The organism is Kluyvera sp. Awk 3 (genome assembly GCF_028069715.1).
Lineage (GTDB): Bacteria > Pseudomonadota > Gammaproteobacteria > Enterobacterales > Enterobacteriaceae > Kluyvera > Kluyvera georgiana_A.
This window is the reverse complement of the sequence record NZ_JANEWH010000021.1, coordinates 1-47,784: the sequence shown is the minus strand read 5'-3', so window position 1 is coordinate 47,784 and position 47,784 is coordinate 1. Positions and strand designations below refer to the sequence as shown.

Genomic DNA, 47,784 nt, shown 5'->3' with positions numbered 1-47,784 from the left:
ACGTAATATCAGACCATCTGGTATAAAAAAATAGATAAGAAAGATTGGTTTATATACTTAGGTTTTTTGAATGTATTCGTCAGTGGAAAAGAAAAGGGCTAGCCTGCGCTAGCCCTTTTGTATTAAACATCCGTATCTGGTTGCGCGATAAGACTATCAAGTTCGGCAGCCTCATGAACCCCCCAGTGTTCCCCACCGTCGCTATCCGAGCTTTCAGCTGGCACGTCCTGAACGTGTCCTGCCGCCGGGTCGTTATCAGCAGGGTCAGCAACCTGAATCAGTGAACTGAGATCTTTGGCGTCATCATCATGGATAATGTCGCTGAGATCGATAACCTTCACCTGATTCGACTCGCTGTTTTCGACCGTTGCTGAGTTGTCCGTCGGTGTTACCTCACTCTGCGCGGTATCCGCGCTGTTCAACTGGCTATCGATATCATCGAGCAAGAGAGTGAGCGATGTTTCCGGGCTTTCTTCAGCCGTTTGCGTCAGCGTCGCATCCTGATCGACATTGCTCAGGTCGAGATCATCGTGGTCAACCAACAGGGTCGAGGTATCCTGTTCCGTTGCTGCGTTATCGCCTGTTGTTTCCGCGTTATCCGTTCCGTCCACGTCTGCGTCAACGCTGTGGTCAGCGGCGCTATCGCCTTCGATTTGATCCGCTGTTGACGCGTCTTCCGACGGCTCTGCTGAACCTGTCTCTTGCGTTTGATCTGTGCTGGCACTGTCATCGGTTGTATCCGTTGACGCAGTCGTCTCCGTATGATCGTCCGATGTATGCTCCGGCGAACTATCGGTGCTATCCGCAGTATCGACGTGATCGGCAGTCGCGTGGTGCACATCGTCATCTGCGCTCATCAGAGTAGCCGAGTCGCTATCCGCGTGATGATCTTCGTCGCCAGTGATGGCGATCGCGTGATCGCCACTGTTGGCATCGATATCGCCTGACGAGTGCGACGAACCATCAACCTCAGTGGTGATTTCCACTTTGATCGACCCAAGATCGTCTATCTGGGTCGATGAGGTAAAGGTGAGATCCATATCCAGGTTGCTATCACCGGTGATATCGATAACCACATTTCCATGCGCATCAACCGTATAGTCTTCGCCGTTGTAGCTGATCGTTGTTCCCGGCGGCAACCCGGTGAGTTTGATCGACGAGATATGGTCATTGCCCGCCGCACCATCGAGGTTCGCATCAATGTTCAGCTCATACTGCCAGGTGGTATGGGTATCCGGATGTGAAGGATCCAGACCTTCTTTCCCGTCACCGGAAATAACTTCACTCACCCGGTTGTTGCCGCCATACGTTTTACCGTTAATGGTGACGTTTACGCTTTCGTAATAGTTGATGCTGTTATTGACGTTGGCTGAGCCCGCAGACGAGCTCCAGCTTGATGAACCCGGAACAAAGATGTAGTCGTTGGCGTTACTCGACGTCGGCTCTCGATTCCCGTTCACCGCGTTCATTGAGTGCTGTGTGCCATCACCTTGGGTATAGGTACTGTCTTCATGGAGTACGAAGATATCTGTTTTACCCTCGTTCCCCTGCGCATTACCCTGGTCGTAAACGTGAATATTTTCAGCAGGAATATCGCTGGAAACGTATTTTCCAATATCCCCTGCCGAAACCCAGACCACCACGTTGGCGCCAACCGCGACGATCATTCCGTTGCTATCGACGTCAAAACCATTTCCGCTTGGATCTTTACTGCCGCCGTTTACCTGCGTGACTTTCGATGACTCCGTTGCGGTCACATTGACGTTGAGGGTGACGTTGGAGTCAGCGTCAGAGTCGGCATCGGCATCACTATCCGAGTCTGCATCGCTGTCTGCGTCACTGTCGGCGTCTGAGTCACCGTCGGAATCGGAGTCGCTGTCGGAATCCGAGTCGCTGTCAGAGTCCGAGTCGCTGTCGGAATCGGAGTCACTGTCGGAGTCCGAGTCGCTATCTGAGTCCGAGTCACTGTCAGAATCGGAGTCGCTGTCAGAATCGGAGTCGCTATCTGAGTCCGAGTCACTGTCGGAATCGGAGTCGCTGTCGGAATCCGAATCGCTGTCGGAATCCGAATCGCTGTCCGAGTCGGAGTCGCTGTCAGAATCGGAGTCNCTGTCAGAGTCNGAGTCGCTGTCGGAATCNGAGTCACTGTCNGANTCCGAGTCGCTNTCTGAGTCCGAGTCGCTGTCGGAATCGGAGTCACTGTCGGAGTCCGAGTCGCTATCTGAGTCCGAGTCACTGTCAGAATCGGAGTCGCTGTCAGAATCCGAGTCGCTGTCAGAATCCGAGTCGCTGTCAGAATCGGAGTCGCTGTCGGAATCGGAGTCACTGTCAGAATCGGAGTCACTGTCGGAGTCCGAGTCACTGTCGGAATCGGAGTCACTGTCGGAATCCGAGTCGCTGTCAGAGTCCGAGTCGCTGTCGGAATCGGAGTCNCTGTCNGAATCCGAGTCGCTATCTGAATCGGAGTCGCTGTCGGCATCCGAGTCACTGTCAGAATCGGAGTCACTGTCGGCATCCGAGTCGCTGTCGGAATCGGAGTCGCTATCGGAATCCGAATCGCTGTCCGAGTCGGAGTCACTGTCAGAATCCGAATCGCTGTCGGCGTCCGAATCACCCTCATCCTCAGCATCCGATCGATCCAGAACCGTCAGTTCCTCTTCTATCGGCGTATTGGGGAAATCGAGGCCTTCAGTCGGATATCCAGCTGTAGGGTCGACTCTTTCGCCGGTGAGATCCAGGATAACGTGAGTATGGGCACCGCCTGCGCCGGGCTCGCCACTGCCGGTCGTGGTTTGTGGGCCTGCGGCGGTGGCCTCAAGAATTTGTGTCGGGTCCTGACCATCCGCAATCGCCTGCTGAATGGCGGCAATATCCGTGGTGTCGGTTGCGTCAGGTGTGTTGGCGATGCCGTGGCCGCCATCCCAGTGGCTGTCGCGGCCGAGATCTAACGTTTTCCCGTCAGGGAGAGCGAGGGTGACGGCACCGTTGGCGCCGGTTTCAATTTGCTCGCCAGCGAGGAGTTTATCGCCCTCAACGAGCAGGCGCCGGGTTCCGTCAGGTGAAATTGCGAAGACCTGACCGATAATCGCTTTAATTGTGCCGGCTATACCGTTCATCTTGCTCTCCCATTGGTCTTGCGCGGTGTTTTCCGTTTCCGCTGGAATATTTTTATCGTTATGTTATCGCGGATCTAAGAGGTGATTGCCGTTAGATTGATTAATGGTGCTGATATTTCGAACGCTGCAATGCACCCGGGATCGGCGATAAGTCGTATCTTAAGCCAAGAATATGACGAAGTGAGAATTTATTCTTTGATTTTAAGGTTGTTTTAATCCGCCAGAATGGCTAGCGGCTGTTAAAAATAGGGGGGAATAACGATCGTTAGAGCACTAATGATATTTAAGGCACATTATTCATGCACCTTAAATAATCAGCTTTATTATTGGGTTATATCAACCTTTCTTCGTCATCGCCGATCAGACCTTCCAATCCGCTCAGCGCCTGTCGTGCCTGGGCACGATTTAACAGCTTATTTTGTGCCGCTGGCGGCAGGTCGGTAATGCTGATAACCCCTTTGCTCATCAGTACTTCAATGAGATCTTCCAGTACGCGAACCATTTCCAGGTCGCTCTGTTGCAGTCTTTGTAGCGTGGCCGCGCGAAGGTTTTCCACCTTCAACCACTCGCTAATCTCTGCGGTTGTCTCCGCACTTTGCTCAGTCATCCCGCTGAATTCCGCGGCTTCAACCCGAACGATCCGTCCTTCACCATCGCGTTCAATAAAATGCATGGCTGCTCTCCTGAAAATTATTGTAGTGTGCTGGCATCGCTAAAATAGCGGCCCATTGCGCCATACAGGCCAATTTTTTCCAGCACGGCCAGCTCGCCTTCGGTTTCCACTCGTTCAGCGATAAGGGGGACGTTGATCTGGCGTGTCGCCCAGTAAATCGCTTCTATAAAGAGTTTTTTATCTTCTTCTTCATTGATGTGGTGAATATAGCCGCCGTCGACCTTAATCCACGCCAGCCCCCACTGCGGCAGGTTACCAATCAGATGGAAGCGACCGCCAAAGTGTTGAATGCCCAGGCCGCAGCCCAATTCCTGTAGTTTTTTCACCAGCACGGTGACACGTTCTGGCTCCGGTAGTTCGTTCTCATCCAGCTCGAGCGTCAGTCGCGATGCCAGGTGGCGCGCCGCTTTCAGCGGCTGGAGCAGGGCGTTCAGTCCCTCGTCGTCCGCGACGCTTTCACCGCTAATACTGAGTGCAAAAGCGTGGGTGGTGCTTTCCATCGCGCGCAGCGTCTGTTTGAGCATGACGACGTCCATACGGCGGCCCAGAGCCAGGCGGCGAACCCACGGGATGAAACGGCCTGCTGGGATAATTTCGCCATCGGTGGTTTTAATACGCGCCAGAATTTTACGATGGAGAACAACGTGTTTGCTATTGCACTCGTACACGGGCTGCGAATAAAGCTCAAACGCTTCCTTATCCAGAATCTCCGTCAGGCGCTGATGCCAGTGGTGGTGGTCCTCATCCGGCGTTTGCTGCGCGGCCAATGCCGGGTCGACGAAGGTGCGCATATCGGCTTCGGCGGCCACCAGGATCTGGTCCGCCTGACGCAGCAGGTTCTGTGGCGTGTCACCATAGTGGAAAGCAACTTCGGCAAAATGCGCCACCGGGTTGACGTCGCTCAGGCCTGTTTCATACAACGCTTTGAGCTGTGTGTTCAGTGAGTTAGCGAAGCTCTCCATCTCCGTCGGAAGAACGGGGGCGGTGATAATGGCGAACTCGCCACCGCGTACGCGGGCGACAAAACCTTCACTATGGAAGTAGCGCTGCTGGAGGCTGCTGAGGATATCGGCAACCGCTTTAAGCAGTTTATCGGTGTTGGCGCCGCCAAGGCGCTGGTTGAGGCCCATCAGATCCTGCACGCGCAGGAGGATCAGGTTGCCGTCGGCGTGGTCTTCATCGCTCAGGCGGGTCTGGAATTTGATGTCGAAAGCGCGACGGTTGTTCAGGCCGGTGAGGCTGTCGTTATAGGCTTCCTGCCGCAGCGCCTCGGTGCGCTGAGCCTGCTCGCTAAACAGCGCCTTCAGTTGGGTAACCATCATGTTGGTGGCTTCGACAACCCGACGCAGCTCCGGCGTTTTCGGCAGTGCTGGCAGGCTCAGGAACTCGCGGCGGCTGATGGCGGTAGCTTGTTCGACGATGTAGTTCAGCGGGCGCAGACGGTGGCGCAACAGGAACATCGCGCCCAGGATACACAACACGCTACAGCCGGTTAGCCACAGGAAGCTGGCGACCAGACTGCTCCACAGGCGCGACAGCGCAAACATCGGGTGGCTAACCACCTCCACGCGCGCGGCCTGCGTCCAGCCGCGCATGACGATAGCTTCGCCCTGGCCGGGGTTCAGGTGCACGATGCGGGCAAACCAGCCAGGCACGTTGGCGCTGGGCGGGATGTTCTGACGCTCAATAATGGGCTTGCCGGTTTTGATATCCACGACCTGAATGCGGTAGAAGTAGCCGCTGTCGAAAATGGAGTTCACCATCAGCTCGGTCATGACCGGGTCATCGATATGCGCGGTCAACGAGAGGCCGAGCGCCGTGGCGGCATCCTGGGCATGCGCACTCAGCTGGTTGTGATACTGCTCGCGCGAGCTTTCCAGCGTGGCGAAAAAGTTGCCGCAGAATATCGTCAGCGTAAACAGGCAGATGCCAATCAGTAGCTGTTTATAAAGGGACATGACCGCTTCCTATTCATTAATTACAAACCCTTCTGCACGCATCCTGGTGAGAAGATCCTGCCAACGTGAAAGTCGTTTACTGTCGCCAACGCGCTTGCTGCCGCTGGCCTGCGGGATCCATAAACCTTCCCCATTAAAGGAATAAACAGGGAGCAGATCGCTGCGGGCGGTGGCGGGTAATATGGCGGGCTTCAGGTTATCGAGGACCAGCGGAATAGCGTCCGGCGTCGAATACCATGTCACAACCATATGTGCCTGATTTAATTGTAATGCTTTAACGTAGGTGATTCGCAGCTGGCTTGCCGGAACACCTAATTCACGTAGGGTAAAATATTTGGCCAGCGCGTAGTCTTCGCAATCTCCCGCGCCTTTACGTAAGGCTTCCACCGGGGTCGCCCAATAATCCTCTTGCCCCCACACCGTTATATCGTCCACAAAGCGGATGCGCGAATTAAAAAATTGGTTCACGCGGTTCAGGGTGGCCTGAATGTTGCCCTGCGTCGGCTGTTTAAGCAACGCCTCCCAGGCATCAATATTGCGCTGGGCGGTGGGCGTCGCGGGGCCATATAGCCGTTGCGTCCGCTCGTTGATGGTATTGAAATTCCATCCCGCGCCCAGTTCGGGCGGCACCAATAGCAGCAGCGCCAGAAACAACGATAGCCAGCGTTTCCAGATAAATGGACGTACGATATCCCGCAGGCGCTTCATTCAGCAAACGCTCATCATTAAGGGATTATGTCGTCTTGTCATGCTGATGACGCCAGTGTTTTCGGTAAGCAACATAGCCGGAAAGGTAGTGTTCGACATCATCAATGCGCACCCGGAAACTGTGGTGACGAATGAAAAAACTGCCCACGATCCGGGGCGGATTTTTGAAGAACATTGCCAGTTCCGGCCAGAAAAAACCGTTCGCGAGGTACCGCGCCCGCGTCTCCAGCGCCAGGTTGAACTTCTCCAGATCGAACCCGTCCAGCAGGTGACGATGCTCGGAAGTGGCCAGACGGCTTAGCATGCGCGACGCCGCCATCATCAGTTCGAGCAGCGTCGGGTAGGTGGTGACCCGGTTGATCACGAAGTCCAGGTGATCGCGCACGTTGTCCAGGCCAAACTGATAATAACGCTCAAGCGGACGGTACAGCGTTAACTCGTTTACACAGTAGCTTAGCCAGTGGTCGTGAGCCTGCCAGTGCTTCTGCGCGATAAAGTGATCCATCGCGCGTTCAACGATTTCCAGCCAGCGCGGCGTTTTGGTCAGCCCGTACAAACGCATCAGCGCGAATGCCGCCTCGCCGTCGTAATAGATAATTCGGTGTTCGGCCTTCAGCGACAGATCGGCGGCGTTCAGTACGTGGTTAAAGCCGCCGGTATCGGTTTTTTGCATAAAGCCGATGCCGTTTGCCAGACGCTGCATCTGTGGCAGATAGCGTTGGTCGCCGGTGAGTTCGGTGTATTTGGCCATCGCCAGTATACAAACTGCATTCCCGCCGAGCTTAATTTCGCCGCCGGTATCGATAAGAAAATCGGCGTCGCTGCCGTCGGGCAGCGCGCGGGTGGCAATCAGTTCGCTTGAGAGGTCGTGCAGCGCCCGCTCAATGGCGGCGAACTGTGTAGGTTCTTGCGTCACTTCCCAACCTTCGAGCAACGCATAGGTTGAGCTGGCGTGGCGCAGCGCGTTGTAGGTAGGGATGGCCCGATCGAAACAGGGGAACCAGCCGTAATCGTAGCGCCCCGACGCCTGAACCTGACGCGCCAGGTAGTCGGTGGCGGAGAAAATCATCGGGTCGAGCGCCTCTTCCTGCCAGTTTGACAGCTGGCGATAGCCCGCATTGCGGCCGCTGGATTCAATGGGATACACCTGCTCGCCGTCGCAGAAGACGCTGCGGGTGTTAAAACGCCAGATGAGTTGCTCGGGGCTCTCCGGCCAGCACAATTCGCTGCTGAAGCGCCAGCGGGCAAAATTGGCCAGATTGGCATTATTAGGCGTAGCGACGCCCTCCGCACCCTGATACATCAGGGCATTAGCATTAATTTCTTGCTCGAGGATGGGATGCCGAAAATCGGGGGTAAAGCTTAGGCCAAAACGGAAATAGTTACGTTTGGTCCTGCTGAGTTTTTCCTGTAGCGCGTCCCAGCGTAGAGTCTGTATTTTATTAACAATATCAACGCGCAGCCAAATAGGCGACGCGTGTTTGTTGTGCTGCCAGCGCGCTAATTCCGCTTCCCCTGCCGCCCAGGCCTCATTAAAGGTCGAACCTTTGCCGCAGACGGTAAAGGCGCGTTCCTGACCATTGCTTATGCTCATGAGAAGAATATACGCCGGAAAATGAGCGGGTTGTGCTGCAATCGCTGTCGGCGTTAACGTCGCCTTCGTTTGATCCAGCAATGACTTCAGTGCTGCCATTGTGCGAGTAGGTGGGGAATATTTGCCTGCATACAGGTCGGCAATTAAACTTTTGGCATTCTCGGTAATATGTGGATTCTGCGAAAGCGCTTTTAATGTTTGCTGAGTATGTTTGAAGAAGCGTAACGGTGCATTTTTACCCCGCCTTATCATATTCGCATAACGATTAAGGTAGATCGCCAGGTAGTCCAGTCGTTCTTTTTCGCCTAACCCGCTGCGGCTACAGATAAAGTCATAGGCAGAGAGATAAATTTCGACGGCAGCGGCCGGCGAGGTGCCTTTTGCCGCGAGTGAAACATTATCGACTTCGTTGATGAAATAGTACTGTTTCTTATTTCCAAGGATCGTAATGTGCCGTACTACGCTGTACAGCTTCATCATAAACCAGTTGTCTTCTCTGACCTTGATATGGGCAGGAAAGATGATTTGATATTCTGCTATCAGCGAAGCCCGGAACAATTTACCTACAACATTCAAGCTGTTATAAAGCTTTGTTTGCGTAAATGTTAAACCTGTTTTGGTCTCATTATAAGGGAAAGCTGATGCCATTATCGCTCGTCCGCTACCTTCAGCTTTAAAATATGGCATACAAACCATATCCGTTTCGGCGTCGCACTGTGCGGCGGCCAGTGCATCAGAAATGGCAAAGGACGTGATGTGATCGTCGGAATCAATAAATAGTACCCACTTCCCTGATGCAATCTCCAGACCATTATTTCTGGGCTGTGATGCACCGCCTGAGTTCTCTTCTCTTTTGAGCGTAATTATATTAGGAAAGTCGCTTAAATAACTTTGTAGAATGTCGTACGTATTATCTGATGAGCAGTCGTCGATAAGAATGATCTCTACGTCATTCTTATTATATTCCGTATTTTTTAGCTGGTTCAGACAATTAGCAATCGCGACAGGCCGATTATATACAGGAATAATAATGGAAAGCGTCGGACGCTGGGTGGCCATTCTTTTAATTGTATAATGAGTAAAACCATCCAGTTTAAACGATAACATTCTGCCGTCCTCTGTTCCGTGGCGAATAGCGTTCCTTTGAGTAAAGCCTAATCTCTCATGGATTACAGCATAAATCTATTCCTCTCATCAAGGCGCTAACCCTGCCGATGCAATAAATCAGCATAAATCCCGCTAAGCACGCCCTGCGGGCCAAACTCGCGCTTAATTCATTGGGTGACCTGACCGTTAGCCGAGTGCTGTGTGGTCAGTAGAATGCGGGAGTCCTGGCGCGGGTTGTTGATTTGCCGGGTGATCAGCAGCGACTGTTCCCCGGCCTGTTCTGGCTCCTATCGCTGAGTTTGTCGTTCATCCACCGCGCTTTCTGGCTGATGTTCTTCATGCAGATACTGCTTGTCCAACATCTTCACGAACGGCGTATAAATCGCGGTGGCGACAACCAGATTCACCGCCTGCAAAACGACGCCCGAAACCCCGGTGGTGAGGAAGCCTGAAATAAAAATCGGTGTCGTCCACGGAATTGCAACCCCGGACGTTGGCGGTACCCAGCCGAGCGCTATCACCACGTAGGTTATCGTGCAGAGCACCATTGGCGTTAGCAGAAATGGGATAAGCATCAGTGGATTGAGTACGATCGGCAGACCAAAAATCACCGGTTCGTTAATATTAAAAATGGCAGCCGGGGCCGCCAGCTTTGAAAGCTGCTTCAGGCGCGTGCTTTTCGCGACCATAAAGATGCTGATGAGCAGCGCGCCGGTAAAACCGGTACCGCCGGCAATCAAATACACATCCCTGAACTGCTGAGTGATGATGTTGGTCGCCGCCAGACCTTCCTGGGTTTGCGCCAGGTTCTGCGCGCTAAGCGTCTGCCAGATTGGCCCCATCACCGATGAGACAATAGAATCGCCGTGAATACCGAAGAACCAGAACAGGCTGATCATCATTTCAGCAATAAGCTGCGAGAAGATGGAGTTGCCTAAATAGAGCAGAGGCTGTTGTAGCGCGACGCTGATAAATTTCCCCGGGGTGCCGAAATGGGTGTGCTCAAACAGCACCTTCACGATTATCCAGAACAGTAGCACCACAAGAATGGGGACCAGCGATTTAAACGACCTGGCAATTTCGGGTGGCACACTGTCTGGCATCTTGATGGTAAAGGCCCTGTGCTCCAGGAACTCAATCATCTTGATGGTGACCAGGGTGACAATGATCCCTAAAAACATCGACTCCGAACTAAAGTCCAGCAGCGCATAAGCCCCATCAACAAGAGTGCCAGACTCGGTAGTGATACTTCCAGGCAGCATTAAGAAGAAGATCGCTACCGGCAAAATAGCGGCACTCTGGCTGAGGTTGAGCTTTTCGACTAACTCCTTTGAAAAGGTGATAATCACAAGCAGGGTCATTAATCCGTAGCTGGCGTTAATCCCGTAGTTGAGCTTATCCAGCGTGCCTTTTCCGAGCAGCGAGGTCATAAACTCGTTGTAGCCGCTAATCGGAAAGTTGGTGAGTAGCAGGAAAAATGAGCCGACGATTAAAAAAGGAATCAGGGCAATAAAGGCATTTTTGAGGGCGGTTAAATAGATGTTTGACGAGATTTTCTCGGCCAACGGCAACATCTTTTGTTCGAGTAGAGAGGTTATGCTCATTTCCGCTTACCCTTGAAGGTTTTTGGTAATGTAGTAATTAACGTGCGGGAATTGCTTAATATAAATGGCCGGGATTTCGGTGTGATGGGCATCACCGTTCACGATCTCCTGATAAATCCCTTTTTTATCCTCGTGGTTAATAATGACGATCACTTTGCTGGCTTTAATGATTTTACCCAGCCCCACGGTAATGCCTTCGCTGAGCGTGACGTCGCCGGAAAAGTATTTGTGGCTGGCGACGTTAATGGTGACGTCATCCAGTTGGGTTTGCAGATAATCCTCAGCAAAAGAAACGCCCGGTTCGTTTAAGCCGATATGTCCATTCATCCCGACACCCAGAATCACATAATCAAACTCTGCGCCGTTGAGCGCGGCGTTGTAATGGGCAATGTTCTGCGCCGTCGAGGCGTAAGGATCAAAATGGATTAACTGCACCGGATGCGCGCATTTATGCACAAAGTCCTGATTAATCATACTCAGGCAGCTGCCATCGGACTCGCTGGGCACGTTAACCCATTCATCCAGCGCAAAGAAGGTGAGATGTTCGGCAACCTTCGTTGTCGCCAGCAGGTCGTAAACCCAGCGCGGTGTGCTCCCCGAAGGGATTAACACGCGGGAATGCGGCTTAAGCGCTGAGAGTTCGCTGACCACCTGCTTGGCCAGCGCGGCGTTGGTATCAAAAGCTGTACATTTCATCGGTGTCTTCCCGCGATTAGAGTGATTCAATTTTGTTGGCGAACAGCGGCAGATACTTTTTATTGGCCCGCAGCATCTCTTTCACCAGCTCAACGCCCTTATTGTCGCTTGAACATAATGGATTGAAGAGGAAGCCTGCGATCAGTGCCTGATAGTCGCCGGTGGCGGCGGCTTTGACGATCTGCGCTTCATAGTCCTTCATCATCGACACCATACCTTTGGCGGGAGACGGAATTTCGCCGGTGCAAATTGGCATTGGGCCATTACGGGTAAGGACGCAGTTCACTTCCACTACCGCATCTTCCGGTAAATTGGTAATCGCGCCGCCGTTGCGAACGTTGACGGTTTGAATGCTCTTATCATCGAGGTATATGGCACGAATGACGTTCAGCGCCGCAGTGGAATAGAGCGCGCCGCCGCGGGCCTCCAATTCTTTAGGCTTATCCTGAAGCGTGACGTCGCTGTATTTTTTAAACAGCTCGGCTTCGATATTTTTGACGATCTCACCGCGCGACAGCTCGGCAGCATCCTGTTCAGCCAGCATTTCGGTCGTTTTGAGGTAGTACTTTAAATACGAGGATGGGATCAGGTTGGTGGCCGCCAGCAGCTCTTTATTAAACTGCTCGTTGCTGACGTTTTTAAAGCTCAGTTGGTCGACATCCGCTGCGTTGATTATCTCGATGGTTTCCCGGGTGCGGTCTACGCCGTTGTGCAGAATTTTGGTAATAAAGTTCATGTGGTTGGAGCCTTTGAACTCAACGTACAAATCGGCAACGTCAACATTTAGCAGGCCGGCAACCTGATGGGTCATATTGATCGGGCCATTGCACAGGCCAATCACCCGGTTGTTACTGCTGTATTTGAGAACCGCTTCGGTCACCATGGAAGCCGGGTTGGTGAAATTGATCAGCCACGCGTTAGGGCAAATCTCTTTCATTTCATTGGCAATGTCGATAATCACCGGAATGGTGCGCAATGCTTTAAACATCCCGCCCGCGCCGTTGGTTTCCTGGCCAATAAAACCGTATGATTTCGGTAGTTTTTCATCGACGATACGAGCGTCAATACCGCCGACACGCAGCTGCGTCACCACGAAATCCGCCTCCTGTAGCGCTGTTTTGCGGTCGAAGGTTTGGCTGACATCAATCGGTAAGCCTGCTTTGGCCAGCATTCTTTTGGTGAGCTCGAAAATGATGTTCATTTTCTCTTTGCCCATTTCGATGTCGACAAAAGCAATATGGGATATCGGCAGCTGATGATGATTAATAATTACCCCTTCAATCAGTTCAGGGGTATAGCTGCTGCCAGCGCCAATCACAACGAGTTTAAGTTGGGTCATGAGTCTTCTACCTTTGAATTAAATTTCAGTGATACTTTTCTGACATTGGATAAATGGAAAAGCATGATGTCGATGATGGCTATCTGAATCGGATAGCTAATATTTTCAAATGCCGTGTTTTTAATAATGGCGTTTTTATAGATCAGGGCGGCATCGGCCTTAAGCGCCAGCGTCGAATTTTCCCGGCTGGTGATGGCGGCAACTTTGATGCCGTTTTTCCGCGCATTGGTGATGATTTCTTCCAGCATTTCCGACTCGCCGCTGTTGGATACAATCAACACGCAGTCATCGGCGGTCAGAAAGCGGCTACGCACATTACAGTTGGTATAGTCCGTTTCATTGAGGATATTAAAGCCCAGCACCATCAGGTTATAGCTGACATAATTTGCCACGCTATCCGAAGTGCCATATCCCCAGGTAATAATCGTGTTACATGTGGATAAAAAATCACAAAAGGCTTTTATTTTACTCTCGGAAACCTTAGTTAAGGCATCCTGCATTTCCTGGAGATACTCGCTCACGAAGGCATTATGATGCTGTGAGTTTTGCGACATGGAGAATACGTCGCGTACATCGACCTTAAACTCCTGAAAATTATTAAAGCCTAATTTCTTAACCAGTTTCGAAATAGACGGTGCGGTGGTGTAAACGCGCTCGGCCAGTTCATGAATTTTCATTTTATAAACGTCGGCCGGGTGCTCCTGGCAGAATTTATAAATTCTCAGCTCGTTACTGGTTAAATCTTTACGCATGGAGTGCACCTCTTATTATGCGGCGCTGAGGCCGCAGTGGCTCTCGGGAGGGATCTTAGCAAGGGGAGGACGGAAATAGGTTTTATGATTTAGAAATTAATTTCCGTGATCTTGATTATAAATTTCCATGAAGGGACTTTCTCTGAAGTAGAGAGGCATAACGTATCGGGTCGCCCAGGCAAGGTGCATTGCGCCGATGCCGGGCGGGCGGGATCTACGCTCCCTCAACCTCATCAAGCCGCTGCTGTAGCGCATCCAACTGAGACTCGCTGAACACCTCAACCCCATGCTCGCGCAGCAGCGCCGCCGCTACCCCTTCGCCCGGCACCTTCATGCCGCGAAACGAGCCGTCGTAAACGTGCAGGCTGCCGCAGGTGGGGCTGCCGTCGGTCATAATCGCAAACCGACAGCCGTGTTGCTGCGCGGTGTGCAGCGCCAGCCAGGCAGCCAGCACGTAGGGTTGTGTAACATTGCGTCCGTCGCTCTCCACCACCCGCGCCCGTCCGTTTAACACGTCGATACCTTGACCATTAACCATCTCCGCCGACAGTCGCGGCGTCTCTAGTCCCGCCGCCAGCTCCGGGCAGTGAATAACCAGACGGTCTTCATCGTGCCATTGTTGCAGCAGGTTTGCGGTGCAGGATTTATCGGTACCGTTGTAACGCACGCGGTGCCCGGCCAGGCAGGCGCTGAGGAGGATTTTGTTTTTGGCGGTCATGGAGAACCTTGAGGATGCGTGGCAAGGCGGTTGTCGCGATGCCTACGGCTATAGGGTAACGGAAACCAGTTGAGGTGAAAATGGGGGGGAGGGGCGGATTCTGCGGCGGACGTTTGATAAGGCTTGAAAGGTAGCATGGTTCCAAAAAGCAAAAACCCAGCCATAGGCTGGGTTTTCTGAATAAGTGGTGCCCGGACTCGGAATCGAACCAAGGACACGGGGATTTTCAATCCCCTGCTCTACCGACTGAGCTATCCGGGCAACGGAGCGCATTAAACCGTAGTCGCTCACTCGCGTCAACCAAAATCAGCGAAAAGCTGTTCAACTGCTTACTATTGCGGCAATCTACGCGTTTACGCCGCGCGTTTGCACAAATCGCGCTGCCACAGGTCAGTCATCCGCGTGGGTGGGATGCTGGCCTAGGTCAGCGCGCCGTTCTGCCGGCATTGGGCGAAGCGCAGAATGTCTTCGGCCAGGCGGTACGCGGTGTCCACGTCGACCTGGCTGCGATTGACCAGCATGCGGCTGAGGCAGCCTTCCAGCACCAGCTCCATCTGTTTCGCGACCATCGTGGGGTCATCCACTTCCAGTTGGGTCAGCAGTTCATGAGTGAAGTGGAAAGCGTCCTGCTTCTGCTGGTTGGCGAGCTGATGAATCGGGTGCTCGGCGTCCGGGTAGAAGGTGCAGGCGGCGATAAACAGGCAGCCGGGGTAGCGGTTTTTGGTCACGCAGTTGGTCAACGCCGGATAGCGAGCTAGCAGCTTCTCTTCGGCGGTCATCTCTTCGTTGAGCATCAACTGGCGACGCCAGGTCTCTACCTGCTGGCTTAAATAGCGCAGCGCGTCATACAGCAGCGCTTCGCTGTCCGGCCAGAAGCGGCGCAGTTCATCGAGCGGACGGTCCACGCGCTCGGCCACCATTTCCAGCGTGGTGCTTGCAATCCCTTCTTGCTCCAGGAGCTGTAGGGCTTCTCCCAATACGTCTTCGCGTTGCACGGTATTCTCCTCCGTTCCCGACGGCTATCCGTCTCAAAGTGTTGTCTACGGTTGGCGATCGCGCAAATGCGCGCGAAATGCGGCGGCGTCCATAAAGCCGGTTACCCGTAGGGCGGGCTGCTCGTTGCCGTCTTCATCAAAGAAGAGGATGGTCGGCAGGCCCAGTACCTGTAAATGTTTTAGCAGCGCTACGTCCTGCGCGCTGTTAGCCGTTACGTCCGCCTGTAGCAGTACCGTATTTTGCAGTGCCTGCTGCACCTGCGGGTCGCTGAAGGTGTACTTCTCAAACTCTTTGCAGGCCACGCACCAGTCGGCGTACAGGTCGAGCATCACCGGTTTACCGCGAGCGTTAGCCAGCGCGGCGTTCAGCGACTCGACGTTGCTGATGCGGGTAAAGTTGAGATGCGCCTGACTCTGCGTGGCCGTCTGGCCAAAGACCCAATCCTGAAGCGGCCGCACGCTGATAAGCGCCGCGGCCAGCAGGATGATTTGCCCAATGCGCTGCCACGGTTTGTTCAGCCCGAGGCTGGTGATAAATGCCCAGCCGAAGAACGCCACGCCGAGCATCGACCACAGCCGCAGCCCCCATACGTCGCCGATAATCCGTTCCAGCAGGAACACCGGCAGCGCGAGGATCACAAAGCCAAAGGCGGTTTTAACATGCGCCATCCACGGCCCGCTTTTTGGCAGCAGGCGGTTGCCGAATACGGTGACCAGAATCAGCGGCAGCCCCATGCCCAGCGCGTACAGGTACAGCGTACCGCCGCCAAGCCACAGGTTACCGCTCTGGGCGATATACAGCAGAATGGCGCTCAGCGGCGCGGTGGTGCACGGCGAGCAAATCAGCCCGGCAATCGCCCCCATGGTGAACACGCCACCGAGGGAGCCGCCCTGCTGGCGGTTGCTCATCAGGGTGAGGCGGGTCTGCAAGGAAGATGGCAGTTGGAGCGAGAAGGCGCCAAACATCGACAGCGCCAGCAGGATAAACACCGCCGACAGGCCGATCAGCACATACGGATGTTGCAACGCGGCCTGGAACTGCATCCCGGCGGCGGCCACCACCAGGCCGAGGGCGGTGTAGGTCAGCGCCATCCCCTGCACGTAGATAAAGGCCAGCAGCAGCGCGCGAGCGGTAGAGAGGCGCTGTTTACCGCCGAGGACGATGCCGGAGATCAGCGGATACATCGGCAGCACGCAGGGGGTGAAGGCGATGCCGATGCCGATTAATAGGGCCCAGAGGGCGGAGAACGGTAAGTCTGCGCTGGTTTCGCCCCTCACCCCGGCCCTCTCCCCGGAGGGGGGAAGGGCAGAGACCGCGTTCAGCGGCACGGTTCGGGTTTCCGGCGGGTAGCAGAACCCCGCGTCGGCGCAGCCCTGATAGGTCACCGTCAGCGTCGCGCCGTGGCTGGCCTGTGTCAACGTCACCGGCACCACCAGGCGTTGGCGGTAGATTTCGCTTTTGCCGTAGAACTCGTCGTTATGCGGTTCGCCTTTGGGGAGCTGTAGCGGAGCAATGCTGGCGTTGGCCGGGTTAATTTTGATCTGCTGGCGATAGAGGTAGTAGCCCTCTTTCACCTGCCAGCTCAGGTTTACGTCATGCTGGTTCTGCTGAAAATCAAAGGCAAAGGCTTGATCAGCAGGAATAAAATTGCTGCGGCCGGGTCCGTCAAATAACCCGGCGGCGAAGGCTGAGGTGCTGCACAGCAGCAGGATCAGCGTAAGGATGCGTTGAGCCATGAGAGATAATCAACATCTGCGTGAGTAACGGGTAACACTAACAATTCTGGCGTTTGGTACGGGTGATGAGCCTTCAGGCAGTCCAGCAACGCCTGCTGGTGGGCAAGATCGGTTTTTAGCAGCATTTGCACTTCATACTCCTGCTCGAGCTTCCCCTCCCAATAGTATAGCGAGGTCGCGCCGGGTAGCAGGGTGGCGCAGGCCGCTAATTTCTCTGCCAGCACTTTGGCTGCCAGGTCCTGGGCGGTGGCTTCATCCGGAGCAGTACAGAGGACCACTACAGCGTCGGGAGTGCTCATTGTAAACCTCGTTATCGATGAAAAGAGGCACTATAGCACGGCACCTGGAGAGGGTTGAGTGAATCGGGCCGCAGAGCGGCCCGACCTTAACGATTTTTACACAGCGTCACCGGGTTAGAGCATTAACCCGCCGAAGATGAAGCCGAGGATGACGCAGAGGGCAATGGCAATCACCCCCGGGATCAGAAACGCGTGGTTAAATACGTATTTGCCGATACGGGTGGAGCCGGTGTCGTCCATCTCCACCGCCGCCAGCAGCGTTGGATAAGTTGGCAACACGAACAGGGCGGAGACGGCGGCGAAAGACGCAATTGCCGTCAGCGGGGTGACGCCAAGCATCAGCGCCGCAGGCATCAGCGCTTTCGTGGTCGCCGCCTGGGAGTAGAGCAGCGTTGCGGCAAAGAACAGCACCACCGCCAGCAGCCACGGGTAGTTGTGCAGCAGATCGCCCGCTACCGCCTGAATATCGGCGATGTGCGCTTTCACGAAGGTATCACCCAGCCACGCGACGCCCAGCACGCACACGCAGGCGCTCATCCCGGATTTAAAGGTGCTGGCGTTGAGGATTTCACCGGTGTCGACTTTACAGGTAATACAAATCAGCGTGGCGATGGTCAGCATAAACACCACGATCGCTTCGTTACGCGGCAGTACCGGATTCTGAATCAGCCCGACGGTATCGCTGATGGCGGTGGCGTAGAACATCACCGCGACAATGCCAACCAGGAACAGCAGCACCGAGCGCTTAGCGTGCGGCTTCAGCTCAAAGACCTTGCTGCCGCGCAGGCGTACTTCCCCTTTGGCCAGACGCTCCTGGTACACCGGGTCGTCCTTCAGTTCGCAGCCGAGGAAGTTACAAACGATGGAGGTCAGCAGGACGGCTATCAGCGTTACCGGAATACAGATAGCCAGCAGCGTCAGGTAGCTCACGCCCATCGGCTCAAGGATACCGGCGAAGAACACCACCGCCGCCGAAATCGGCGAGGCGGTAATCGCAATCTGCGAGGCTACCACGGCGATGGAGAGCGGGCGGGAAGGGCGGATGCCCTGTTCTTTCGCCACTTCGGTAATCACCGGTAGCGTGGAGAACGCGGTGTGCCCGGTCCCCGCGAGGATGGTCATAAACCAGGTGACCAGCGGAGCGAGGAAAGTGATGTATTTGGGGTGCCGACGCAGCAGTCGTTCGGCGAGGCTGACAAGATAATCCATCCCGCCGGCGATTTGCATGGCGGCAATCGCGGCGATAACCGCCATAATGATTTCAATGACGTCAAACGGTATGGCACCGGGTTTAATTTGAAAAATCAGCGTCAGCACCAGCACGCCGAAGCCGCCGGCAAAGCCGATGCCTATCCCCCCGAGTCTTGCCCCCAGGTAGATGGCAAGAAGCACAATGACCAGTTCTGCTCCAAACATATTAGCCTTCCTTGTTTACCAAGTTGATATGTAATTGTTGTGTTTTCGTGAATTATAGAAACAAAAAAGGCATGTCATCATGACATGCCTCAGTTTATTAGTCAGAAAGACTATTGTTCGCTTTCATCGGTATAACGCTTCGCTTTGTAGGCCGGGTGCATCAGGTTCTGCGGCGAGAAGATGTCGTCCAGCTCCGCTTCCGTCAGCAGGCCGCGCTCCAGTACCACTTCACGCACGCTCTTACCGGTTTCGGCACAGATTTTCCCGACGATATCGCCGTTGTGGTGGCCGATGAACGGGTTCAGGTAGGTGACGATACCAATAGAGTTGTAGACGTAGCTTTCGCACACTTCTTTGTTCGCGGTGATGCCGTCGACGCATTTTTCCAGCAGGTTGTAGCAGGCGTTAGTCAGGATGTGGATAGACTCAAACAGCGCCTGGCCAATCACCGGCTCCATCACGTTCAGCTGCAGCTGGCCCGCTTCAGACGCCATGGTGACGGTGGTGTCGTTGCCGATAACCTTGAAGCACACCTGGTTCACGACTTCTGGAACGACCGGGTTCACTTTGGCTGGCATGATAGAAGAACCGGCCTGCAGCTCCGGCAGGTTGATTTCATTCAGGCCTGCGCGCGGGCCGGAGGAGAGCAGGCGAAGGTCGTTGCAAATCTTCGACATTTTCACCGCCAGGCGTTTCAGCGAGCTGTGGACCATGACGTATGCGCCGCAGTCGGAGGTCGCTTCAATCAGGTCTTCTGCCGGAACGACCGGCAGATTACTGACTTCCGCCAGTTTCTGTACCGCTAACTGCTGGTAGCCATCCGGGGTGTTCAGACGGGTACCGATGGCGGTGGCGCCAAGGTTTACTTCCAGCAGCAGCTCCGCGGTGCGCAGCAGGTTTTTGGTCTCTTCGTTCAGCAGCACGCTGAAGGCGTGGAATTCCTGGCCCAGGGTCATTGGTACCGCGTCCTGCAGCTGGGTACGGCCCATTTTCAGCACGTCCTGGAACTCAACGGCTTTACGCTGGAAGCCTTCGCCTAACTGATGAATGGCGTCAACCAGCTTCACAATAGAGGCGTACACCGCGATGCGGAAACCGGTCGGGTAGGCATCGTTAGTGGACTGGCATTTGTTGACGTGGTCATTCGGGTTCAGGTACTGGTATTCACCTTTCTGGTGGCCCATCAGCTCCAGGCCGATGTTCGCCAGTACTTCGTTGGTGTTCATGTTGACAGAGGTGCCCGCGCCGCCCTGATAGACGTCTACCGGGAACTGATCCATGCATTTGCCGTTATTCAGAACTTCATCACAGGCCGCAATGATGGCATTCGCCACACCCTTAGGAATGGTTTGTAGCTCTTTGTTCGCCAGGGCCGCCGCTTTCTTCACCATGACCATCCCGCGAACGAACTCCGGGATGTCGCTGATTTTACTATTACTGATGTAAAAGTTTTCAATCGCTCTCAGAGTATGAACGCCGTAGTAAGCGTCAGCAGGAACTTCCCTGGTACCTAACAGATCTTCTTCGATACGAATGTTGTTTAGCATGTGAACCTTCTTTTGCGAGCTGCCAATGATTTCACCAAATACGCAGGATTTTTGTGGTCATGCGTTTTTCTGACCGCAGATTATTTCCTTAAACGGCCCGGTGTCCATGATCATATGCTGATGATAGCGGATTGCAGTAATCTGGATCACTTATTATCAGACGTAACTGATAAGAATTATTGATTTGTGAAATGAATCACCGCTTGACGATTGTTGACAAAAATATGGGCCGCCGCTGATTGAAATGCGGCGATTCACCACCATTTCAATTTAGTGCAGAGAATGATGACTCGCTGCAAGCGCGTGATACGCGTTGTTGACTTCACAGGAGATGCCAGTGCGCTGGATACCGTTAATTGCCATATTTCTCTATGTTTACATTGAGATCTCTATTTTTATCCAGGTCGCCCATGTGTTTGGCGTCCTGATGACGTTGATTCTGGTTATTTTTACCTCGGTGATCGGCATGTCGCTGGTCCGTAACCAGGGCTTCAAAAACCTGATGCTGATGCAGGAAAAAATGCAGGCGGGCGAAAGCCCGGCGGCGGAGATGATCAAAAGCGTATCGCTGATCCTCGCGGGCCTTCTGCTGCTTCTGCCGGGCTTCTTTACCGACTTCCTGGGGCTGGTATTGTTGTTGCCGCCGGTGCAGAAGCACCTGACCGTGAAGCTGATGCCGCACCTGCATTTTGGGCGCATGCCGGGTGGCGGTTTTGCCGGTGGCACCAACGGCGGGCAGACCTTTGACGGGGAGTATCAGCGTAAAGACGAGCGCCCTGACCAACTGGACCATAAAGACGATAACCGTCCTTAAGCCATCGTAATGATAAAAGCCGGAGCGCGTTATGCACTCCGGCTTTTTAAGTCTATGCCTCCCTTTTCGGCAGCAGCACCCACAGCGCAGCCAGCATTATCACCGCGTACAGGCTCTTCCACCCCACCATCGCCAGCAGCAGCAGGCACAGCGCCACGCCCATCACCGACAATACTCGGTAACGCCCGCTCAGCAGCTTGCAGCCTGCCAGCATGCACAGCAGATAAATCATGATGAAAATGCCGTTGGCGTAAATGATAAGCGCATCCAGATTGATGTTAAGCCAGTAGCTGGCCAGCGTGCTCACCATGCAGCTGCCAATCACCACGCTTAACGCGTTGCGCGGCACCAGGCCGGGGGAGAGGCGAGCCAGATAGCTGTCTGGCTTATGCTGCGCCTGCGACCATACCAGCCGGGCAAAGCTTTGGATATAGATGTTAAGGCTGGCGAAGCAGGCGAGGAACCCGACCACGCTTGCCACCCACAGCGCCTGCACGCCGAACAGCTGTACCACGATGGTCGGCAGCGACGCAGCGGCGGTGTTGGCGGCCCCGTAGGCATGGAAGTGCAGTACCAGCACCGTACAGGCCCAGTAGACAATACCCGCTAGCAGCAGGCCGACGATCAGCGCGCGCGGGAAGTCACGCTCCGGATGACGGAACTCCGAGGCCATATGAGCAAACGCCTCAAGGCCGACAAAGCACCAGAACATGACCGACAGCGCGGCGAATAGCGGCGATATTTCAACATCCGGTAGCGCCGGGAAAGGGATGGCTTTCAATGAGATATCGCCATAGACCCAGATTGCGGCCAGCAGGGCGACAATTAATATCGCAACCAGCGTTTGCAGGTTCGCGCTCGAACTGGCGCCGCGCAGACCCAGCCACCAGACGAGGCCGAGCGTAGCCATTTCAGCCATCAGCAGCTGCCAGCCGTGCCAGCCAAATAGCGCCTGGGTAAAGCCCGAGGCGATGTGCAGCGCGGCGGGCAGACCGACGGGGATCACCGACAGGAACAACCAGCCGGTGACGCGTGCCAGGCGCGGGCCAAAGGCCATTTCCACAAAGTGCGCGACGCCGCCCGCGCTGGGGAAGTGCCGGCCAAGCAGCGCGAAGACGATCGCCACCGGGAAAACCAACACGATCAGCGCCGGCCAGGCCCACAGGCTGGTCTCCCCGGCGACGATGGCACCCAGCGCCGGAACGGCGAACACGCCGGTGCCCAGCAGCGACGTCGACAATAGCCCCACTCCCTGAGCGAAACCCAACTCCTGTTTCAGACCTGACATGACTTGTTTCCATACCCTGGCAAAGGGCAAAATTTTAACACATCACCTCTTCTTATGACCCCGCGGCATTGTGCTGTTCTAAGCCGGTATTTCAGCGATTTATCGCGATTCGTATCGGGTACGAAATTTTTTTTAGGGTGACCCCTTGAAGGCCAAAATAACCACCCCCATCTCTCTGGCACTAGCCGGAAAACCGTGTACGGCCCGGCGTCACCCATAACTGATAATGACTTTCTCAAAGGAGAGCTATCAATGAGTATTCGTCCGTTACATGATCGTGTGATCGTCAAACGCAAAGAAGTTGAAACCAAATCTGCTGGCGGCATCGTCCTGACCGGTTCTGCGGCAGCAAAATCAACTCGTGGCGAAATCATCGCTGTCGGTAAGGGCCGCATCCTGGAAAACGGAACCGTGCAGCCGCTGGACGTTAAAGTTGGTGACATCGTGATTTTCAACGATGGCTACGGCGTGAAATCTGAGAAGATCGACAATGAAGAAGTGTTGATCATGTCTGAAAGCGACATCCTGGCAATTGTTGAAGCGTAAGAGCTACGCGCGAACGAATTTGAGGAATAGAAGAAATGGCAGCTAAAGACGTAAAATTTGGTAACGACGCTCGTGTGAAAATGCTGCGCGGCGTTAACGTACTGGCAGACGCAGTTAAAGTGACCCTGGGCCCGAAAGGCCGTAACGTAGTGCTGGACAAATCCTTCGGCGCACCGACCATCACTAAAGATGGCGTATCCGTAGCACGTGAAATCGAGCTGGAAGACAAGTTCGAAAACATGGGCGCGCAGATGGTGAAAGAAGTGGCCTCTAAAGCGAACGACGCTGCAGGCGACGGTACCACCACCGCAACCGTACTGGCGCAGGCTATCATCACCGAAGGCCTGAAAGCTGTTGCTGCGGGCATGAACCCAATGGATCTGAAACGTGGTATCGACAAAGCTGTCGCTTCCGCTGTTGAAGAACTGAAAGCGCTGTCCGTACCGTGCTCTGACTCTAAAGCTATCGCTCAGGTAGGTACTATCTCCGCTAACTCCGACGAAACCGTAGGTAAACTGATCGCTGAAGCGATGGACAAAGTCGGTAAAGAAGGCGTGATCACCGTTGAAGACGGTACCGGCCTGGAAGACGAACTGGACGTAGTAGAAGGTATGCAGTTCGACCGTGGCTACCTGTCCCCGTACTTCATCAACAAACCGGAAACCGGTGCTGTTGAGCTGGAAAGCCCGTTCATCCTGCTGGCTGACAAAAAAGTCTCCAACATCCGCGAAATGCTGCCGGTTCTGGAAGCCGTTGCGAAAGCAGGCAAACCGCTGGTTATCATCGCTGAAGACGTTGAAGGCGAAGCGCTGGCTACTCTGGTGGTCAACACCATGCGCGGTATCGTGAAAGTCGCTGCTGTTAAAGCACCGGGCTTCGGCGACCGTCGTAAAGCTATGCTGCAGGACATCGCAACCCTGACCGGCGGTACCGTTATCTCTGAAGAGATCGGTATGGAGCTGGAAAAAGCGACCCTGGAAGACCTGGGTCAGGCGAAACGCGTTGTGATCAACAAAGACACCACCACCATCATCGATGGTGTGGGTGAAGAAGCTGCAATCCAGGGCCGCGTTGCTCAGATCCGCAAACAGATTGAAGAAGCAACTTCTGACTACGACCGTGAAAAACTGCAGGAACGCGTAGCGAAACTGGCTGGCGGCGTTGCGGTAATCAAAGTCGGTGCGGCTACCGAAGTTGAAATGAAAGAGAAGAAAGCACGCGTTGATGACGCCCTGCACGCGACCCGTGCTGCGGTAGAAGAAGGCGTGGTTGCTGGTGGTGGTGTCGCGCTGGTTCGCGTTGCCGCTAAACTGGCTGGCCTGACTGCTCAGAACGAAGATCAGAACGTCGGTATTAAAGTTGCGCTGCGCGCAATGGAAGCACCGCTGCGTCAGATCGTTTCCAACGCCGGTGAAGAACCGTCTGTTGTGGCGAACAACGTGAAAGCGGGCGAAGGTAACTACGGTTACAACGCAGCTACTGAAGAATACGGCAACATGATCGACTTCGGTATCCTCGACCCAACTAAAGTGACCCGTTCTGCTCTGCAGTACGCAGCTTCCGTTGCTGGCCTGATGATCACCACCGAGTGCATGGTGACCGACCTGCCGAAAGGCGACGCGCCTGATTTAGGTGCTGCTGGCGGTATGGGCGGCATGGGCGGTATGGGCGGCATGATGTAATCGTGCGCTAACCGCTTTAGCGACAAGAAACCCGAGCAGTGATGCTCGGGTTTTTTTATCTCTCGGTTTTGTTACTCAAAGGTGCCTTTCACACAGGCGTGACCGTCTCGGACCATCTGGCGGCCCCTGGCCCATACTTCCCGAATCCGTAAATCTGCTTCCAACACCAGAAAATCCGCGTCACAACCGGGTATAAGCCGGCCTTTATGCGTCAGCCCGAGAAACTCCGCGACGTTGCGGGTCAGTGGCAGCAGCGCCTCTTCCAGCGGCAGATGATGCTGCTGAACCAGCTGTTGCAGCGTCTCCAGTAGCGACTCGAACCCGGCGACGCCAAGGCCGATCAGGTTGCCGTGGCGGTCAAATTCTGGCTGACTGCCGTTGCCGTCGGAGCTTAACGTTAGCCGTGCGAGCGGGACCTGCGCTTCACGGGCCATCACGATGGCGCTTGCCGGATCAATAGGCTCGTTGATGCTGGTGGTGATATCAATATAGCCGCCTTCGCTGGCATAACGTAGCGCCGCCTGGAACAACGCCTGTGCGCGATTGACGTGGGTAGGCAGTAGTTTGGTGATCGGTACGTCGGCTGTGCGCAATATTTCATATAGTGGTTCCAGCAGGCGGGGGCTATTGCCGAGGTGGAACACGGAGATGCCTGCTTTCGCCCCAAGCAGCCCGCCTACGCGAGACTGTGCTGCCATATTGGCAAGCTGATGGGTATCGGGCGCTGAGGAACGGTGATCGGAGATGGCGCATTTCACGCCGATGATTTTATCAATCAGCGCGACGTCTTTTTGCACGCTATCGGTAATGGTTGGCGAAGGCAATCCGTAAGCGCCGGTGAGCATCCAGGCGCTGATTCCTTCGAACTCCAGGGCGCGTGTTTTTGCCAGCAATGACTCCGGATGACGTGTTGTTCCATCGGTGCCGAGCAGGCCAACGACGGCGGTGACTCCGGCCTCAACCAGTTTTGACAACCTGACCTCCGGCGTCCGGGTGTGTGGGCCCGCTTCTCCGCCGCCGCCAATCAGATGGACGTGCTGATCGATAAATCCTGGGCAGACGATAGCCCCGTTGAGATCGCTGACCGGGCATGCTTCGGGGACGCTTTCGCTGTTTGCGTTGGTGATGGCGACAATTTTTCCCCCAGCGACCAGCAGATCGCAGATACCCCGATCGTCAGGGGCATAGAGATGCGCATTGCGAAATAAGCGGGGTTCCAGTAATGAAAAGTTCATGGTTTTCCCTTAGAAAAGAAGCTGCATCACCCACATAGAGAGCAGGGCGTTGATGACGCAGATGGCAATAATATGCGGATAGTATTTAGGGTTAACGCCGGCGGTGCCAAGACAGCGGCCAGTATTTTGCACCGGGTTGCCCATCAGGTAGATGGCGGGCAGCAGGACGGTAGCATCGTGACCACTGAGCGTACCGGCCGCCACCAGGCTGGCGCAGACGCCTACGCCGCCGCCCATACTCATTACCGACGCCAGTAGAACGGTCGCTGCTTCGCCGGGAAGCCCCCACAGCGCCATAATCGGCTCACACACTTTGCCGACAATATCCAGTAACCCGGTGACCTTCAGCGCCTGAATAATGACAAACGCCATCACGACGTTGGGTAGCAGGCTGGTGGTGGCGATGGTAAAACCGCGGCGGGCACCGTCGATAAACATATCCATCACATTCTTACGCGGCTGGGCGATCATTTTTATCCTCCTGGTTGTGACGGTTTTCCATTTGCGCGATCCACAGACGTAAGAAATTAGCGCCGATGAACTTAAACACCAGAATCACGGCTAGCGGTGTGATGACAGGAACGGTCACCACCGTAAACAGGGCGGCGCCGGAGGAGAAATAGTTAGTGATGATGGCGCTACCGCTGGTCTGGAAAGTGGCGAAAATCGCCCGCTCCCGATCGCTGATGGCTCCTTCATCGGTGAGCTCTTTGGTCATGCCCGCCGCGGCGTCGGTATTTTGCAGGTTGGCGATCAGTGCCAACGAGCAAATACCCGGAATACCTAATAGCGGTCGCAGTATCGGCGTCATTAGCTGCTGCGCGGCGCGCAGCCCGCCAAGCCCTTCGGTTACCGCGATGATGCCAAGCGATAAAATCACCGAGGGCGCCAGCTCCAGCGCGAATAAAAAGCCATCTTTGGCTCCAGTGCCGCCGATGCCGCGGAACGACAGCGCGTTTTGCCCTTCGGCGTTAACCTGGCCAAAACTGCCGTTCAGTACGGTAAAATCAAACACCCGCCACCACTCTGTGCTTTTGGCGAAAAAACCGGAGAAGAAAATAATGGTCAGAAAAAAAGCCAGATAACCCACCCATGTGACGTTCCTCTCTCCTGAGGATGTTTTACTCATATCGTCTCCTTTTTGATTGTGCTGTGTAGCGAACAAAAGTTGTACGCCAGCAACACTAAAGACGATTGAGTGTGAAAAGACGATATCCCGGGGAGTAATATCAGAATTTGTTTAGGGGGATGAGGCGAATGATGTGCAATATCGGTAGCAGAAATGCGCGGGGGTTTTTCTTTTGGTCATCTTTTTAGTATAAGGTTTACACACGGACGACATGCGTCCAGCTCATTGATTGTGGGGAATAACATGCAGGTAAAATTTTTAGCAGGGATTGTCGGCGCGGCATTGCTGTTAGCGGGCTGTAGCTCTACCACCGAGCTGACCTCAGCCGGCCAGAGCGTGCGCTTTGTCGAAGATAAGCCGGGGGCAGAATGCCAGCTGCTGGGTACTGCTAACGGCGCGCAGAGCAACTGGCTTTCCGGCCAGCAGGGCGCAGAAGGCGGTTCTATGCGCGGGGCGGCAAACGCGCTGCGCAACCATGCGGCCGAAATGGGCGGCAACGTGATTTACGGTGTCAGCAGCCCGACGCAAGGCATGCTCTCCAGCTTTGTTCCTACCGACAGCGAAATGAACGGCCAGGTTTATAAGTGCCCGAACTGATGCGCTGTACACCCTCTCTTAGTCATTAAGAGAGGGTTGGCTCTATCCTCTTACCGCTGGCGCAGCTGCAAATCCAGCGGCGTTTTGCTTGGCTCACCGCCAATTTCACGTGCCAGCTTCGGCACCATATAGCCGGAGACCAGCGTTAACAGCTCCCGCATAATCTCTCGTGCTTCGTCATCGCTGACGAGGAAATGCGCCGCGCCCTGCACTTTATCCAACACGTGCAGGTAATAGGGCATCACGCCGGCGTCAAACAGCGCGTTACTGAGATTTGCCAGCGTTTGAGCGTTATTGTTCACGCCACGCAGCAGTACGCTCTGGTTAAGCAGCGTGACGCCGATACGGCGCAGGCGCGACATGGCGGCGCGGAACTCAGCGTCGATTTCATTGGCGTGGTTGATATGATTCACCAGCAAGATCTGCAATGACGAGCGTGCAAAACGTTCGACCAGCGCGTCGGTAATACGCGCCGGGATGACGATTGGCAGCCGGCTGTGAATGCGCAGACGCTTAATATGCGGGATCGCCTCTAAGTGAGTGAGCAGCCAGTCCAGCTCGTGGTCCTTCGCCATCAGCGGGTCGCCGCCGGAGAAGATGATTTCGTCGAGCTCAGGATGCGCGCTCACGTAGTCCAGCGCCGCCTGCCAGTTACGCTTATTGCCCTGGTTTTCGGCATACGGGAAGTGGCGACGGAAACAATAGCGACAATTTACCGCACAGCCGCCTTTCACCAGCAGCAGGGCGCGGTTGTGGTACTTGTGCAGCAAACCGGGTACCACGCTGTGCTGTTCTTCCAGCGGATCGGTGGAGAATCCCGGCGCGGTAACAAACTCTTCTTGTGCAGTAAGTACCTGACGTAAAAGAGGATCGTTCGGGTTGCCTTTCTCCATGCGTGCGACGAACGCACGCGGGACGCGCAGGGCGAAAAGACGCTTAGCCTCACGGCCAGCAAGCAAATTGTCATCGGCGTCTATATTCAAAAGACGGAATAGTTCATCCGGATCGGTGAGAACATCGGCAAGTTGCATCAACCAATCTTCTCTGGATGGGGTATTTAGGGTTACAATATGCGCCATTTTGTGGCTTAGCTACCATTTAACAATTTCAGAGGGCCTTATGGCGACTTACTATAGCAACGATTTCCGTGCTGGTCTTAAAATCATGATGGACGGCGAACCGTACGCGGTTGAAGCCAGCGAATTCGTTAAACCAGGTAAAGGTCAGGCGTTCGCACGCGTTAAGCTGCGTCGTCTGCTGACCGGCACCCGCGTAGAGAAAACCTTCAAATCTACCGATTCCGCTGAAGGCGCAGACGTTATCGATATGAACCTGACTTACCTGTACAACGACGGTGAGTTCTGGCACTTCATGAACAACGAAACCTTCGAACAGCTGTCCGCTGACGCGAAAGCGATCGGTGACAACGCGAAGTGGCTGCTGGACCAGGCTGAGTGCATCGTGACCCTGTGGAACGGCCAGCCGATCGCAGTGACCCCGCCGAACTTCGTAGAACTGGAAATCGTTGAAACCGATCCAGGTCTGAAAGGCGACACCGCAGGTACTGGCGGCAAGCCGGCTACCCTGTCTACTGGCGCAGTGGTTAAAGTTCCGCTGTTCGTCCAGATTGGCGAAGTGATCAAAGTGGATACCCGCTCCGGCGAATACGTATCCCGCGTGAAGTAATTCATGCTTTGATCCGTTCGGCGCAGCAGCCCTGCTGCGCCAGCCATTCCCCTTATCGTTTTGCCGCTTCGTCTTAGTCTGAAAAAAATCGCTCAAATCCAACATGCTGGGTGAAGTTGTCTATGCTTATGAAGCAAGATAACGAAAACTGGCTATTAAGGATGACATTATGGTGAAAAAAGCGATTGCAGCATTTTTTACGGTTCTGGTTCTTTCCTCTGCCCTGACCGCCTGTAATACGACACGAGGCATTGGTGAAGATATTTCAGACGGTGGTAGCGCGATTTCTGGGGCAGCAACCAAGGCGCAGCAATAAATCCATAGTGACGGTACAACACGCTGTTGTACCGTCGTTTTTCGTGTCCTATACTGCCCGTGTTTTTTCTAACACCTTGCGGGACGACCTGTAAGCGTATCTCTCATCCGGGGACGGCCCCATCGTTATGGAGCCAAACATGTCCTGGTTAATTCTCTTTATTGCCGGCCTTCTTGAAGTGGTCTGGGCCGTTGGCCTGAAATACACTCACGGTTTTAGCCGTCTGGTGCCGAGCGTTATTACCATCGTGGCGATGGTCGTTAGTATGGCGCTGCTGTCGTGGGCGATGAAAAGCCTGCCAGTGGGCACGGCCTATGCGGTCTGGACGGGAATTGGCGCAGTAGGCGCAGCGATTACCGGTATTCTGCTGCTGGGCGAGTCCGCCAGCCCGATGCGTATCGCCAGCCTGGCGCTGATTGTCGTGGGGATTATTGGCTTAAAGATAAGCGCACATTAAGGTTTTGGCGGCCATTGTAGGCCGGATAAGGCGTAGCCGCCATCCGGCAATTCGCCTGATGGCGCTGCGCTTATCAGGCCTACAGGCCCTGCACAGCGCCAATTAGGTTAAATAAACAGCACGCCGACCAGCGTTACCACCGTCAGAATCGCTGCCAGACCGTAGAACACCCATTTGCCGTTAGGCACGTGGATTTTCAGGTCGTGCATCGCGTGGTGAATACGGTGTAAACCGCACCACAGCGGCAGGACGATCATCAGGAATATAAACGCGCGGCCAATCAGGCTCTGAGCGAAGCCCAGTACGCGTTCGTAGCTGAACGCGTCGCCGGAGGCCATCAGCGGCAACAGGATGCCGACCAACAGCACCATCACCGGCGCGATGATTGCGCTCCACATGCCGCCCGCGCCGAACAGGCCCCAGAATACCGGCTCATCGGAACGTTTTGGATTAGGGTTAATCATGCCAGTCTCCTTACCAGAACAGGGCGATAAACAGAATCACCACGCTGACCACCGCGGTCACAACCCAAAGCCCTTTGATGATTGGCTCCGGCCCCATTTTTTCGCTTTTCACGATGATATTGGCGGCTTTCGGCGCCAGTTCGAACCAGGTTTTGGTGTGCAGTAGCGCGGCGGCCAGGGTGATCAGGTTCAACACCACGACGATCGGGTTTTGCAGAAAACCGACGTAACCTGCCCAGCTTTCCGCGCCGTGCTTCAGTGCAAACAGGCCGTAGATCAGCACTATACTGAACCACACCGTTGGCACCGCCGTGCCTTCACGCAGCATATAGAAGCGATAAAACGGCAGCTTTTTCCACCAGGTGGACGGCATTGGCCGTACATAGGGTTTGCGTTTAGTCGTCATCATGCACTCCTTAGCGTGGTTTCAGGGTAGCGATAAGAAAGTCTTTCGAGCTTTCCACTTTTCCCTGCTGAATAGCGGCGGCCGGGTCGACGTGTTTCGGGCACACTTCGGAGCAGTAGCCGACAAAGGTACAAGTCCACACGCCATTCTGGCTGTTCAACTGTGCCATACGCTCCTTCTTACCGTGGTCGCGACTGTCTTCGTTGTAGCGATGCGCCAGGGTAATCGCCGCCGGGCCGATGAACTCAGGGTTCAGGCCAAACTGCGGGCAGGCGGCATAGCACAGACCGCAGTTGATGCAGCCGGAGAACTGATGGTATTTCGCCATCTGCGCCGGGGTTTGCTTATTGGGACCCTGCTCCGGCGTGCGTGGGTTGCCGATAATATACGGCTTGATGGCCTCCAGGCTCTCGATAAAGTGGGTCATATCGACCACCAGATCGCGCTCAATCGGGAAGTTGGCCAGCGCTTCTACCTTCATGCCTTTCGGGTATTCGCGCAGGAACGTCTTACAGGCGAGTTTCGGCACCTTGTTGACCATCATGCCGCAGGAGCCGCAGATTGCCATGCGGCAGGACCAGCGATAGCTCAGGTCAGGCGCGAGGTTATCTTTGATGTAGCCCAGCGCGTCAAGCAGTGAGGTTTGCTCATCGTAAGGCACTTCATAGAAGGCGCTGTGCGGCGCGCTGTCCACTTCCGGGTTGTAGCGCACGATTTCAATTTTTAAATTCTGCATCTCAGCCATTCGCCGTCTCCTTCTTCTCGGCCGCTTCAGCTTCCGCGCCGTACACGCGTTTTGCCGGTGGCAGGGTCGTTATCTTCACATCGCTGTACTCGAGGCGGGTGGTGCCATCGGCGTCGCGGAAGGCGAGGGTATGCTTGAGGAAATTGACGTCATCACGTTCGGTGCAGCCTTCATCCAGACGCTGGTGCGCGCCGCGCGACTCTTTACGCGCCATGGCCGAGTGCGCCATACATTCTGCGACGTTCAGACCGTGGCCCAGCTCAATGGTGTAGAGCAGGTCGGTGTTGAAGACGCTGGAGGTGTCGGTAATGCGTACGCGTTTGAAGCGCTCCTGCAGTTCAGCCAGTTTATCGATGGTTTTCTGCATCAGCTCTGGCGTACGGTAGATGCCGCAGCCTTCTTCCATCGACAGGCCCATTTCATCGCGGATTTTCGACCAGTTTTCGTTGCCTTCCTGGTTCACCAGCGCTTTCAGACGGTTTTCGATGTCGCTGACCTGCGCGTCCAGCGCGCTGCCGTTGGCTTCACCGGCTGTGGCCGCGCGGGCCATCGCCTGTTCGCCGGCCATGCGGCCAAAGACCACCAGTTCCGCCAGCGAGTTGGAACCGAGGCGGTTAGCGCCGTGCAGGCCCACGGAGGAACATTCGCCGACGGCAAACAGCCCTTTAATGCGGGTTTCGCACTGCTGGTCGGTTTCGATGCCGCCCATGGTGTAGTGCGCGGTCGGGCGCACCGGAATCGGCTCTTTCACCGGATCGACGCCCACGTAGGCTTTCGCCAGCTCGCAGATAAACGGCAGACGCTCCAGCAGCTTTTTCTCGCCGAGGTGGCGCAGGTCGAGGTAGACCACGTCGCCGCGCGGCGTCGGAATGGTGTTGCCTTTGCGCCATTCGTGCCAGAAGGCCTGGGAGACTTTGTCGCGCGGGCCCAGCTCCATATATTTGTTCTTCGGCTCGCCGAGCGGGGTTTCCGGGCCCATGCCGTAGTCCTGCAGATAGCGGTAGCCGTTTTTGTTGACCAGAATACCGCCTTCACCGCGGCAGCCTTCAGTCATCAGAATGCCGGAACCCGGCAGACCCGTCGGGTGATACTGAACGAATTCCATGTCGCGCAGCGGGACGCCGTGGCTTAACGCCATGCCCATGCCGTCGCCGGTAACGATGCCGCCGTTGGTGTTATAGCGATACACGCGGCCCGCGCCGCCGGTCGCCATGACCACCGCGTTGGCGCGAATCTGCACCAGCGTGCCTTCCATCATGTTCATCGCCACCAGGCCACGGGCCTGACCGTCGTCGACCAGAATGTCGAGGACGAAGTGTTCATCAAAACGCTGGATTTGCGGGAACTGTAAGGAGGTCTGGAACAGGGTGTGCAGCATGTGGAAGCCGGTTTTATCGGCGGCGAACCAGGTGCGTTCAATCTTCATTCCGCCGAAGCGACGGACGTTAACGCTGCCATCAGGACGGCGGCTCCACGGGCAACCCCACTGTTCTAGCTGGGTCATTTCGGTTGGGCAGTGATGGACGAAGTAATCGACGACGTCCTGTTCGCAAAGCCAGTCGCCGCCGGCGACGGTGTCGTGAAAATGGTACTCGAAGCTATCATGGTCCTGTGCGACGGCGGCGGAACCGCCTTCTGCGGCCACGGTGTGGCTGCGCATAGGGTAAACTTTTGAGATCAAAGCAATTTTGGCTTGCGGGTTGGCCTGAGCGGCTGCGATGGCAGCACGTAGTCCCGCTCCGCCTGCGCCTATAATGGCAAGATCGGCTTGAAAGGTTTGCACGACATTCCTCCAGATTATTGTTATTTCACAACACGCTACGTGGGGGGATATCACGTGGCCTGCGCAAAAACGTTTCCACTGCTCCTTTATGGGTAAAGCAGTATACCCGCCGGGTTGATGGGGAAATTTGATGTGTTCGATTTTTTTGTCGTTATGTGCGCTTTATTTATCACTGTAGCTGATGAATTACGTTCTGGAATTACCTAAGGAAATCTTCTGTTCTGCCCTGCGAGAAATTACTGAGCAATATTTGTGTCATGTGCCGCTTGCGGGTAGACTTCGTGCCCTTGTCTGAAATCGGAGAAAAAACCATGAGCGAGACGGCAACCTGGCAGCCGAGCGCATCCATCCCTAACCTGTTAAAACGCGCGGCGTTGATGGCGGAAATCCGTCGCTTCTTTGCTGACCGCGGCGTACTGGAGGTGGAGACGCCATGCATGAGCCAGGCGACGGTGACTGACGTACATCTGGTCCCGTTTGAGACGCGTTTCGTCGGTCCGGGTCATTCCCAGGGGATGAACCTTTATCTGATGACCAGCCCGGAGTACCACATGAAGCGCCTGTTGGCAGCGGGATGTGGCCCGGTATTTCAGCTGTGCAGAAGTTTTCGTAACGAAGAGATGGGGCGTCACCATAACCCGGAATTCACCATGCTGGAGTGGTATCGCCCACACTTCGATATGTATCGCCTGATCAACGAAGTGGACGATCTGCTGCAGCAGGTGCTGGAGTGTCAACCGGCGGAAAGTCTTTCTTATCAGCAGGCGTTCCAGCGCCATCTGGAAATTGACCCGCTGTCGGCCGATAAAACCTTGCTGCGCGAAGTGGCGGCGAAGCTCGACCTCAGCAACGTCGCAGATAACGAAGAAGATCGCGATACGTTACTGCAACTGCTGTTTGCCTTCGGCGTTGAACCGCACATTGGTAAAGATCGTCCGACGTTCGTTTATCACTTCCCGGCAAGCCAGGCATCGCTGGCGCAGATTAGCGCTGAAGATCATCGCGTCGCTGAGCGCTTCGAGGTGTACTTTAAAGGGATGGAGCTGGCGAATGGTTTCCACGAGCTGACCGACGCGCGCGAACAGCAGCAGCGTTTCGAGCAGGATAACCGCAAACGCGCCGCGCGTGGTCTGCCGCAGCAGCCGATCGATCAAAATCTGCTGGACGCGCTGGCAGCCGGTCTGCCGGACTGCTCTGGCGTAGCGTTGGGCGTCGATCGCCTGATTATGCTGGCGCTAGGTGTCGAGACCTTGTCTGAGGTGCTGGCGTTTAGCGTGGATCGGGCATAAGTTCGATAACGTTCACTTTCACAAAATAAAATGGCGCTTTATGCGCCATTTTCTAGTCATATCATCCCTAAATCCCTTTTATGGTCACAAGAAAGTTCTGGTTATTTGCTATCATCCGGCCAGCACATTCTCGCGTCGATTCCCCACTGCCTTGTTTCTGACAAGTTTGCAGCGCGTAGCCCTGTCGACGTGTAAAAAAACGATCCAGAGTTAAGGGAGGGTCAAATGACCCCATCAATAAAAAAGATGAGCCTGATCGGTCTCATCCTAATGATATTTACGTCTGTTTTTGGTTTTGCCAATAGTCCATCCGCGTTTTACCTGATGGGATATAGCGCCATCACCTGGTATATATTTTCAGCATTATTATTTTTTATTCCATTTGCTTTAATGATGGCTGAGATGGGATCGGCCTACCGCAAAGAAGAGGGCGGGATCTATTCCTGGATGAATAACAGCGTAGGCCCACGCTATGCGTTTATTGGCACCTTTATGTGGTTCTCGTCTTACGTTATCTGGATGGTCAGCACTTCCGCGAAAGTGTGGGTGCCGTTTTCAACGTTCCTGTTTGGTTCGGATATGACCCAGCACTGGGGCGTTGCGGGGCTGCAATCGACCCAGGTCGTGGGCCTGCTGGCTGTCATCTGGATGGTACTGGTCACCACCGTAGCGGCGAAAGGGATTAATAAAATCGCCCGTATTACCGCCGTCGGCGGTATCGCCGTGATGTGTCTTAATTTAGTTTTATTGTTAGTCAGTATTGCGATTTTGTTATTAAACGGCGGTCACTTTGCCCAGCCGATTAATTTCACCGCTTCACCAAACCCAGGTTATCAATCTGGCCTGGCGGTATTATCGTTTGTGGTCTTCGCCATCTTTGCCTACGGCGGTATTGAAGCGGTGGGCGGTCTGGTGGATAAAACCGATAAGCCGGAAAAGAACTTCGCCAAAGGGATTGTATTCGCTGCAATTGTTATTTCTATCGGTTATTCACTGGCGATTTTCCTGTGGGGCGTGAGCACTAACTGGCAGCAAATTCTCAGCGACCGTTCGGTTAACCTTGGCAATATTACCTACGTGCTGATGACCAGCCTCGGTTCCACACTGGGCAACGCGCTGCACATGTCGCCGGAAGCGGCGGCAAGTGTCGGTGTGTGGTTTGCGCGTATTACCGGGTTGTCGATGTTCCTCGCCTATACTGGCGCATTCTTTACCCTCAGCTATTCGCCGCTGAAGGCGATTATTCAGGGCACGCCGAAGGCGCTGTGGCCCGCTTCCATGACGCGGCTGAATGAAAACGGCATGCCGTCGACGGCAATGTGGATGCAGTGCGTGCTGGTGAGTCTGTTTATCCTGCTGGTGTCGTTTGGCGGCGATACCGCATCGGCGTTCTACAACAAACTGACGCTGATGGCGAACGTGTCGATGACTTTGCCGTACCTGTTCCTCGCGCTGGCCTTCCCGTTCTTTAAAGTGCAAGCAGGCCTTGAACGCCCATTCGTGATTTTCAAAACCAAAATGTCGACCGTGCTGGCGACGAGTGTGGTGGTGCTGGTGGTGACGTTTGCCAACATCTTTACCGTTATTCAGCCGGTGATTGAGGCGGGAGACTGGAGCAGCGCGCTGTGGATGATCGGCGGGCCAATCTTCTTCTCGCTGCTGGCGATGGCGATTTATGAAAACTATCACCGCCGTGTCAACGTTCAGCCGAGTCTGGCGACGGAATAGTGCCCGATGGCGCTACGCTTATCGGGCCTACGATGCAATGGTAGGCCGGGTAAGCGCAGCGCCACCCGGCAGTTTGTTAACGCCTAATCTCAAAAATCGCCGCCGAGCGTGGCGGCATCGTGACCGTTAATACGTCATTGTCCCAGGCCGTTGCGTGTTGCACGGTGGATGGATATCCCTGAACTATCTTACCTTTCAGCCCGGTCAGTGAGAGTTCACAGCTCGCCTGATCGCCTTCGCGTCGCCACACCGCCAGCCACACTTTTCCATCCTCGGCCTGCATCCCCAGCGCTACCCACTCGTCGGTGAAGCTCGATAGCCCCAGCGGCCAGAACGGCAGCGCCGTTTTTAGCTGCTGGCGTAGGGTCTTGTAGTAGCGAATCGCATCCTGTACCTGACGGAATCCTTGCCCGGACAGCTCCGCCAGATGGCCGCTCTGGTGTATGCGCAGCAGCATCGCCGACACCTGGTTAAAGATCACCGCCTGCTCATCATCGTCGCGTAGCGGATAGGACCAGATGGCGGCCTGTTCAGGTGTCACCGCCGTTGGCGCGTTGGCGGCAATGGTGGCGTACTTGAGATAATCTTCCTGATCGCTGGTGGACTGAATCGAGCAGCGGCTCAGCATCGCGTAGTCCATGCGCAGACCGCCGCTGCCACAGTTTTCAATAATCAGCTGCGGATAGCGGGCGAAGACCGCATCGAGCCACGCCAGATACGCGCGGTTGTGTTTAAGCAGGCCGTCACCGGCGCTGTCGGCGTGTTGCTCGGTACCGATCCCCGGTTCGATGTTGTAATCCATTTTGATGTAGCCCACGCCGTATTCGGTGACCAGACGGTCAATAACCTCGTCGGCGTGGCGCAGTACCGCCGGGCTGGTGAAGTCCAGCTGGTAGCGGCTGCGGTCAAACACCCTCTTACCGTGGCGCATAAAGAACCAGCTGTCGTCGGTTTCCGCCAGCTTCGGCGACTTCACGCCCATCACCTCCAGCTCCAGCCACAGGCCGGGGATCAATCCCTTCTCGCGGATGTAGCCAATCACGTACTGAATGCCTTCCGGGAAACGCTCGGCGCTCGGTTGCCACTGACCCACGCCGTTCCACCATTCGCCTTTGTCATACCAGCCGCAGTCGATGCAGAAGTATTCCGCGCCCGCCTCGGCGGCGGCATCGATAAGCGGCAGCAATTTCGCGGTGGTGGGGTCGCCGAACAGGCAGTTCATATAGTCGTTAAAGATGACGCCCAGCCGTTGGTTATCGTCGTTAACGCGACGGGTGCGGCGGCGGTACTGCGTGAGAGTCGCGATGGCGTCGGTAAAGCCCGATTTTGTCACGCCAACCGCCACCGGCACCGAGCTGAACTCATCGCCCGGCTGTAGGTGTTTAAACCAGTGATGGTAAAACTCGTTCGGTCCGCCGATTTGCAGGTACAGATGGTTGGCCTGATCGCCAATCTCCCAGTGCCAGGAGCCGTTGTGCTCAATCTGCCAGAACAGGCCTGCGCCAGTGTGTTTATCTTCCAGATAGCCCATCGGCAGGTACTCTTTGCTCGACCACGCTCCGGTGTTGGTGTAGTGCAACGGCTTGGATGAGCGCTGCAGTCCCTTCTGGATGCATGGCATAAAGCCCAGTTCGTCGAAGGTATATTGCCGCCACTGTAGCTCGCGGGTCCAGCTGTTGTGGGGAACGTGCAGGCTAAAATTGTCGCCCCAGTTTTTGGCGCTCTCTTTCTCGATGCCGTTAATCACAAAGCTGGAGAGGTACTCAACGGTAAACGGCGCATTCCCCTGGTTGCGGATGACGCTCCAGCTTCGCAGCAGTGAGAGCCGGGTATAAAACTGATAGTGTACTTCTACCTCGGCGGCGGTATTCCTATCGAACAGCGTAAATACCAGCTTGCGGCCATCGGCGTTGCGGGTATCTTGATGCTGGCGATAGCGAAGCGTATAGCCAGGCGCGGTGGCGGTGAAGCCCGCGCCGTGGCGCTCCAGCGGCTTATCAAGGCCGGAGATGTTTACCTCCACCAGGTTAAAACGCGACAGTTCATCGGCGTTGTGTCCGAGGGTTTCAGCATCGAACGGTAGGGCGGAAAAGTGCAGCAGGCGCGCCCGATCTTGTAAATCAAAGACCATGGTGATGCCGTTTTCAATCACGGTAAATAAGGCTGACATAGCGACTCCTGAATGACAGAGTTAAGCCGCAGGCGCGGGTTGCAGCACCCGGTTGCCTGAAAGCGTAAAGACGGAAATAACGGTGAAGCACAGGGCGATGGCGCCAAGGATGGTGTAGGACTCTTTAAAACCCATCACGTCGTACATGTTGCCGATGGCAGTGCTCATAAAAATCTGGCTGAACTGTTTGGCGAACTGGAAGCCAATCAGGTAGACGGTGGCGGAGAGCCGCCAGTCGAAGTTGGCTGAGATGTATTTCAGCGTGGCGATAATCAGAATTGAGCTTTCAAAGCCGTGCAGCAGCTTCATGGTGGATATCAGGATCGGGCCAGTGGCCATCGCGCTGCCGATAATGCGGAACGCCATAATAAAGCCGCAGTAGAGCAGGGCGTTCTTCGGCCCGATGCGGTTGACGATCGCCGGGGCGAAGAACATGGTCAGTGCGTCAAGGAAGATTTGCACCGTGTAGAGGTAGCCAAACACTTCCGCGCCGCGTTCACGGGTTTCGAAGAAGCTGCTGTAGTAAACGGCAAACTGCTGGTCGTAGGTTTCATATACCGCGCCGACGCCCACCATGTAGAGCACCAGGAACCAGAAGCGGCGGGTTTTCAGCAGGGCGAACACGTCGCCGCGATCGATCTTCAGACGCTGTGGATTCAGCGCGTCCATGCCGCCCTGCTGGCCAGGACGGAAGAAGCACAGTAGTACCGCCAGCACCAGCCCCGCGCAGCTGGCCATGATAAAGATATAATCGGGATTGATGGCAAACAGCTTGCCGGAGATAAACGTTCCGACCGCCGCGCCGATGCCGCCCCACATTCTGGCGCGGCCAAATTCGAAGCCTTCGAGGCGCGAGACTTTATCGATCCACGCTTCGCAAATCCCGCAGCCGCAACCAAACGCCAGGCCGATAAACGCGCCGCCCGCCAGGGCCCCGGCGATGATGTTTATTTTCAGCAGCGGCGCGAAAACGAAGATCCACCAAGGAGCGAAGGCGATCATCAGACCGGCCAGCATCCACATCAGATGCTTACGGAAATTGAGCTTGTCGGCCAGTATGCCGAAAACCGGCTGGAAGACCACGGCCACGATGGCGATGCAGGTATACACCATGCCGACTTCCGTGGAATCGATGCCGATTTTTTCCGTGAGCCACAGTGACAGCCAGGGGAAGCAGGCCCCCCAGCAGATGAAGAAAAAGAGAAACCAGATGCTGGAGAGCAGGTAGTTCTCTTGCTTAACACCCTTTGCCAGTAACATATAAAACCTCATTTTTAGTAAACAAGATACTGTTACTTTAAAAATTAACCCGTGCTCAGGGAAAGAAAGCCGTTGGCGAAGCGTGAATACGATCATGTTTAGCCGCGATCTGAGCAATATTTTTCATGCAGATAGCGGCATTATCCATACATGGCAGCGCGTTGCCGTGGGGGGCTGGAAATTGGTCGTTGCGGTGAAAAGCGCATAAAACTATAGTGAACAAAAATTTGTTTCTTTTTGGGAGTATCATGACGAAGCCGGTCAGGATCAGAAGTATTGCCGAGGCGTGCGGGCTTTCCGTTGCTGCAGTGTCCCGGGCGCTAAAAGGGCAGCCGGGGCTTAAAGAGGAGACCCGCCAGCGGGTGATGGCGGTGGCGCAGGAGATGGGGTATGACTTTTCCCGTCTGCGCGGCGATAAGGTAAAACGCGTGTTGTTTTTGCTCCATCGTCAGCATGATATCGCCCGCGCGCTGCCGTTTTACTCGCTGCTGCTGCTGGGCGTGGAAGATCACTGCCGCGAAAAAGGGATCGCGATGAGCTTTCTGTCGATCGGCCCCGGCGATAACGTTGAGGAGCAGATCGCGCTACATCATCCCGACGCGCTGATCTGCGCAGGTTACTTTGAAAGTACGCTGATTATGGCCGTACAGAAAACCCAACTGCCGATGGTACTGGTTGATCTGTGGGCGCCGGGCTTGCCGTGCGTTAACGTCGATAATCAGCGTGGTGGTTATCTGGCGACGCGTCACCTGATAGACACGGGCCGCAGGAGGATTGCTTTCCTCGCCAGCACGGCCACGCACTACAGTATTCGCCAGCGTGAGAAGGGTTACCGTCAGGCGCTGTACGAGTCGCAAATGATAATGCCGCCGGAGTATGAAGTGATCGCCTCGCCGCTGGTGGATACCAGCCAGTCGCTGATCGCGGCGATGAATGAGCTACTGTCGCTGACGGAGCCGCCGGACGCCATTTTTGCCTACAACGACGTGACAGCGATTGCCGCGATGAATATCTGCGAACAGCGCGGGTTCCGTGTACCGCAGGATATTGCGATTGTCGGCTTTGACGATATTGAGCCCGCCGCCTGGAGCCGTCCGGCGCTAACTACCATCGCGGTAGATAAACATCAGTTGGGCTACCGGGCGGTAGGGCTGCTGTTGGAAGAGGCCACGGCGGCGGATGAGATGCTACCGGTGACGCTGGTGGTGAGAGGCAGCACAGGAAAAGTCAGGAAGAGCACTCAATAAACAATCAGCATCTAACGGTGCTGGGGAGAGGCATTCTGGCATAGAGCTAAACCCTCACCCCAGCCCTCTCCCTTTGCAAGGGAGAGGGGGCGCACCGAGCCCCTTTGTTACAGGCTGCCTGGCGTGCGGCTGGCGCGGCCCGTTGAGGTCAGCGTAGTGGCGGATTTCTTACCGTTCAAACTTTCCAGACGCATCTGGAACGGTGGGAACGGCATATCAATACCGTGCTCGCGGAAGCCCGCCAGAATCAGCTGGTGCAGCTCGTGGCGCAGCGGCATACGGTGGCCCATCTCGGCGGCGTAGATACGCAGCTCGAAAATCTGAATCCCCTGCTGTAAATCCACAAGGAACGCTTCCGGCGCAGGTGTGTCAATCACCAGCGAGCAGCGGTGCGCGGCGGTTAACAGGATTTGCGCCACCTCTTCGCTGTTTGCATCCGACGGGGCCGGAATACTCAGCACCACGCGGGTCACCGAATCCGACAGCGACCAGTTGATGAACTGCTCGGTGATAAAGGCCTTGTTCGGCACGATAATCTCTTTGCGGTCCCAGTCGCTGATGGTGGTGGCGCGGGTGTTGATTTTGGTCACGCTGCCGGTCAGGTCGCGAATGGTGACCGTATCGCCAATACGAATCGGCTTCTCAAACAGGATGATCAGGCCGGAGATAAAGTTGGCGAAAATCTCCTGTAAGCCAAAGCCGAGACCGACACCGAGCGCGGCGACCAGCCACTGCAGCTTCGACCACTCAATGCCAATCATCGAGAACCCAACCAGCCCGCCTATCAGCAGCAGCAGATATTTGGTGATGGTGGTAATGGCATAGCCGGTGCCCGGTGTCAGCGACAGGTGCTGCAGAATCGCCAGTTCCAGCAGCGCGGGGAGGTTACGCACCAGTTGGGTGGTGATAATCAGCACCAGAATGGCGATGAGCACGGCGCCGAGGGTAATCGGTTCAATGCTCTCCACGCCTTGCACCGTTGAGGTCACGTCCCACAGGGAGATGTTTTCGAGGAAGCCAAACGCCGAGTGGATTTCCGACCAAAGGATGATCACCGACACTAGCGCGATCAGCATCAGAATGGAGCGTACCAGACGCAGCGACTGCTCGCTGATGGTATCGAGGTTCACTTCGCTCACCTCCTGCTCGGCAGACCCTTCCAGGCTGGTGGCATGCGTTTCTTCCTCGCCGCGGGCGCGGTGCGCCAGCATTTCGGCACGCTTGTGTTTAGCACGGTCAAAGGCCAGACGGCGGCGTTGGATCAGCATCCAGCGGCGGATGACGTGGTAAATCACCAGCAGCAGGAACCAGATGGCTACCGAGGTCTCCAGGCGCGCCAGCAGAGCCTGCGCGGTGGCGAGGTAGCCCACGGCAGCGGCGAAAATGGCGATCAGCGGCGCGCCGGTCATCAGGTTCCACAGCAGCAGGTTGATGCGGTTTTCACCGTTGCCTTCTTTGTCGAGATAGAGCGGAATTCCGGCGCGCTTCAGGCTGAGCGTGACCACCGCTAGCGCGCCGCAGATCAGGATAAAGCACAGCCTACCGAGCGATGCGGAGAACTCACGGTCGTTGAGATTATCGAACATGATCAGCGCCATAATCAGCGGCACGATAAGCCCGATGCTCATCAGGTAATAGCGCATGGCGCGCGCCACGCGGAGCTGCGGCCAGCCAAAGTGAACAATAAACAGGCCGTTGGTGCGAGCGAAGGCGGCGCAAATCATCACCACCCACAGGAGCGGCACGGTAGCGGTGACGCCGTCGCCTATCGCCACGGCAAGCGGGTAGGGCCACGCCTCCTGCAGACCATAGCCCAGCGTTGCCCACAGCACCGGCAACGGAGACGCCACCAGAATTGACCAGAACACCGTGCGCATGGTCAGCCAGAAGTGATCCTGGGTGACTTTACCGACGCGGGCGCTGGAACGCTCCAGGAAGCGCGTGAAGTGTTTACGGGAGCTGATGCTGAAGCCCACCAACAGCAGCGCTCCGAATAGCGGGAACAGCGTCTGACGGCTGGTGAGCATCATCATGGTGGCCTTGCCGAGCTGGCTGAAGGTGTCGAGCGAAATCAGCCGGCGCAGGTCCTGCACAATTTCAATCGGCCAACTGAAGTCGATAGGCCGCACGTCGGAGGTCCAGAACAGATAGCGGTGAGTGGCTTCATTCACCTCTTTGAGCGCGTCTTCCAGCTGGCTGTTGGAGACTTTCAGTTTCGTCAGTTCAAGAATCAACGTGTCGCCGCCCTGCAGCAGCGAGTTCAGCAACTCGCGCTGGGTGCGCAGCTGGGCTTCCAGAATGCGATTTTCTTCGCTGGTCAACGGCTGGCCGTCAGCCTGGCGAATTTGTCGCAGCTGCGGCTGCTTATTGAGCAGATCTTCATAACGTAAACGGTGAACGCGCAACTGCGCCATTTCGGTATCGAGCTGCTGCGGCTTCGGCATCTCCGGCAGACGTGCAACCTGCGCGCGCAGGGCTTCGCCCAGCAGATTGGAGGAACCGAGCCACTGCGACTGTTCGCGCAGGGTGTTCAGCGCCTGGCGTACCTGCAACGTCTGGTTTGCCGCCTGCCGCTGCTGGGAAGCGACCAGATCCATGCGCTGCGCCTGCTGGTTTAACGCCTGGGAAAGCTCACGGTTGATTCTGAACTGTTCCACGATACTGGCCGGCAGGTTTTCGCTGTTTTCCGCCAGCAATTCGGTGCTTTCCAGTGCGCGTTCCGCTTCGCGCTGGCGCTGACTGTTAAGCTGATTGCGTAAAGCTTGCAGGTAGGCGTCGAGCTGTTCGCCCTGCTTTTGCGCCAGCTCTGAGCGCATGCGCGCCAGCTCCTGGCGATTGTTGGCGGAAAGCTGCGCCAGCTCCAGCTCATCAACCAGCGCCTTCAGCTTGCTGGCGTCGGCCTGCAGGCTCAGATTTTGCGCCTGCGCCAGCGGCGTATTGCCGGTCTGGGTGCCGATACGGCGTTCAACGTCGTTGAGCTGGCGGCGGGCGTCGGTCTGCTGCTGCGGAAGCTGGTTGAGGGAGTCGGCAATATCGCGGGCGCGTTCCTGCTCCTGCTGAGCCTGGCGACTTTTTTCCAGTAGCTGGCTGCTGACCTGCAAAATCTCCTGGTTCAGCGCGTCGGTGGTCATGCCATCCGGCACCTGACGTGGTTCATCACGCAGATTGTTGAGCTGATTGCGCAGCGTCTGGGAAAGTTTGGGGAAGTTGTCGATAACCTGCTGGTACTGCGCGGCACGTTCGAGCGAGCCTTTCTGCTCCTCCAGCGCGGTGAGGGCGCTTTGCAGCGCCTCGACGGTATCAGGCTGAGCGGGCTTCGCCGCTTTCGCCTGTTCTAATTCCTGGGCAATTTGCCGGGCGTTGGGGGCGGTCGCTGCGAACGCCCCCTGGCTGAGGCACCAGGCCATCAGTAAAGTGATAATCAGGCGCACGTCAGACCCTTATTTGGTTATTAGCTTTTTTCTTGCGTGTCGTCAGCCTGTGGGGCGACGTCCTGCTCTACCACGGTTTCTGCAACAGCTTCAACAACCGCTTCCGGTTCGGCTACCGCTTCGGTAGAGACGGCCAGCGGCTCGCCCAAACGGGTGACGGAGAGGTTTTGCAGATGCTCAACCAGCGTCACTTTGCCCGGCGCAAACAGGTTGATGACCGTTGAGCCCAGCTTAAAGCGGCCCATTTCCTGGCCCTTCAGCAGCGCAACGGAGCCTTCCTGATCGCCCGCCGGGTAGGTCCAGCGTTTGATGATGCCTTCGCGCGGCGGGGTGACGGTGCCGGCCCACACGGTTTCGATGCTGCCAACGATGGTCGCACCCACCAGAATCTGGGCCATCGGGCCGAATTCGGTATCGAACAGGCAGATAACGCGCTCGTTACGCGCAAACAGGTTCGGTACGTTCTGCGCGGTCAGGTGGTTGACGGAGAACAGATCGCCCGGCACGTAGATCATCTCGCGCAGGATGCCGTTGCACGGCATGTGGACGCGGTGATAGTCGCGCGGCGACAGATAGGTGGTGGCGAAGGTGCCGTTGCGGAACAGGTCGGCCATGATGTAGTTGCCGGCCAGCAACGCTTCCAGCGAATAGTTGTGGCCCTTCGCCTGCAAAATTTTGTCGTCTTCAATGGCGCCAAGCTGGCTGATCGCGCCGTCGGCGGGCATCACCAGTACGCTTGGGTCGGTGTTGACCGTGCGGACGTCTTCACGCAGCGGACGAACGAAGAAATCGTTAAAGGTGCGGTAGCTGGCGGTATCCGGCTTCTGCGCCTCTTTCATATCGACCTTGTAGAACTTCACGAACAGATCGATAACCAGTTTGGTCAGCCATCCCGCTCGTTTGCTCGCACCCCAGCCTGCGAGACGCGTAAGCCACAGTTTAGGCAGAATGTATTGCAGTGAAAGTTTAAACGAGTTTAACAAGGTAGCCTCCAGGCCATTATGTGTCGATCCTGATCCAACGCCAGGCGTTGGATCTTTAAAGAAAAGCGGCCGATTCTAGCGAGAGTTGACGCAAATGTCAGTCGGCAAAATCATAGTTCTCAATTATCGATGTCTGAAAAGTTTTTACGCGTTTTTACCTGCGCCATGGTTTCCAGAATGCGGTGATAATTTTCAAAACGCGTCTCGGCGATCTTCCCTTCCTCTACGGCTTCGCGGATGGCGCAGCCTGGGTCGGTGTCGTGTTTACAGTCGCGGTATTTACAGTGGCCGAGATAGTCATGGAATTCGACAAACCCGTTGGTGATTTGTTCCGGATCGAGGTGCCACAGGCCAAATTCACGTACGCCGGGGGAGTCAATCACGTCGCCGCCGTGCGGGAAGTGATACAGGCGCGCCGCGGTGGTGGTGTGCTGGCCCAGACCTGAGACGTCGGATACGTCGTTGGTCAGAATGCGGTCGTCGTTCAGTCCCAGCAGAGCGTTCAGCAGGCTCGATTTTCCGACGCCAGACTGCCCGGCAAAAATACTGATGCGGTTAGTCAGCGCTTCTTCCAACGGTTTCAGACCATCATGAGTATGGCTGGACGCCATCAGAACGGTATAGCCAATCTTGCGGTAGATATCCATCTGCTCGTTGACGAACGCCATGCCTTCATCGTCCAGTAGATCGATTTTATTCAGCACCAGCAGCGGCTCGACGTTGAGCGTTTCGCAGGCCACCAGATAACGGTCGATAATATTCAGCGACAGCTCCGGCAAAATGGCGGAGACGATGACGATCTGATTAATATTGGCGGCGATCGGCTTCACGCCGTCGTAAAAGTCCGGACGGGTGAGTACCGAAGTACGCTCGTGAACCGCTTCGACGATCCCTTTTACGTTGACGCCTTCAGCAGCGGCTTTCCCCGGACGCCAGACGACGCGGTCACCGGTGACCAGCGAACGGATAGTGCGGCGGATGTTGCAGCGGTGGGTTTCGCCATCGGCGGACTCCACGTCGGCGTGCATCCCAAAGCGGCTGATGACGATGCCTTCGGCGGCTTCGCCAAACAGATTATCGTCGTAATCGGGCTTCTCCGCGGCTGTTGTCAGGCGGCGCTGGTGGTTAGCCTTAACGCGGCGCTGCTGACCTTTGGAGAGTTTATTTTTACTCAATCGTGCTGACTCCTGGTCGCCCATATCGGGCAAAACCTCTATGATACACGCTAATTAATACTAGTTAACCTACCGCGGCAGGTATGACAAGAAGGGTGGAAAATAGCATGAGTGCAGATGAAAACAACCTGATTTGGATCGATCTGGAGATGACTGGCCTGGATCCCGAGCGCGATCGCATTATTGAAATCGCGACGCTGGTGACCGACGCGCAGCTCAATATCCTGGCGGAAGGGCCAACCATCGCTGTCCATCAGTCTGATGCTCAACTGGCGCTGATGGATGACTGGAATGTGCGTACCCATACCGGCAGCGGCCTGGTGGATCGCGTGAAGGCGAGCACTATGGGCGACCGTGAAGCCGAACTGGCGACGCTGGAGTTCCTCAAGCAGTGGGTTCCGGCGGGCAAATCGCCCATCTGCGGCAACAGCATCGGTCAGGACCGTCGCTTCCTGTTTAAATACATGCCGGAGCTGGAGGCCTACTTCCACTACCGCTATCTGGACGTGAGCACGCTGAAAGAGCTGGCGCGTCGCTGGAAGCCGGAAATTCTGCCGGGCTTTAAAAAGCAGGGCACTCACCAGGCAATGGATGATATCCGCGAGTCGGTGGCGGAACTGGCCTACTATCGCGAGCATTTTATTCAACTTTAAGGTGAAAACGGGGTGAATCGGCGTTAAAGTAATCAACCTGCCGATTTATCCAGCAGTTGAACGAATTTTTTAAAAAATCGCTTCAGGGGGGGTTGCAGGGGGAAAGAATTCTCGTATAATGCGCCTCCCGTAACGAAGCAGAAATGCGAATTACGACAGCAACAAAAATTGCCAGATTTTGCGGGAATAGCTCAGTTGGTAGAGCACGACCTTGCCAAGGTCGGGGTCGCGAGTTCGAGTCTCGTTTCCCGCTCCAAAAATTTGAAAGCAGTAGACGCACCCAAGCGGGAATAGCTCAGTTGGTAGAGCACGACCTTGCCAAGGTCGGGGTCGCGAGTTCGAGTCTCGTTTCCCGCTCCAAAATTTGAAAGCAGTAGACACACCCAAGCGGGAATAGCTCAGTTGGTAGAGCACGACCTTGCCAAGGTCGGGGTCGCGAGT

General features: G+C 55.4%; 40 protein-coding genes, 3 tRNA genes and 2 pseudogenes. 13 read left to right on the top strand and 32 right to left on the bottom strand.

Features of this window, described 5'->3' with window-relative positions:
- Positions 1-122: 122 nt before the first annotated feature.
- From NNN71_RS06980 to aspA, 18 genes and pseudogenes are all read right to left on the bottom strand, one after another.
- Positions 123-3,116: a retention module-containing protein gene (locus NNN71_RS06980; protein WP_271458177.1), complete on the bottom strand. Its 2,994-nt coding sequence runs from the start codon at positions 3,114-3,116 to the stop codon at positions 123-125.
- Between the two features lie 331 nt (positions 3,117-3,447).
- A complete protein-coding gene (locus NNN71_RS06975; RefSeq protein WP_163448675.1) occupies positions 3,448-3,789 on the bottom strand; it encodes a tryptophan synthase subunit beta in 342 nt (113 codons plus the stop codon).
- 17 nt (positions 3,790-3,806) lie between these two features.
- Positions 3,807-5,747 carry a cyclic di-GMP receptor LapD gene (gene lapD, locus NNN71_RS06970; RefSeq protein ID WP_163448676.1) on the bottom strand — a complete coding sequence of 647 codons (1,941 nt, stop codon included), beginning with the start codon at positions 5,745-5,747 and terminating at the stop codon, positions 3,807-3,809.
- A 9-nt stretch (positions 5,748-5,756) separates the two neighbouring features.
- Positions 5,757-6,455, bottom strand: coding sequence for a cysteine protease LapG (gene lapG, locus NNN71_RS06965; RefSeq protein WP_163448677.1), 699 nt, complete (start codon positions 6,453-6,455; stop codon positions 5,757-5,759).
- Positions 6,456-6,480: 25 nt separating this feature from the next.
- Positions 6,481-8,148 (bottom strand): Mur ligase, encoded by a 1,668-nt coding sequence (locus NNN71_RS06960; RefSeq protein WP_442910504.1) that lies wholly within the window; start codon positions 8,146-8,148, stop codon positions 6,481-6,483.
- Positions 8,149-8,697: 549 nt separating this feature from the next.
- Positions 8,698-9,108, bottom strand: a pseudogene (locus tag NNN71_RS25245) (glycosyltransferase family 2 protein); the annotation flags it as partial.
- A 143-nt stretch (positions 9,109-9,251) separates the two neighbouring features.
- Positions 9,252-9,434 (bottom strand): annotated as a pseudogene (locus NNN71_RS06955) (LysR family transcriptional regulator); the annotation flags it as partial.
- Positions 9,435-9,443: 9 nt separating this feature from the next.
- Entirely contained in the window at positions 9,444-10,760 is a 1,317-nt protein-coding gene (locus NNN71_RS06950) for a PTS sugar transporter subunit IIC (RefSeq protein ID WP_271458175.1), read from the bottom strand.
- A 6-nt stretch (positions 10,761-10,766) separates the two neighbouring features.
- Positions 10,767-11,456: a 6-phosphogluconolactonase gene (locus NNN71_RS06945; protein ID WP_271458174.1), complete on the bottom strand. Its 690-nt coding sequence runs from the start codon at positions 11,454-11,456 to the stop codon at positions 10,767-10,769.
- Positions 11,457-11,472: 16 nt separating this feature from the next.
- Positions 11,473-12,795 carry a 6-phospho-beta-glucosidase gene (locus NNN71_RS06940; protein WP_271458173.1) on the bottom strand — a complete coding sequence of 441 codons (1,323 nt, stop codon included), beginning with the start codon at positions 12,793-12,795 and terminating at the stop codon, positions 11,473-11,475.
- Positions 12,792-13,547 carry a MurR/RpiR family transcriptional regulator gene (locus tag NNN71_RS06935; RefSeq protein WP_163448683.1) on the bottom strand — a complete coding sequence of 252 codons (756 nt, stop codon included), beginning with the start codon at positions 13,545-13,547 and terminating at the stop codon, positions 12,792-12,794. The genes NNN71_RS06940 and NNN71_RS06935 overlap by 4 nt, the downstream gene beginning before the upstream one ends.
- A gap of 214 nt (positions 13,548-13,761) precedes the next feature.
- Positions 13,762-14,265 carry a DUF523 domain-containing protein gene (locus tag NNN71_RS06930; protein ID WP_271458172.1) on the bottom strand — a complete coding sequence of 168 codons (504 nt, stop codon included), beginning with the start codon at positions 14,263-14,265 and terminating at the stop codon, positions 13,762-13,764.
- A gap of 185 nt (positions 14,266-14,450) precedes the next feature.
- Positions 14,451-14,526: transfer RNA gene (locus NNN71_RS06925), tRNA-Phe, on the bottom strand.
- 158 nt (positions 14,527-14,684) lie between these two features.
- Positions 14,685-15,260: a transcriptional regulator gene (locus tag NNN71_RS06920; protein WP_163447339.1), complete on the bottom strand. Its 576-nt coding sequence runs from the start codon at positions 15,258-15,260 to the stop codon at positions 14,685-14,687.
- Between the two features lie 45 nt (positions 15,261-15,305).
- Positions 15,306-16,997 carry a protein-disulfide reductase DsbD gene (locus NNN71_RS06915; protein ID WP_271458171.1) on the bottom strand — a complete coding sequence of 564 codons (1,692 nt, stop codon included), beginning with the start codon at positions 16,995-16,997 and terminating at the stop codon, positions 15,306-15,308.
- Positions 16,973-17,296, bottom strand: coding sequence for a divalent cation tolerance protein CutA (cutA, locus tag NNN71_RS06910; RefSeq protein WP_064546792.1), 324 nt, complete (start codon positions 17,294-17,296; stop codon positions 16,973-16,975). Before cutA ends, NNN71_RS06915 begins: the two co-directional genes overlap by 25 nt.
- Before the next feature lie 114 nt (positions 17,297-17,410).
- Positions 17,411-18,712 carry an anaerobic C4-dicarboxylate transporter gene (locus NNN71_RS06905; protein WP_163447342.1) on the bottom strand — a complete coding sequence of 434 codons (1,302 nt, stop codon included), beginning with the start codon at positions 18,710-18,712 and terminating at the stop codon, positions 17,411-17,413.
- A gap of 110 nt (positions 18,713-18,822) precedes the next feature.
- Entirely contained in the window at positions 18,823-20,259 is a 1,437-nt protein-coding gene (gene aspA / locus NNN71_RS06900) for an aspartate ammonia-lyase (RefSeq protein WP_163447343.1), read from the bottom strand.
- A gap of 337 nt (positions 20,260-20,596) precedes the next feature.
- On the opposite strand from aspA, the gene NNN71_RS06895 reads away from it, so the two are divergent.
- Positions 20,597-21,073: an FxsA family protein gene (locus tag NNN71_RS06895; RefSeq protein WP_064546798.1), complete on the top strand. Its 477-nt coding sequence runs from the start codon at positions 20,597-20,599 to the stop codon at positions 21,071-21,073.
- A 52-nt stretch (positions 21,074-21,125) separates the two neighbouring features.
- On the opposite strand, the gene yjeH is transcribed toward NNN71_RS06895, so the two are convergent.
- Positions 21,126-22,361: an L-methionine/branched-chain amino acid transporter gene (gene yjeH, locus NNN71_RS06890; protein ID WP_271458170.1), complete on the bottom strand. Its 1,236-nt coding sequence runs from the start codon at positions 22,359-22,361 to the stop codon at positions 21,126-21,128.
- Positions 22,362-22,613: 252 nt separating this feature from the next.
- Between yjeH and NNN71_RS06885 the strand changes: the two genes are divergently transcribed.
- Entirely contained in the window at positions 22,614-22,907 is a 294-nt protein-coding gene (locus NNN71_RS06885) for a co-chaperone GroES (protein ID WP_003855929.1), read from the top strand.
- A gap of 35 nt (positions 22,908-22,942) precedes the next feature.
- Entirely contained in the window at positions 22,943-24,589 is a 1,647-nt protein-coding gene (gene groL / locus NNN71_RS06880) for a chaperonin GroEL (RefSeq protein WP_064546803.1), read from the top strand.
- 71 nt (positions 24,590-24,660) lie between these two features.
- On the opposite strand, the gene iadA is transcribed toward groL, so the two are convergent.
- The 3 genes from iadA to NNN71_RS06865 are packed head-to-tail and all read right to left on the bottom strand — an operon-like array spanning position 24,661 to position 26,953.
- Positions 24,661-25,824: a beta-aspartyl-peptidase gene (gene iadA, locus NNN71_RS06875; protein WP_249022436.1), complete on the bottom strand. Its 1,164-nt coding sequence runs from the start codon at positions 25,822-25,824 to the stop codon at positions 24,661-24,663.
- A gap of 9 nt (positions 25,825-25,833) precedes the next feature.
- Positions 25,834-26,295 (bottom strand): YjiG family protein, encoded by a 462-nt coding sequence (locus NNN71_RS06870; protein ID WP_163447346.1) that lies wholly within the window; start codon positions 26,293-26,295, stop codon positions 25,834-25,836.
- The gene (locus NNN71_RS06865; protein WP_163447347.1) at positions 26,276-26,953 is read right to left on the bottom strand and encodes a nucleoside recognition domain-containing protein; all 678 of its coding nucleotides are present in this window, start codon (positions 26,951-26,953) and stop codon (positions 26,276-26,278) included. The genes NNN71_RS06870 and NNN71_RS06865 overlap by 20 nt, the downstream gene beginning before the upstream one ends.
- Positions 26,954-27,196: 243 nt before the next feature.
- Here NNN71_RS06865 and NNN71_RS06860 point away from each other — a divergent pair, with 243 nt between their 5' ends.
- Positions 27,197-27,550, top strand: coding sequence for a DUF4156 domain-containing protein (locus NNN71_RS06860; protein WP_163447348.1), 354 nt, complete (start codon positions 27,197-27,199; stop codon positions 27,548-27,550).
- A gap of 50 nt (positions 27,551-27,600) precedes the next feature.
- Here NNN71_RS06860 and epmB read toward each other — a convergent pair whose 3' ends face one another.
- Positions 27,601-28,629 (bottom strand): EF-P beta-lysylation protein EpmB, encoded by a 1,029-nt coding sequence (gene epmB / locus NNN71_RS06855; RefSeq protein WP_271458169.1) that lies wholly within the window; start codon positions 28,627-28,629, stop codon positions 27,601-27,603.
- Between the two features lie 40 nt (positions 28,630-28,669).
- Between epmB and efp the strand changes: the two genes are divergently transcribed.
- The 3 genes from efp to sugE all read left to right on the top strand — a co-directional run bounded on the left by efp (position 28,670) and on the right by sugE (position 30,009).
- Positions 28,670-29,236, top strand: coding sequence for an elongation factor P (gene efp / locus NNN71_RS06850; RefSeq protein WP_163447350.1), 567 nt, complete (start codon positions 28,670-28,672; stop codon positions 29,234-29,236).
- A 169-nt stretch (positions 29,237-29,405) separates the two neighbouring features.
- A complete protein-coding gene (ecnB, locus tag NNN71_RS06845) occupies positions 29,406-29,552 on the top strand; it encodes a lipoprotein toxin entericidin B (RefSeq protein ID WP_035894229.1) in 147 nt (48 codons plus the stop codon).
- 139 nt (positions 29,553-29,691) lie between these two features.
- Complete coding sequence (gene sugE / locus NNN71_RS06840; RefSeq protein WP_167577072.1) at positions 29,692-30,009, top strand: quaternary ammonium compound efflux SMR transporter SugE; 318 nt, start codon at positions 29,692-29,694, stop codon at positions 30,007-30,009.
- A 107-nt stretch (positions 30,010-30,116) separates the two neighbouring features.
- Here sugE and frdD read toward each other — a convergent pair whose 3' ends face one another.
- Genes frdD through frdA form a run of 4 tightly spaced genes read right to left on the bottom strand, consistent with a single transcriptional unit; the run spans position 30,117 to position 33,407 of the window.
- A complete protein-coding gene (frdD, locus tag NNN71_RS06835; RefSeq protein ID WP_064546815.1) occupies positions 30,117-30,473 on the bottom strand; it encodes a fumarate reductase subunit FrdD in 357 nt (118 codons plus the stop codon).
- A gap of 10 nt (positions 30,474-30,483) precedes the next feature.
- Entirely contained in the window at positions 30,484-30,879 is a 396-nt protein-coding gene (gene frdC / locus NNN71_RS06830) for a fumarate reductase subunit FrdC (RefSeq protein ID WP_064546818.1), read from the bottom strand.
- A 10-nt stretch (positions 30,880-30,889) separates the two neighbouring features.
- Positions 30,890-31,624 carry a succinate dehydrogenase/fumarate reductase iron-sulfur subunit gene (locus tag NNN71_RS06825; protein WP_167577071.1) on the bottom strand — a complete coding sequence of 245 codons (735 nt, stop codon included), beginning with the start codon at positions 31,622-31,624 and terminating at the stop codon, positions 30,890-30,892.
- Positions 31,617-33,407 carry a fumarate reductase (quinol) flavoprotein subunit gene (gene frdA, locus NNN71_RS06820; RefSeq protein WP_271458168.1) on the bottom strand — a complete coding sequence of 597 codons (1,791 nt, stop codon included), beginning with the start codon at positions 33,405-33,407 and terminating at the stop codon, positions 31,617-31,619. Before frdA ends, NNN71_RS06825 begins: the two co-directional genes overlap by 8 nt.
- Before the next feature lie 311 nt (positions 33,408-33,718).
- Here frdA and epmA point away from each other — a divergent pair, with 311 nt between their 5' ends.
- The gene (gene epmA / locus NNN71_RS06815) at positions 33,719-34,696 is read left to right on the top strand and encodes an elongation factor P--(R)-beta-lysine ligase (protein ID WP_065356629.1); all 978 of its coding nucleotides are present in this window, start codon (positions 33,719-33,721) and stop codon (positions 34,694-34,696) included.
- A gap of 225 nt (positions 34,697-34,921) precedes the next feature.
- Entirely contained in the window at positions 34,922-36,424 is a 1,503-nt protein-coding gene (gene yjeM / locus NNN71_RS06810; protein ID WP_271458167.1) for a glutamate/gamma-aminobutyrate family transporter YjeM, read from the top strand.
- Positions 36,425-36,500: 76 nt separating this feature from the next.
- On the opposite strand, the gene NNN71_RS06805 is transcribed toward yjeM, so the two are convergent.
- Together NNN71_RS06805 and NNN71_RS06800 are read right to left on the bottom strand one after the other, a co-directional pair.
- Positions 36,501-38,594, bottom strand: a complete 2,094-nt coding sequence (locus NNN71_RS06805) for a glycoside hydrolase family 36 protein (protein WP_271458166.1) — start codon at positions 38,592-38,594, stop codon at positions 36,501-36,503.
- 21 nt (positions 38,595-38,615) lie between these two features.
- Entirely contained in the window at positions 38,616-39,854 is a 1,239-nt protein-coding gene (locus tag NNN71_RS06800) for an oligosaccharide MFS transporter (RefSeq protein WP_163447356.1), read from the bottom strand.
- A 248-nt stretch (positions 39,855-40,102) separates the two neighbouring features.
- On the opposite strand from NNN71_RS06800, the gene NNN71_RS06795 reads away from it, so the two are divergent.
- Positions 40,103-41,101, top strand: a complete 999-nt coding sequence (locus tag NNN71_RS06795) for a LacI family DNA-binding transcriptional regulator (RefSeq protein ID WP_167577067.1) — start codon at positions 40,103-40,105, stop codon at positions 41,099-41,101.
- Between the two features lie 107 nt (positions 41,102-41,208).
- Here the strand turns inward: NNN71_RS06795 and mscM are convergent, their stop codons facing one another.
- The 3 genes from mscM to rsgA form a co-directional block, all read right to left on the bottom strand.
- Positions 41,209-44,532, bottom strand: coding sequence for a miniconductance mechanosensitive channel MscM (mscM, locus tag NNN71_RS06790; RefSeq protein WP_163447358.1), 3,324 nt, complete (start codon positions 44,530-44,532; stop codon positions 41,209-41,211).
- A 20-nt stretch (positions 44,533-44,552) separates the two neighbouring features.
- Positions 44,553-45,515, bottom strand: coding sequence for an archaetidylserine decarboxylase (gene asd, locus NNN71_RS06785; RefSeq protein ID WP_167577065.1), 963 nt, complete (start codon positions 45,513-45,515; stop codon positions 44,553-44,555).
- 119 nt (positions 45,516-45,634) lie between these two features.
- Positions 45,635-46,690 (bottom strand): small ribosomal subunit biogenesis GTPase RsgA, encoded by a 1,056-nt coding sequence (rsgA, locus tag NNN71_RS06780; RefSeq protein WP_271458165.1) that lies wholly within the window; start codon positions 46,688-46,690, stop codon positions 45,635-45,637.
- Between the two features lie 107 nt (positions 46,691-46,797).
- Here rsgA and orn point away from each other — a divergent pair, with 107 nt between their 5' ends.
- The 3 genes from orn to NNN71_RS06765 all read left to right on the top strand — a co-directional run bounded on the left by orn (position 46,798) and on the right by NNN71_RS06765 (position 47,703).
- Positions 46,798-47,343 carry an oligoribonuclease gene (orn, locus tag NNN71_RS06775; protein WP_223803457.1) on the top strand — a complete coding sequence of 182 codons (546 nt, stop codon included), beginning with the start codon at positions 46,798-46,800 and terminating at the stop codon, positions 47,341-47,343.
- A 180-nt stretch (positions 47,344-47,523) separates the two neighbouring features.
- Positions 47,524-47,599, top strand: a tRNA-Gly gene (locus NNN71_RS06770).
- A 28-nt stretch (positions 47,600-47,627) separates the two neighbouring features.
- Positions 47,628-47,703 (top strand) — tRNA-Gly (locus NNN71_RS06765).
- Positions 47,704-47,784 lie beyond the last annotated feature (81 nt).

Bases quoted from the DNA above. Each gene is read 5' to 3' on its own strand.
- frdC (WP_064546818.1), bottom strand. From the start codon at position 30,879: ATGACGACTAAACGCAAACCCTATGTACGGCCAATGCCGTCCACCTGG.
- NNN71_RS06905 (WP_163447342.1), bottom strand. From the start codon at position 18,712: ATGTTTGGAGCAGAACTGGTCATTGTGCTTCTTGCCATCTACCTGGGG.
- groL (WP_064546803.1), top strand. From the start codon at position 22,943: ATGGCAGCTAAAGACGTAAAATTTGGTAACGACGCTCGTGTGAAAATG.
- orn (WP_223803457.1), top strand. From the start codon at position 46,798: ATGAGTGCAGATGAAAACAACCTGATTTGGATCGATCTGGAGATGACT.
- NNN71_RS06865 (WP_163447347.1), bottom strand. From the start codon at position 26,953: ATGAGTAAAACATCCTCAGGAGAGAGGAACGTCACATGGGTGGGTTAT.
- NNN71_RS06945 (WP_271458174.1), bottom strand. From the start codon at position 11,456: ATGAAATGTACAGCTTTTGATACCAACGCCGCGCTGGCCAAGCAGGTG.
- NNN71_RS06805 (WP_271458166.1), bottom strand. From the start codon at position 38,594: ATGTCAGCCTTATTTACCGTGATTGAAAACGGCATCACCATGGTCTTT.
- lapG (WP_163448677.1), bottom strand. From the start codon at position 6,455: ATGAAGCGCCTGCGGGATATCGTACGTCCATTTATCTGGAAACGCTGG.
- yjeH (WP_271458170.1), bottom strand. From the start codon at position 22,361: ATGTCAGGTCTGAAACAGGAGTTGGGTTTCGCTCAGGGAGTGGGGCTA.
- NNN71_RS06825 (WP_167577071.1), bottom strand. From the start codon at position 31,624: ATGGCTGAGATGCAGAATTTAAAAATTGAAATCGTGCGCTACAACCCG.
- NNN71_RS06860 (WP_163447348.1), top strand. From the start codon at position 27,197: ATGCAGGTAAAATTTTTAGCAGGGATTGTCGGCGCGGCATTGCTGTTA.
- ecnB (WP_035894229.1), top strand. From the start codon at position 29,406: ATGGTGAAAAAAGCGATTGCAGCATTTTTTACGGTTCTGGTTCTTTCC.
- NNN71_RS06795 (WP_167577067.1), top strand. From the start codon at position 40,103: ATGACGAAGCCGGTCAGGATCAGAAGTATTGCCGAGGCGTGCGGGCTT.
- yjeM (WP_271458167.1), top strand. From the start codon at position 34,922: ATGACCCCATCAATAAAAAAGATGAGCCTGATCGGTCTCATCCTAATG.
- NNN71_RS06885 (WP_003855929.1), top strand. From the start codon at position 22,614: ATGAGTATTCGTCCGTTACATGATCGTGTGATCGTCAAACGCAAAGAA.
- frdD (WP_064546815.1), bottom strand. From the start codon at position 30,473: ATGATTAACCCTAATCCAAAACGTTCCGATGAGCCGGTATTCTGGGGC.
- NNN71_RS06940 (WP_271458173.1), bottom strand. From the start codon at position 12,795: ATGACCCAACTTAAACTCGTTGTGATTGGCGCTGGCAGCAGCTATACC.
- lapD (WP_163448676.1), bottom strand. From the start codon at position 5,747: ATGTCCCTTTATAAACAGCTACTGATTGGCATCTGCCTGTTTACGCTG.
- efp (WP_163447350.1), top strand. From the start codon at position 28,670: ATGGCGACTTACTATAGCAACGATTTCCGTGCTGGTCTTAAAATCATG.
- NNN71_RS06975 (WP_163448675.1), bottom strand. From the start codon at position 3,789: ATGCATTTTATTGAACGCGATGGTGAAGGACGGATCGTTCGGGTTGAA.
- NNN71_RS06950 (WP_271458175.1), bottom strand. From the start codon at position 10,760: ATGAGCATAACCTCTCTACTCGAACAAAAGATGTTGCCGTTGGCCGAG.
- NNN71_RS06870 (WP_163447346.1), bottom strand. From the start codon at position 26,295: ATGATCGCCCAGCCGCGTAAGAATGTGATGGATATGTTTATCGACGGT.
- NNN71_RS06930 (WP_271458172.1), bottom strand. From the start codon at position 14,265: ATGACCGCCAAAAACAAAATCCTCCTCAGCGCCTGCCTGGCCGGGCAC.
- epmB (WP_271458169.1), bottom strand. From the start codon at position 28,629: ATGGCGCATATTGTAACCCTAAATACCCCATCCAGAGAAGATTGGTTG.
- NNN71_RS06800 (WP_163447356.1), bottom strand. From the start codon at position 39,854: ATGTTACTGGCAAAGGGTGTTAAGCAAGAGAACTACCTGCTCTCCAGC.
- aspA (WP_163447343.1), bottom strand. From the start codon at position 20,259: ATGCTAAACAACATTCGTATCGAAGAAGATCTGTTAGGTACCAGGGAA.
- NNN71_RS06915 (WP_271458171.1), bottom strand. From the start codon at position 16,997: ATGGCTCAACGCATCCTTACGCTGATCCTGCTGCTGTGCAGCACCTCA.
- iadA (WP_249022436.1), bottom strand. From the start codon at position 25,824: ATGAACTTTTCATTACTGGAACCCCGCTTATTTCGCAATGCGCATCTC.
- sugE (WP_167577072.1), top strand. From the start codon at position 29,692: ATGTCCTGGTTAATTCTCTTTATTGCCGGCCTTCTTGAAGTGGTCTGG.
- NNN71_RS06935 (WP_163448683.1), bottom strand. From the start codon at position 13,547: ATGCGTAAAGATTTAACCAGTAACGAGCTGAGAATTTATAAATTCTGC.
- NNN71_RS06960 (WP_442910504.1), bottom strand. From the start codon at position 8,148: ATGGCAGCACTGAAGTCATTGCTGGATCAAACGAAGGCGACGTTAACG.
- epmA (WP_065356629.1), top strand. From the start codon at position 33,719: ATGAGCGAGACGGCAACCTGGCAGCCGAGCGCATCCATCCCTAACCTG.
- cutA (WP_064546792.1), bottom strand. From the start codon at position 17,296: ATGAGCACTCCCGACGCTGTAGTGGTCCTCTGTACTGCTCCGGATGAA.